Consider the following 57,671-nt stretch of genomic DNA (forward strand, 5'->3'; position numbering starts at 1 on the left):
AGCACTCATCCGTAGGGTTTTTCCTTTCATAAGGATAAGGCTATTGTAAAAGAAAAAGAGCACCGTGGCAACGGTGCAGAGAAAAGATAAGAAAGGCTATTGCACAGCATGTGCGATTTGGTTCAATAGCTCCGTACAGAATAGCGTTTTTTTGCAAGTTCAATAAAATCCATGATAGTCAATCCTTTCGTTATGTTGTATAATTTTCTTGGTATCTTTAAGATCACACTAATTTTAACATGGTGCGATTAAATAACAAGATTGCACTTTTCAGAAAGATACTTCCCAAAAAGAAAGTGCCTCAAAAGGATTGAAAACAATAATGAATTATGAAAAGTCACAATTTAACTGTCCCGTAGAAGCTACGCTATTTTTAATCGGCGGAAAGTACAAACCGCTTATCTTGTGGCATTTGATAGATAAACCGCTGCACTATATGGAATTACAGCGGTTAATCCCAAAAGCCACACCTAAAATGTTGTCCCAGCAACTCCACGACTTAGAAGAATGCGGAATGATTCATAGAGAAGTCATTCCAGAAAAACCGCCTAAAACTTTATACTCCCTTACTGCTTTTGGGCGAAGCATTATTCCTGTCTTGGATTCTATGTGTAACTGGGGAGCCGCTTTTCTTGATGGCTTGGATATTACACCTCCTTGCAATTCAAAATAACATACCGCTTTATTCTGCGGCAAAATCTTCATCCGACAGCTCAATGTCGTAGAGGTCAAAGGGTTCGTCCTCCGTTATCACGCGCCGATTTTTCCGGCGCAGGGACGACAGGTAGCTGTCCACATCAAAGGTATTCTTTTTGTCGGCGTCCGAAAGGTATTTATAGCGGGGGTGGCGGGTGATGTCGTATTTCTCACTGAAAAACGGCCTCACGCCGCGCACCTGCAAAATACACTTGCCTCCGTCCATCGTTGCAATTTCGTCTTGGCTCATCAGCTCCTTTCCGAGTTTTTGGTAGTTCAGTCCGTGGGAGGTCTGCGCGCCCCGGTTCTCGCTCTGGTTGTAGCTGTCAATGGTTTCCTTGCCCAGCACCTCCGCGATCTCCTTGGCGTTCTTGCCCCGTCCACTCAGGAACAGCGTACAGTCGCAGTTGTCGGAAATGATTTCCGCCGCGTCTTTGTAAATGGCTTTTAGCTGCGACTGGCTTTGCAAAATAATAGAAGCCGAGATTTCCCGGCTTCGGATGGTGGCGATCAGCTTATCAAAGTTTGGAATCTGGCCGATGTTGGCGAACTCGTCTAAAATCAGCCGTACATGGACAGGCAGCCGCCCACCGTATTTGTCATCGGCCCGGTCGCACAAAAGGTTAATAAGCTGGCTTTGCACCATTGCCAGAATGAAATTAAAGGTCGTGTCCGTGTCCGACATAATCAGGAACAGGGCCGTTTTTTTATCCCCGATGGTGTCAAGTTCCAGTTCGTCGTCCTCCATCAGCTCCCGCACCTCCCGGATGTCAAAGGGCGCTAATCTGGCTCCGCAGCTTATCAAGATGGAGCTGCGGGTCTTGCCCGCCGACAGCAGGAATTTACGGTACTGGCGCACCGCAAAATGTTCTGGGTCTTTTTCTTCCAGCCGTCCAAACATCTGGTCTACCGGGGATTGAAATTCCGGGTCGTCCTCGCGGGCTTCGCTGGCGTTTATCATTTCAAGAAGCGTGGTGAAATTCATTTCCTCGTCCGGCGCTTCGTACCAGATATAGCCAATGAGGGCCGAATACAAAAGGCGTTCCGATTTGATCCAAAAATCCTCGGCGCTCTTTTCACCCTCGCCCTTGGTGTTGCAGATCAGCGTGTTTACCAGTTTCAAAATGTCCTTTTCCGAATGGATGTAGCGAAACGGGTTGTAGCGCATACTCTTGGAAAAGTTAATGGTATTCAGCACTTTTACCCGGTAGCCGCACCGCACAAGGAGCTGGCCCACCTCGCCGATCAGACTTCCTTTCGGGTCGGTAATCACGAATGAGGTCGGGTAGTCCTTGGACACGCACTGCATGAGGTTGGGCTTCACAAAAAATCTCGTCTTGCCGCTGCCGGAACCGCCGATTACCAGCACATTTTTGTTCCGGGCGGTCTTGGGGTCTTTGGGGCGGTTGTTCATGGTGAGGCGTTCCGTCTGGGTCAGGAGGATATTGTTGTCAAACACCGGGTCGATGTACGGGGCTATATCTTTGGGGCCTCCCCAACGGGCGCTGCCGTACTCCACGCCCCGGCGGTATTTCTTGGCGTTCTTGCTCTTGCAGTACACCATCAGCCGCAATGCCACCGCACCGGCCACGCCCACCGCCAGATCGAACAGGTGGAAGCTGGGGGCGGCGCTTTCAAAGGCAAGGGAAAAGCCGTCCGCAAGGTGCAATAGCTTTTCCGACAAGTCCGCCCCAGCCGCCAGCCGGTAGGTCTGTCCCAGCTTGCCGAACAGGTAAACAAACAGCAGATAGGGCAGGTTGGCGATTATCAGCTTTTTCATTTCCGGCTTCATCGTGACAGCCCCCTTTCCTTGATTTTCTCCTTGGCCTGCTGGCTGCTTCTGGCCGCTGCCTTTTCTTTCAGGACGGCAAGGGTCTTTCGGATGGAGGGGCGTTCCTGCTGTTGGAGCTTCTTGGCCGTAAACTCCTTAAACGCCTGTTCCAGATTGTCCGCCTGCTTGGATTTGAAGATCACGATATACCGGGGCGGATGGGTAGTGCGGTCTTTCCGCAAGGTAAAATCAATGTCGTATTTCTTGGCGCAGGGCTTAAATAAGCCAATGTTGGCGTCGGTGATCTCAATGTTGGACAGGGCGGAACCGTCCTTTTTGAGCTGCCGTAAGCTCTGCTGTCCGTGACGGGTCTTGCCCGTCCCTTTCTGCCGGGCGGCCAGATATTTTCGGATGGCCGCTTGCAGCACTTGGGCGGTGAGCTTGCCCGTCTTAACCGCTAACGCTATGGTTTTCTGGTCTACTTCTTCCTGCAACTGCTATCCCTCCTTTGGAAAGTCAGCAGGCAGGCGGATGGCTTAAATCCGCACCCGCAGGCCGGAGAGGTCGTCGGCATGGATTCCAACCAGATACCAGTTCTCGGCCATTTCAATGCGGGTCGGCCTCCATCTGCCGCCCACCATCACATCAAAAGTTTCTCCGCAGTGCAGGCCGCCGTAATAGTCCGCAAGGTCAAAGCGGATGTCGTAGCGGTCTGTCTGCTCGTCAAAAATCAAAGCACCCTGTTTCATAGGGTCGGCCTCCTTTCTCGTCGTCACAAGCTCCATATCGCTTGTTTCCACGCAAGCGTGAAAAGCTCGCTCATTTCGCTGTTCCTCCTCTCCCCACAAAATCACCGATTTTGTGGGGTTCCCCAACTGCCTGTATTCATGTCATGGGCCACCAGCGCCGTGTAATAGCCGTTGATGGTGCTTGGGGCGTTGAACAGAACCGCCAGCAGGTATTTTTTGATGTTCCGTATTTCCGTAGTGTTTTTGCTGATACAGTCAAAGACAAACTCAATGTGAGAGCTGTTCAGTTTCATCAGCTTGGATTTCACCAGCTCGGCGGGGTAATCGTCCCCGGCAATGCGGATGGTCTTTCGGGCGCTGCATACGGTTTCCACCAGCAAGTCCACGATCTCGTCCAGCATATCCCGGTCAATCCCCTTGGCGTACTGGCAAAGGTGTTCATATTCGATGTTGTCCTTGATGATCTCCCGATAAATCTCCACGGCGCTCTGTGATTTCGCTCCCGTTCCTTTCCGTTCCGGCGGCGCAGCCGCTTCTTCCTCCAAAGGAGAGGGAGGGGAAAGGATAGGAATGGAATCGGTATTTAATCCATCCGTAATTGATTTGTCTTTACTTGATCTATCTTTATTTAATTGCGTTGGTTTTTCCTGCGTAGGCTTTTCCTGAGTTGGATTATCCAATGTTGGATTTTCCAATGTAGGTGAATCCGGCACAGGCTGGGGCTGTTCGTAAATGATGTAATCCGCCCCACGCAGGCGGCCTTGGCTGTCACGCTCACGGGAACGCACGATATAGCCCGCCTGTTCCAGCTCCTTAACTGCCGCCCGGATCGCGTCGATCTGCTCCCGGTTGATAAGGGACAAGCCTTTCAGCGTAAAGTCCCAATCCTCTGGCAAGGACAGCATTTGCGACAGCAGCCCCTTGGCTTTCAGGGACAAGTCCTTGTTCCGCAGGTGGTGGTTGGACATCACCGTGTAGCCCCGATTTTTCTCCACTCGAAAAACTGCCATCTCGTCGTCCACTCCTTTCACTTGAAATTTCACCGCGCCGTCAAGGGCGGTGAGCTTGCCCGGCTGGTAGGGACATTCCTCATACACACAAAACTGGTACTTCCAGTGCGGGCGGTAGAAACGGCAGATGCCGCAGTCCTCCGGCGCTCCGGCCTCGCCGTTGTCAAAGTGGTCTGCTCCCGGCCTCGTCTGCATGAGCTGTTCAAAGGCCCGGTCGCTGCCGGAAGTAAAAAAGTACATAGGCGGTCGCCTCCTTTCTGCTTTTGGGCGCAAAAAAGCCGCAGACTTCTTTCAAAATCTGCGGCGCAGCCAATAGGAAAAGGACACTGCTTTCACAATGTCCTTTTCAATCAACTATTTAATTTTTTGTGTTCCCACACTCCATATCAATGACTACCGAAACCGTGATATAGTCCTCAATGCGCTTATTGCGGAACTTATCACCCTCGGCGTCAAACACCACATGGCGGGAAAAGTGCCTAAATCTAAGGATTTCTACAAGGTTCCTCTTTGTAGCAACACTATTGTCTCCACATGAATAGTCCCCGGAAACATATCACACCCTCTCCACTTCCTCACCTCATACCCCATCTCCCCCAAATACTTCAAATCCCTTGCCAGCGTAGCCGAATCGCAGCTCACATACACAATCCTCTCCGGCCGCATCCGCACCATGGTTTCGAGGCACTTCTCATCGCACCCCTTCCGAGGCGGGTCCACCACAATCACATCCGCACAAACCCCATCCTCCTCATATTTCTGAGGAAGCACCTCTTCCGCCTTTCCGACGAAAAATTCCGCGTTTGTTATTCCATTCCTGGCGGCATTCTCTTTTGCATCAGCAATCGCCTCCGGCACAATCTCCACGCCATACACTTTCTTCGCTTTTTTCGCCAGGAATAATGAGATAGTACCAATCCCGCAGTACAGATCCCAAACTGTTTCTTCCCCGGTCAGGCCCGCATACTCTAAGGCCTGTCCATACAGCTTCTTCGTCTGTACCGGGTTCACCTGATAGAAAGACAGCGGGGATATCCGAAATACCACATCCCCAATACTATCCTCTATCTTCTCTTCGCCCTTCAAAACCCGCACCTTTTTGCCCAAAATCACATTGGTTCTCTCAGTGTTCACATTTACGGATACGCTGGTCATCCCGGGGATCTTCCACAGCTCCTCCGCCAGCGCTTTTTCCTCCGGCAGCTTGTTCCCATTTATAACGACGCAGGCCATGAGCTGGCCGCTGGCAAAGCCCTTTCTTATCAGCACATGGCGGATCAGTCCCTTTCCGGAAGTCTCGTCGTAGGCGGAAACTCCATATTTTTTCATATAGGCAAGGATGGTTTCCAGAACCGTCTTATTTTCCTCCACGCCCAGGGCGCAGTCCGTATTGGCGATGATGTTGTGGCTTCTTCCGGCGTAAAAACCCGTTACCACGTTTCCTTCTTTGTCATATCCAAAGGGGAACTGTGCCTTATTCCGATAGTGCCAGGGGTCTTCCATTCCAATAATCGGTTCCATGCAGGCATCGATGTGTTCCGGGGAAAATCCGCCGATTCGGATGAGGTTGTTCCTTATTTTATTCTGTTTAAATTCCAGCTGTTTATCATAGGAGAGCGGCTGAAGCTGGCAGCCGCCGCATTGGCGGTGGAAGGGGCAGGGGGGCTGAACACGAAAAGGAGAAGGCACAAGTACCTTCTCCAGCTTTGCATAGGCATAGTTTTTCTTCGCTTTCATGACCTTCACCTGTACCGTGTCGCCGATAACCGCATCTTTGACAAACAGAATAAAACCGTCGGTTTTTCCTATTCCTTCGCCTTCGATCCCGGTGTCCGTTATCTCCACTGTGAGAATGTCATTCTTTTTTATTTCCATCGTGCTTTACTCCATCCGTGTCATTCTGATGTTGGATTCAAATAATCTGTTGTAGCCAAGCCAGCCGGCATCCTTTGCATTCTGAAGGGCTTCCATGAAGGTTTCCATCTTTGCGTCGGTGTTGTCAGCCAGGTTCAGGGCAGCCGCTTCGATCAGGGCCGGTTTTTTGGGGGAGCCGTATTCGTATTCGCCGTGGTGCGCCAGGATGCAGTGTTTCAGTTCCGCTTCCAGAACCGGCGGGAAACCGGGTATTGTGCGGGCTTTCTGGCCTATCATTTCCGTTCCCATGACGATGTGGCCCAGAAGCTGGCCGTCATCGGTGTAGTCGTTTTCAGGGAAGAGGGAGATTTCTCTTGTTTTTCCGATGTCATGGCAGATGGCTGCCGTGATCAGGAGGTCTTTTTTCAGCAACGGGTAGGCTGCGCAGTAGTATTCGCAGAGTCTGGTGACGCTGAGGGTGTGTTCCAGAAGGCCGCCTACAAAGCCGTGATGTACGGTTTTGGCTGCGGAGGAGGAGCGGAAGGCCTTGATAAAGGCTTCATCTTCCACAAAGAAGGTTTCCAGCAGCTTTCTCAGGTACTGGTTTTCCACGCGGCCGATAAAACCAAGCAGTTCTTTGTACATGTCGTCGATATTTTTAGCACTTACTGGAAGGTAATCGGCAGGATCGTATTCTCCCTCCTGGCAGAGGCGGACTCTTTTTACGCTGATTTGCAGAGAGCCCTGGAAGGAGTTGACATCGCCGTATACCTCTATGTAATCCAGGCTGTCGAATTCGGCAATGCCCGCGCTGTTGGGATCCCAGATCTTGGCGTCAATGGTGCCGGTTTTGTCCTGAAGTATCACATTGTCGTAAGCCTTACCGTTTTTGGTCACCGCTGACTGCTTATGTTTGCAGAGGTATATATCGAATACTCTGTCGCCTTCTTTTAAGTCCTTTATATATTTCATTTTTTCTCCATTCTGCCTTCAGGCCCGTTCTTTTTACATTTTTTTCTAAATTGGAAATTTATAAAAAAATATTGGTTTATAGTTTGTTTTTTAATTTCCTATTTTAAGGTTTCCAGGATAACATCCACTGTCATTTCCTGATATTCATCCTGCACCTGGCGCATGACGGTGAGGGTGATTTGGGAATCAGGGAGGAGCGTCATCATTTCTTCCTTGTATTCTTTGAATGAAGTGATTTCCTCAGTTCCCATTTTTACAATTACGTCTCCGCTTTGGATGCCCGCAACCATAGCGGGGGAATCCATCACGATGCCGGTTATGTAGGCGCCTGCGGGGACACCCTGGGATTCCTGGATTTCAGCAGGGACATCGGTTCCGTATATGCCCAGCGTGGCCATGGGCTGGCCGTTGGAAAGCTTTTCAATGTTGTTTTTCAGGTCGCTGATACCCAGGGCGGATATCAGGTTTTTGGCGTCGCTGCTGTTATTGCGCTGGCTGATAATGCCCAGCACCTGGCCGTTTAAGTTGATGATAACACCGCTGCCGTTTGTGCTCCCGTAAATATCGGTAGTGAGCAGGTGGTAGTTGCCGTCGGTGAGGTTAAGAACGGTATCCATGGAGGTTATGATGCCGTAGGCCACGGAGTTGGCTGTTCCCATGGGACGGCCCAGGGCGATGACCGGCGTGGCAAGGAGGCCGCTGCCGCTGTTGGAGCTGCCGAGCTTTGCCGCTTTAATCGCTTCTTTTGTCTCGTCGCTGATGTCGCTCAGGCTGACGCAGATGACTGCCAGTCCGGTGGTCGGATCGGACTGTTTTACGGTGGCTGTGGCCTGGGTGTTATCGCAGAAGGTGACGTGTACCTTTTCCGCCTGTTCCACGATTTCTTTTTCGGTGAGGATCATGAGCTCCTTGCCGTTATCGGCCACGATCAGGCCTGCTGTCTGGCCTTTGTTTTCATAGGTGTTGTTCAGCCAATCCACATCGGAAACAACGCCGGTTACGGTGACCATGGATTTGGCGCCGTCCTGGGCCAGCTTGTAGAGGTTGCTGTACAGCTTCTGGTAATCGGACACGCTCATATCCACCTTCTGGACAACGGTGGAGGCGATGGGCGCGGATTCCTTTTCTTCTTCGGTTTCAGTTTCCAGAACCATGTCCTCGGGAAGCATTTCTTCATTTTCCGCTTCCTCCTGGAGCTGCACAGGGGCGGGTTCCTCCTCGGGGTACAGCCAGTTGCTGAAAACAGGCTCCAGCACAAGAAAAGTAAAGCATGCGATAAGGCCGAAAATCACTGCCATGGAGGCGGTGATCATGGTTCTTTTCAGCAGCTTTCTCTTGTTGATGGGGCGTTCCTTTACTTTTTCCTTGATAAAATCAATGTCCCTGCTGGAGGCCCCGGAGGCAGGCTCCGACAGGTTTGAGCCTCCGCCTGATTCCGGTTCGGGGACGGATGTTTTATCCCGTTTATTATCTGACATTCTTTTTACTATCCTCTTATTTTTGCCTGAAACTTTTTATCCCGCAGACAACGAGACCAGCGGACTTGCCCGCAGAAAACCGGAAGTCCTTCTGTCCGTCCGGCGGCGGCCGCGAAGGGTAAATACATGCTGGTTTTCGTTGGATGCAAATATCCATGCCCTCGCAAACCGCTTCTTAACGGGCGGATATCCGTCACTACCCAAGAAACTGATCAGTTACAGTTTATGTTCTTTTCCGTTGGAAAAGAAGAAAAACCTGCTGGCTTTTCTTTAACAGTATATCCGATTGGCCGTGGCTTGTAAAGGCTTGGCTAGGCTTTCCGGGCCGGAAATGAGCCGTTTTTCGACGGTTGGCCGGATGGGCAGCCGGAGTCATTTCCTAATTTTTATCTGTTTTGAAAATAGTCCTGCGCCAGGATGCCGTACATACAGCTGTCGCAGATGCCCTGATTATTCCGGTCGGCCTGGCGGAGGATTCCTTCCGGTTTCATGCCGCATTTCGCCATCACTTTCCCGGAGTTGGGATTATTGGAATCATGTCTGCATTCCACTCTGTTTGCACCCACTTCTTCCATAAAGAAGCGGATAATTTCTGCCAGAGCTTCCGATGTGATTCCCTGATGCCACCAGCTTCGCCCGATGCAGTAACCGATATGTACCATATTAATATCTTCCTGCTGGTGTACCACTGCAATGCTGCCGATGGGGAAATCCCCGTTTTCCTTCAGGACAATGGCCCACTGGTATGCATCATTGTCTGCATATGCGTCGTTCCAGCTTTGCAGGATAAATCTGCTGATTTCCACATTTCCGTGGACGGGCCAGGTGAGGAATTTTGTCACCTCCGGATCGTTGGCCCAGTTGTCATACATGGCCTGTGCGTCATCCAAACGGAAGCGGCGAAGGATGAGACGGTTGGTCTCCAGGGTTATGGTTCCTTTATGATTCATATTTTTTCTCCTTTTTTGGTTTCTCAGAGGTAAACTTCGTATGAAGGCAAACCTCCACACAGGCAGTCTGCTCTGGTTCAGCCTGCTGCCTATCGTAATAAAAAATGTACGGAAAGCAGCATCTCTTCCAGTTTCGTACCACTAATAGTAGCAAATAGACATAGGTTTTTCAACTCTATTTTTGCCTCCCTTTTGCATTGTAAATATTAAAATGGCCATGGAATTATCCACCGCCATTTTAATATACCTGTATTTAAGTAACTCTCCCGTTTTTTCACAGTTGCTTATCACTATTCCGTGTTTATTTTTCCAACCTCTGCGCCGCAATCCAGTCTATAATAGCCACCGGCCTTCCGCCATAAATAACCGGTTTCCCATCAAAATCTACAGTACACTGGTTGTTTAACATGGGGATCCAGGACCAATGCCCGCTATAAGCATAAGGCGTGCCGTCTTCATTATAATACAGGCCGGTCTGATCCGTAATATGATCCCAGAAAGTAAAATGAATATTCTCCCCGCCCGCCGCGATCAGTCTCTTATAGGTAGGAACCACGTACTGGTCCGGCGCCACCACCGGGTCATCCTTGGCATGGGTAAACCAAATTGGTTTTGCCGCAATATTGGCTATATCCTCCTCCGTGATAAAGTTATCCCCCAGGGCTTCGCACACAGGGAATACAGCCGCGTATCTGTCGGGATTACGAATCAGCATCTTCATGGTCATGAAGCCGCCGTTGGAATCCCCTCCCAGATAAATCCTGCTTGTATCAATTTCCTCATGTGCCCCGATAAAATCAGCAATCAGCCGTTCCAGGGGTTCCACATATATGGAAACGCCGTCAAGAGTGTATTCACCGCTTCCGTTATCCATCCACATGGTAGGGGTCTGGGGCGCCAGCAGATATGCACCGCCAAACAGCTCCTGGATATCCGGGGAAATCAGGTTCACCACCTTGTTGCCCGTGGCCGCAATCAAGGGCTCCATTCCACCTTCTCCTGCACCATGCAGCCATATCAGCAGAGGGACCTTATGCTCATCCGCTTCCTCCGGACGATAAAAGCAATAGGACAGCGAAGCTTCCGGATCCTCATGCACTGCAGTCTGCAAAAGCTCCCCATAGATAAAACGGTTCCCATCATTTTTGTCGAACACAAGCCCTTCCAGCATACCCTCTTCGGTTTCGATGTGAGTCAACTGTTCAATTGTATAAGCTATATCCACGGTTACGTTAAACCTTCCGTCAAAACGAATGGTGGAGCCAATCCCTTCTCTAGGATCACAGTACATGCAAAGAGTAATATATTTCCCCTCATCGTCACGGCTGCCATCAGCATCGGACACATACAAATCCGTAATCCGCCTCGTTCCCTTCATAGAATCATCAGGTTTTTGCCCCATAAATACAGGCCAGACAAAATCCTCTCCTGACACTGCGGTGCGTTTCACTGAAACACGAAGATTTTAGACCGATGTCGGTCTAATATTTTTTTGTCCCATTAATTGATACTCCGCTTACATTGCTTTCTGGAATTACCTTTGCAAGAGTTCCTTATTGGTTTCCTTTTTTTGATTATAGGGATTTGAAAATGGACATCATATTACCCTTTCGACCTGATGAGGAGGGAAAAAGGCCGCTTCTTGTATGGATCTGCGGCGGCGCATGGATGACTATGGAGCGCAGTGCCCATCTCCCGTGGCTCATGAATTTTGCACGCCGGGGCTATTCTGTTGCCAGTGTGGAATATCGTATGTCCAACAGCTGTCATTTTCCGGGACAGTTGGAGGATATAAAAAAAGCAATCCGTTATCTGAGGGCTCATGCCGGAGAATTTGGAATTGATGCCGACAGGATAATCGTTGGAGGCGAATCCGCCGGTGCTCACCTGGCGGCAATGGCCGGTGTTACCAATGACAAAAGAGAATTCGATAAAGGAGAATATTTGGAATATACCAGCCGGGTTCAGGCGGTTATCGACTACTACGGCCCCGCATCCTTCACGCTGAAGGCAAAGGATGCGCCGGAAATAAATGAATCGGAGCAACCGGACTTTCTAAAAGGGCCGTCTCCTGTAGCAATGCTTCTAGGATATGAGCCTGCTAATGATCCGGAAAAAGCAGATACTGCTGCTCCTCTTTCCTATATCAATCCCTCTACGCCTCCTTTCTTTATCGCTCATGGCACGCAGGATATCATTGTACCCATAGAAAACAGCGATGCACTCTGCACCGCGCTTGAAAAAAACAAGGTACCGGCAGAATTCTGGACAATTCAGGGGGCGGGACATGCCGACTCCCGATTTTATCAGAAAGAAATGGCTGACAGAATCATGGATTTCCTGGAAAGAGTATTGAAGCGCGAAAAGGGCATGGAATGATATCTCCACCCAGGTAATACTAAAAAGAGAGGAAAAGGCTATGAGAAATAATATTGATATCCCTGTAAAAGAACAGGTGGTCACCCTGATTCCCAGTGTGACCTTTGCACAGGTTCCATATTGGTTTCCTTTTTATAATTATAAGGATTTAAAAATGGATATTCTGGGTTCATTTGGAGGCCCATGTTGCTGCAAGCATTGAATACCGCCTTTCCAATAGCGTTCATTTCCCGGCACAGATTGAGGATGTTAAAAAGGCATTTCGTTTTTTAAGGGCGCATGCTGATGAATATGGTATTGATCCGAACAGAGTAGCCATAGGCGGCGAATCTGCAGGAGGAAACCTGGCTACCATGGTGGGTGTTACCAATGGTAGCCGTGAATTTGATATAGGCGAATATACGGAGCAATCCAGCCAGGTTTCTGCCGTCATCAACTATTACGGCCCGGCTTTCCTGAAACAGAAGCATGGGACGCAATCCATGAACGGAGTCCCTCTGCCGGAAACGACAGGATATTCCCGTACCATCCGACTACTGGGCTTCGATCCTGAAAAAGAACCTGATCGAGCGGCAAGGACAGCCGCTCAATACTATATTAATAAAAATACAATTCCCTTTTTCCTGGCCCATGGAACAGGTGATACGCTGGTGGATATTTCAGGCAGTAATGAATTCTGCGACATTCTGACGCAGAACAATGTGCCGGTGGAATATTACCGCATTAAAAATGCCGCACATATGGGCATGGAGTTTTATCAGGATGAAATGTCACAGAGAATTCTGGCATTCCTTAATAAAACATTAATTGTTAAGTAGGCGTCAGCCGGAATAAAAAAAACGTGCGGAAAGCAGCATTTTCCATCTTTTTTCTGCCCTTCCGCACGGCCGCTGTTCTATTCTGTTTCCGCTTTCCGCCTGTTTTTTTCCGCAATGACCTCTCTGGCCTTACGCACGCTTTCCACGTAAGCAGCATCCGGCGTTTCATACAGATATTTCGGGGCCAGGAATGCGGCGTCATAAAGCATTTCCAGCGCATCCTGCTGCTCCTGGTCCGGATGGGAGGGCGCTACCACGCGCGTCTGCCATACGGACATGCAGCGGGTATATTCCACCATCCAGAACAAAGGCTCCATGTTTTTTTCCATCTGTCCGTTAAGCGTGGCGGAGTCCTCTCCCGCGATTTCAATGAGCCTGCCGATGTGGGAAGGAAGAGGCTCATCCACCTCACCGTTGGGATGGATCAAGCATTCGCAGTAGTCCTCATCCTCCCGGTGCGCATTGATAAATTCCATTACTTTCATTGATGCTGCCTTTCCCTGCAGCCGGGACCCGGCTTCCGCCTCTGTCCTTCCGGCGGGCCGTATCCCTGCAGTCAGTCTTATCCTTCGTTATAGAAATATGCCGCCTCCGGCAAATCATTGTCTGTCCCGAATTATGTTTGAAAATGTGTCAAGTCCCTGGCTGCTGTCTCTTCCACAATGTAAAATTCCGCAAGGCTTTCATACGTACCCCTAATGGTAGCAAAAAGACGCGGTTTTTTCAACACTATTTTTCCCTTCTTCTGCTGTTTCTGAAGCAATTCCGTAACGGTTCAGGCAGGTTAGCGCATTCACTGCGCAAACCGTGAGAAAACGTGGTGGCAACAGTAAAATATCCATGTATGAATGCCTGCCCCGTTGCCCGCGGGTATAAATAATTATTCATAAAATATGAAAAACGGGCAGCTTCAATCCGGCTGCCCGCAAAACCTTCTTTATTTCTCTCCGATATCAGTGATTTCCTCCGCAGCCATGCTTGTCCTCGCCGCAGGAATGCTCTCCGCAATTATGTCCGCCTTCATGATGATGGCTGCACATGGTATCCGGATCATAAACAAGCTGCCCTGCAAGAAGTGCAGCAACATTGGCATCCGCATCTCCGGAAGCTCCCGGATAAAGCGTAATCCCAATCTCAGCCAGCGCTGTTCTGGCGCCTCCGCCGATACCGCCGCAGATCAGGGTATCCACATCCCTTTGCTTCAGGAAGCCTGCCAGCGCGCCATGTCCGCTGCCAACTGCGCTTACTACCTGGAAATCCGTTACCTTCCCGTCTTCCACATTATAAATTTTAAAATTCTCACAATGCCCGAAATGCTGGAATACCTGTCCGTTTTCATAGGTTACTGCAATTTTCATGATGAATACGCCTCCGTTATTTTTTATGCTAACTGTAGTCTACTCTTGTTTATGGCATATGTCAATAACTCTCCCAATCTTATCAATGGAATATACCGGCAATTGATATATTATATTCAGTGCCGAAAGCACGGCAATGTGGTTTTTCATGTCATGATAAATCCGATCCCTCTGCTGATAAAGCATGATCATTTCTTGATAGCTTTTCTCCGCCATCTCGTTCCGGATACTGAAATTCTCCAGTTCATTCTTCTTTTCCATATACAAAAAACAATCGTCAGAATAAGAACAAACAAAATCAGTAAAGGGAAAAACACAAAATAAATATCAATCCGCCTCTTTTTCACTACAGAAAAATAGAAAACCTGATCGCAATAAAGCAGTCCGATATGCTCCAACAAAACAAACACAGCGACCACCAGCTTGTACCGCACAAATATATTCTTGACAATCCCTTTATAATGGACGGCTGCCAGCACAGCCCCCAGTACCAGCAGCCTGCTCACCGTCATCACAAACAGTCTCTCCGGGTTCAGGACCTTCTGGATAACGGCGACAAAATCCTCATCCCCTGTCGCCAGCTGCCCCAGGTAACCGGATAATACATCCAGGAAATAAACCGTCTCAAAATATAGTGCCGTCGCCAGTAACCCCTTCCAGAATCCCGTCCTGAAAAAAGCCAGCGCCGCAACCGTTACTGCCAGGATACATGCAAGCATAAAATAACGGGAATACATGGCGGTATCCTCCCGCTGCCATACCGTCAGTCCCGACAATACCACTATCATTATGCCAAGCAGCACGCTGTTCCACATTTTCTCGCTGCGTCTCTCGAAAAACATAAGAAAAATATAAAACACACCGCACATTTCAGCGGCAGTAAGCAGCCACTGTGCAAGCCTCATTCCTATCATAGCCCTTATATCCTGTCCTTCCAAAAATGAAGAAGCATCCTCTTCACCGTTTTCAAATAGGTCCTCCCCACAGGCAGCACATCACCGTTTCTCATGGTAAGATCCCGATCCGCCAGCCTGAGGATATGTTCTATATTAACAACAAATCCTCTTTCAATAAACATAAAATTTTCCGAATCCAGTTCCTCAAAAACAACCCGAAGCGGTTTTCTCACATGCACCTGCCTGTCCTGCAGTACGAGGACGGCATACTTTTTCTCTCTGTACAGATAGATAATCTCATCATACTCCACACGTCCCTCCATTGCCAGCTCTGTATGGGAGGTCAGAAAAATAAGGCAGGCCTCCGGGGAATGCTCCCGTATTTTCTCCGCCAGTTCAAAGCCGTTCATTCCCGGCATTTCCACATCCAGAAAATAAACGTCCGAATCCCTTCCCTCTTTTAAATCATATATTACCATTTCCGGACTGCTGTAAAGCCGCAGCTCATGCATTCTGTTATTTGCATGGAAAAACTCTCTCACATATCTGCTGCATATAATATGAAAATTAGTATCATCATCAACCAGGGCTATCCTTATCAAATTCTCTTTCCCCTCTTTTGCGGTCTGTATCTGCGCCGTACCGCTCTTTTTCACAGCTGTCCGGCGCTTTCACGATTATAGTTTTCTACATTTTAACAGTAAAATGCATCATATTTGTTACATCTGACCCCAAAATGCAGCTTTTTGGTCGCAAAAAGCAGAAAAAAAGGTACAGTTAAGGATTGTCTGCACTTTTCCGCTATTGGATCTCTCCCCCCGCCATGCTATAATGTCGGTAACCCGTTAAATGCCGCAGACAGCAGGGCTGCGCCATACCGGTTCCCACAAGGCACCAATGCCAATGCATACCTACTATCGGCAGCGATGACCCGCCGCTGCCCTCTTTCATGAAAAAGGAGTAATATTACCAGAAAATGAACGCAAAAGTATTAAAAACGCTTGAATATAACAAAATTATCGCCCGCCTCACCGAGCATGCGACCTCTGACCCGGGACGCAAGCTTTGCCGCGAGCTGACACCTATGACGGAGCTGGACGACATCCGTGCCGCCCAGAGGGAAACAGGAAACGCCCTCACCCGTCTTTTCAAAAAAGGCAGCATCTCCTTCGGTAACAACCGGGAGCTGGGCATGAGCCTGAAATCCCTGGAAATCGGAGCTACGCTTTCCGCGCCGGAGCTTCTGCGCATCGCAGGGCTTCTGGAGAATGCAGGACGGGTTAAGGCCTACGGGCGGCAGGAAAGGGAGGACATGGAGGAGGATTCCCTTACTCCTCTTTTTCAGGGGATTGAGCCGCTGCCCCCCGTTTCCAACGAAATCTACCGCTGCATCCTTTCCGAAGAGGAAATCAGCGACGACGCCAGCCCCGGCCTGAAGCATGTGCGCCGCAGCATGGCGGTTACCACGGACCGCATCCATTCCCAGCTGTCCGGCATGGTAAACGGCTCCCTGCATTCCTACCTGCAGGATGCCCTGATTACTTCCAGAAACGGACGCTACTGTATCCCGGTCAAGGCCGAATACCGGAGCCAGGTGCCGGGCATGATCCACGATCAGTCCTCCACCGGAAGCACGCTTTTCATTGAGCCCGCCGCGGTGGTTAACCTGAACAACCAGATGCGCGAGCTGGAAATCAAAGAACAGGAAGAAATAGAAAAGGTTCTGGCCGCTCTCAGCGCCCAGGTTGCCGACCACGCAGAGGATATTGCGGAAAACCAGAAAATCCTTACGCGTCTGGATTTTGTTTTTGCCAAGGCATCCCTTGCCCTGGAGCAGAATGCCACGGAGCCTGTATTTAACAACGAACACATTATCAATATCAGGGGGGCAAGACATCCCCTCCTGGATAAAAAAACCACGGTGCCCATCGATATCCGCCTGGGAAGGGATTATGACCTGCTCATCATCACCGGCCCCAATACCGGTGGTAAGACGGTATCCCTGAAAACAACGGGGCTTTTCTGCCTGATGGGGCAGGCCGGCCTTCATGTTCCCGCCCTGGACCGTTCGGAGCTTTCCATTTTCCATGAGGTCTATGCGGACATCGGGGATGAGCAGAGCATTGAGCAGAGCCTGAGTACCTTCTCCTCTCATATGACCTCCATCGTCTCCATCCTGAAAAATGCAGACGCCGATTCCCTCTGTCTTTTTGATGAGCTGGGCGCCGGCACTGACCCCACCGAGGGAGCGGCGCTGGCTATCGCCATCCTGAATTACCTGCACGACAGGGGCATCCGCACCATGGCCACCACACACTACAGCGAGCTGAAGGTCTATGCCCTTTCCACCTCCTTTGTGGAAAACGCCTGCTGCGAGTTCGACGTGGAATCCCTGCGTCCTACCTACCGGCTGCTCATCGGCATCCCCGGTAAGAGCAACGCCTTTGCCATCTCTTCCAGGCTGGGGCTTTCCGACGAAATTATCGATGCCGCGCGCACACAGATCAGCGCGGAGGATAAAAGCTTTGAAGACTTGCTTACCGATTTGGAGCAAAGCCGTGTTACAATAGAGAAGGAACAGCAGGAAATCGCCGCTTACAAGAGGGAAGTAGAAACGCTGAAGAAGCAGCTGGAAGCCAAACAGGAAAAAATCGACCAGGCTAAGGAACGGATTCTGCGAGAAGCCAATGAACAGGCCCGCGAAATCCTCCAGGATGCCAAAAATACAGCGGACGAAACCATCCGCGCCTTCCAGAAAGCCGGTCCCGGCGCTTCCATGAAGGATCTGGAAAAAGCAAGAGAAAAGCTGCGCGGGAAAATCTCCGACAAAAATGAAAAGCTGGCCGTTAAAAACGATCAGCCCGCGACAGCCGGCCTGAAGCCCTCCCAGCTTAAGTTAGGAGAAACCGTGCGCATCGTATCCATGGGGCTGAAGGGAACCGTGAGCACGCTTCCCGACAATAAAGGCAACCTGTTCGTACAGTGCGGCATTATCCGTACCCAGACAAATATACGCGATCTGGTCCTTGTCCAGGAAAAGGATGCCGCGACCACAGCCAAAGGCGCGCGTACCGGCTCCGGCAAAATCCGCATGTCCAAATCCCTCTCCGTTTCCGCGGAGATTAACCTTCTGGGCAAAACAGTGGACGAAGCCATGTCCGTTCTCGACAAATATCTGGATGACGCCTATCTGGCCCACCTGCCCAGTGTGCGTATCGTACACGGCAAGGGGACGGGCGCGTTAAGAAGCGCAGTACAGAACCACCTGCGCAGGGTGAAATATGTGAAATCCTACCGCCTGGGTGAATACGGCGAAGGAGACGCAGGTGTCACCATAGTAGAATTTAAATCCTGAGCCTGCTTTCATAAGGATTCCGGCGGCCCGGCCGCCGGAGCCTGTGAAAGCATGCCCACTTGTCACAGCAAAGGAGACTAACCACATGGTAAATAAACAGAAAATTCTGATTGTGGACGATGACAACAATATTGCGGAGCTGATCTCTTTGTACCTCACTAAGGAATGCTTTGAAACCATGATTGTGGGGGATGGGGAATCCGCCCTTTCCGCATTGGACAGCTTTACCCCCAACCTGATCCTGCTGGATCTGATGCTCCCCGGCATCGACGGCTATCAGGTATGCCGCGAGGTACGGAGCAAATCCAATATTCCCATCATCATGCTTTCCGCCAAGGGCGAGATTTTTGACAAGGTGCTGGGGCTGGAGCTGGGCGCCGACGATTACATGGAAAAGCCCTTCGACTCCAAGGAGCTGGTGGCCCGCGTCAAAGCCGTGCTGCGCCGTTATAAGGCGGCTCCCGCAGCTGCGGAGCCCACAGGCATCAAGTGTGTGGAATACCCGGATCTCACCATCAACCAGACCAACTATTCCGTCATCTACATGGGAAAATCCGTGGAAATGCCGCCCAAGGAGCTGGAGCTTCTTTATTTCCTCGCTTCCTCTCCCAATCATGTTTTTACCAGGGAACAGCTTCTGGATCAGATCTGGGGCTATGAATATATCGGTGATACCCGTACCGTGGATGTACATATCAAGCGTCTGAGAGAGAAAATCAAAGACCATGAGTCCTGGAGAATCGCTACGATTTGGGGGATTGGATATAAATTTGAGGTAAGATAACAAAAACCGGCGGAGGCTGATATGGCTCTTGTCAAGCAGACAAGTACCATATCAGCCTCCGCCGGTTTTTTACCGCTGTTTTTTATGGAAGCACATGGGGCATAAAATGGCTTATCATACGTTCCATCAGCCGCGCCTTATCCCCAATTAAGAGAAGCTTCATTTCTCAATGATAATCAACGGAATTTCCATCTCCTCATCTGTCATTCCGGCATGTACGCCGATTAAAATATAAGCCTCTTCCTTTGTACAGCAAATGGTTAAGTCACTTACTGCAATCGCAAGGTAATCCCCTAACATGTCCCTAAAAGAAGGATGCTCTGTATCTGGTCCGAACAATTGCCTTTGAATTACTTCTTCCTTTGACATCAATAAAAATTTCTCCCCGAACTCTTTTTGAAACTCACTGAGAAATTGTTCTTTTTTCTCCGGTCTGACAAAGAGATTCAAGGCTCTCGGTTCAATCGATGGCAACCTGACAAGGCATTCCTGAATCTTTGGGTAATCTCCGATTGCAACACATTTCGAATCCATATGTCCATGATCCGCAGTAATTATAAACAGTGTTTTATCAAGCCCGCTGCACATTTTTTCTACCCCGGACTCAATATCTTGAAGGAGTTGCTTTGATTCTTCGCTATAGCATCCCTTTCTATGCATCGTAGTATCCGGCTCACTCCAATAACTATAGATAAATTTTTTGCCGGGCTGACTGCACAAATCAGAAATGCGGCTGGTGATATCTTCAAATGTCCGCGGATAAGGAGCAAGAAAAGGGAGAACGTAATACGCTGTTTCTTTCCCGCATATCCGATTGATTTTTTGAACAATGTCTTCATATCCGCAATATCTGAATGCAACATTATAATCAGCCGCAGACAGACCTGTTTCCATCTCCTTGTTCAAAAAAACAGTTACATTCTTGTTTATCTGCGGGAAATAACAATCCCAGCCAAGCCAGCCGTGTTCACATGGATTCATTCCACTAAGCATAGAAGTCGTTGCCGCCACTGTCGTCGGCGGAAATGTAGAACTATATACCGCTTCCAAATGACTTTGAAAGAAACCTTCCTTATCCAGATTCCCGTCAATTATACATTTTCCCATGCCATCTAATAAAAGGACAACGACATTATCATATTCTTTTTTCAGATAAGAATCTAACAAGCTGCTTGTTTTTCGTCCTTCCTCATATCCAAAATATTTCAGTATAGAATTTGGGATGTTTGTAATGCAATTATTGTAATCCGGAAATTTGACTTTCATTTTTTCCCTCCCCCAATTTAGATGTTGATTTGTATACCTATATTATAGAATAGAATACTTTTTAATACCACAAATTCAGGGCAAATCCGCAAATCCCGCAAAGGGGATTACAAGGCAGGGCAAATATGGTAAGATAGTATAAGGTTTGGTAATTACGAGACTGCTGAACAATTACCAGGTCTGTATAATAGAAATGACATTATGAAAACTGAGGTGGACCAATGAGAAAGACCCTCTATTTAAAATTCCTGCTGGCATATCTGATTTTCGGCTTCTTCGGCTTCATCGTCGTCGCCTCCTTCGGATCCAGCATGACCCTGGAGCATATGAAAAGAGAAAAAGCGGATACGCTGTATAAGGAAGCAACACTCATTGCCAACACCTACGCATCGGATCTGTACAATAATGAAGCATCCCTGGAAACGGTAAAAACACAGCTGGATTCCCTGTCCGTCTACCTGGATTCCACCATATGGATTATCAATCCCTCCGGCCGTATGATTATGGACACCGCCACTCCGGTGGATTTGGATCACCCACGCATCATCGAGGGCTTCAACGCTACGGAAACCGCCGGCTCCTACTATACCATCGGAACCTTTTATGACAGCTTTGAAGGGGAAATGCTGAGCGTTTATGCGCCCATCACCTCCAATTTCAAGGTCCGGGGCTATGTGGTCATCCATACCGCCATGGCGTCGCTGCGTTCCACCAGTGAAAGCCTGCTCAGTATTTCCTATATTATCCTGGTCATCTTGTTCCTGCTGTCCCTGATCATCCTTATCTTTTTTACGGAAATGGTTTACCTGCCGCTGCGCAAAATTACGGAGGCGACAGAACAGTATGCCGCAGGCAACCTGCACTATGAATTCCAGGTGGACAGTGAAGACGAAATCGGCTATCTGGCGGCCTCCCTTTCCTACATGGCCAGTGAAATCGCCCGCGGAGAGGACAACCAGAAGAAATTCATCGCCAATGTTTCCCACGACTTCCGCTCCCCCCTGACCTCAATCAAGGGTTATCTGGAAGCCATGCTGGACGGGACCATCCCGCCTGAGCTTCATGAAAAATACCTGAACATCGTGCTAAACGAAACCGAACGGCTCACCAAGCTCACCAACAGCCTGCTCACCCTGAACAACCTGAACACCAAGGGCATGGTTCTGGAAAAATCGGATTTTGATGTTAACTCCATCATCCGCAATACAGCGGCATCCTTTGAGGGCACCTGCCAGCAGAAGCATATCGCCATTGAGCTTGTCCTTACCGGCGAACAGCTTCCCGTGCACGCGGATATGGGCAAAATACAGCAGGTACTCTACAACCTGATGGACAATGCCATCAAATTTTCCCACTCCGATTCCGTTATCAAGATTGAAACCACAGAAAAAAGGAACAAGGTATTCGTCTCCGTAAAGGACAGCGGCATCGGCATTCCCAAGGACAGCCTGAAGCTGATCTGGGACCGTTTCTATAAAACGGATCTTTCCCGGGGCAAGGATAAGAAGGGCACCGGCCTTGGACTTTCAATCACAAGGGAAATTATCCAGGCGCATAATGAAAATATCAATGTTATCAGCACTGAAGGAGTGGGAACGGAATTTATTTTCAGCCTGCCGCTTTCAGAGGAAGATGATGATTAAAAACGGCATGGCGCAGGCTGCTGCATTTATATTGTCATGTCGGGAAAATGTTATCGTTGTAGTTTGCAGTCCGTAATCCGCTTATTTTATATAGTCATTCACTTCTCTTCTGCTGTGTAAAATTATGGTCTTATCCGGATATTTCCCTAACTTTTCATATATCCGGGGAAGATTTTTATCCTGGAATTTATCTGTCCACTTCAGCAGGGCCACGAGCGAAGAAAGCGTTTCTTTCTTCGCCCGCTCCATTCCAAGCTTTCTCTTAACAAAACGGCGGATTATGCGAAAACGGTAAACTCTTTTCGGAATATCTAAAAGAATAATTACATCCGCATCACGGAAGCTGCCATCAAGCCAATCATAAAACACGCCTTCTATAATCCAATCATTTTTCCGGAGTATATCGTCCAGCAATTGATTCCTCTTTTCATCAGGCATTTTTACCCCATACCTATCGGATGAATTGTCCCAGAATATATCATCCAAATCAAAGTGCGGGATATTATATTTTTCAGATAATCTTTTTGCCAGATATGATTTTCCCGTTCCGCTGCATCCAATAATGTGTATTTTCACTTCTTTTCCCCCTTAGCCATGATTTTACTAAATATAACAGTTTCGTCCCGTCTGAATTGTTACTATTATATCATTATTTGTAATTGTTCTGTACCCTCACAGCAACCATTATTTTTCTGTCTGCACTATGGAACCCTGTTTTCCCGTTTATATTGCGATACTGTTTTTCTTCTTATATTGTAAAAACCCTATTGACATCCCGCATATAGTGTTTTATAGTGTACTTGTACGGTAAGTACACTATAAAACACTCCGGAGGGGTTTTGTGGAAATAATAATCAGTAATAACTCCAGCAAGCCCATATATGAACAGATTACCACACAGATAAAGGCAATGATTATCACCGGCCAGCTGCAGGCAGGGGAGCCGATCCCTTCCATGCGGGCGCTGGCAAAATCGCTGCATATCAGTGTAATCACTGTTCAGAAGGCTTATGAGGATCTGCAGAGAGATGGATTTATCGAAACAACTGTCGGACGCGGCAGCTTCGTATCCGCTGCAAACAGGGATTTGTTCCAGGAGGAACAGCAGCGCAAAATAGAAGAACACCTGCAGGAGGCCGTTGAAATGGCACGCGGCTGCGGAATTTCCCTGGATAAGCTGACAGAGCTGATCGCTCTGTTCTATGAGGACACAGAAAACTGACTTTGTTTTAAGGAGACAGAAAGCGGACACCGGCCTTCCCTCTGCGGCAGCATGCCGTCTGGGACGGGCAGGCAAAGTCTCTTCCTGATTATATTTGCGTCTTAAAGTACGCGGACGGGAGTTTATATGGAACCTGCATTACAAATCAATGGCCTGACAAAAGAATATCCCGGCTTTACGCTGGATCATGTATCCTTCACACTGCCCTGCGGAACCATCATGGGACTGATCGGGGAGAACGGCGCGGGCAAAAGTACCACCATCAATGCCGTGCTCGACCTGATCCGGAAGGATGACGGAAATATTTAAATCCCAGGCAGCTGAAGGAAGATATCGGTGTTGTGTTTGACGGCATTAACTTTTATGAAACCCTCACCCCGTCAAGGTGGGTAAGATCTCTGCTGCCGCTTACCGCCAGTGGGATCCGTCTGCCTACAAAGGCTTTCTGGAACAGTTCCAGCTGCCTGCAGACAAGGAAATCAAAACCTTTTCCAAGGGCATGAAAATGAAGCTTTCCATTGCAGCCGCCCTTTCCCACCATCCGAAGCTGCTTATCCTGGACGAAGCCACCAGCGGACTGGATCCGGTAATGCGCGACGATATCCTGGATGTTTTCCTGGATTTTATCCAGGATGAGACACATTCCATCCTGATGTCCTCCCACATCACAACGGATCTGGAAAAGGTTGCCGACTACATCACCTTTATCCACCAGGGAAAAATCGTTTTCAGCAAGCCCAACAGCTGCAGGGTGTTTGTGAAACAGGAAATATAGTTCAACTTGTCCGAAATTCCTTCCCTGCTTTTATAACCCCGGCACAAAAACCACATTCATAAAAACGCATTGATTGAATATCCCTTTTTATACAAAAAAGCAGGGAAGAAAACAGATACTGTTTTCCCCCTGCATCTTATAAAGTGCTGTCACTCCAGCCCTTCCTCCAGCTTCCGTATTTCCCTGTTGCAATACCAGTAAAGGCTTGACGTTGCCCCAAGCACGCCGGTGCACAGGAACATCAACGCCATTCCGCTTCCGCTCCCTGTCCCAACCAGCCTGCCAAGCAGCTGTGCCGCAGCCGATCCCCCCTTGCATGAACGGTTCAAATACATAGTCGGCCAGCCAGCCTCCCAGCAGAAGGCCCGCCGGGATACTGCAATACTGCAGCGCATTTCTTGCTGCAAAAATTCTTCCCTGTATCTCCCGGGGAACCCGGTGATACAGAATAATACGCTGTCCCGCGGCTACAAAGGGAATAGGAACGCTTGCCGCAAGCCCTGCCAGGCACCAGCTCCAGGCACCCCTGCCCATGCCGATCCCCAAATCCCCGAACAGGAAGGAAAAAGCGGCGGACAGATAGATCATCCTCACCGGTCTTCTCTTTATCTTCCCGGTGGCAACCAAAAGGCCGCCCGCGATCCCTCCCATGCCCATCACACTGCTCACCAGCCCCATAATCTGCTCATTTCCCCCGCTCCTTGCAAGAAGCATGGGCGACAGAATATTTTCATAGGTCAGCCGGGAAAAGAAATTAATCAACGCCATGCTGAAAATCATAAATCCCAGGCCCTTTCCCTTTTTCAGGAAACCAATCCCTTCCTTCAGGCCGGCAAAGGGCTTCTCTTTCTTCTTTTCCCTGCTGCATTCCTCCGGAATCCGGACGAAAAAGAGCAGGACACAGAACGCAAAAACAAAAGAGCCAAGATCCGCGAGAATTACGCCCTCCAACCCCCAGAAGGCGCTGACGGAAGCCGCCAGCACCGGTGTCACCACCGTCAGCAGGTTGGAAGAAAAGGAATCCATCCCGCTTGCCCTCGCATACAGCTCCTTGGGCACCAGCATCCCGACAGCCACGGACTGCGCCGGAAACTGAAACGCATTCATAAAGCCAGTTACCGCATTCACCACGTAAATATAACGGATATCCAGCCTGCCGTTAATCAGCAGCATCCAGACAAAAACAGTGCACACAGCCGCGGCGGAATCCGCTGCCAGCATAATCGTCTTTTTCCGGTGCCGGTCAATAAATGAACCTGCAAAAAGACTGACAAGAATGTAAGGCACATAAGAACAAAAGGTCATCAGGGATACCGCCATTGCGGAATCCGTCTGTTTATAAGCCCAGATTATCAGGGCAAAACCCGTCATGGCGCTTCCCAGCTGGGAAACGGACTGGCTGAGCCAGAATATAATATAGTACGTAAATCCCGATTTATTATTTGTGAGCTGTTTCATTGGTTTTTCTCCTTATAGTTTTTTTCTTCCTATAAGTACAAAATCCAATGAGGGCGGAATTACCTTTTTACTCTCATCCTCTGTACAAGCTCCGCCCGTTCATTGAACCTTGTACAGAGAAAAACATCCATGATTATTTCCTCATGCCGAGTCATGCTCTCTATTCCTCCATCATTTTTCCATATTCCTTCATAGAGTAACCCTTCAGAACCGCCGACGGGCATTCCTCCAGCACCGCTTCCACCATTTCCCTGAATCTGTGTGTCATCCGGATATCATTATCCCTGAGCATATCTCCGCACTCAGCGATAAAATTCTCAATATCAACGCCCAGCATACCTTCATGCAAAAGCTCGGATACCAGGAACATACATTCCTCTTCTTCCACTTCTTTTACATCCAGAAGATAGTCCATCAACTCCTTCATAGATGGAATCAAGGATATAATTCCTCCCTGTTCAAGCGCCTTCCTCTCCTGCGTGGTGAACTCCCTGTAATCCTCAATTTCATCGAATTCCGCTCTCTGCGACAGCACCCATTCGGCGTCCTCTTCCTCCAGGATGGAGACATAAATAATTTCATCTTCCTCCATCTTCAGCACAGTGATGTTGTCCCAATAAGCATTTGGCACCAAAACTTTGTCATAGAACTCTTCCATCTCCATGCTGCAGCCGGTATAGGAATTGAGCAGCGGCAGAAGCTTCTCCGCTTCCATCACCCCATACATATTCAGGAACCTTTTCATGTTGGACTCCAGCTTTACAATCACTTCGATCTGCTGCCTTCTATCCTTTTGCGAACAAATTTCCGCACATTTTCCGGCTTCCGGCGTCAGTCTGATAACTCCCTCATCAAAATCCTCCAAATCCGCAAGCCCGCAGGCAAAATAAACATCCAGTTCCCCCAGCATACCCAGGCAGTCTGCCAGCGTAACCTTCTTTCCCTCCGTAAGTTGGACCAGGAATTCCATACTTTCTCCGGTAAGCAGCCCAAGTAACGGCTCCATATCCTTATTCAGCTCCTCTGCCAGGGCCGCCGCATAAACAGGGACCTTGCGTTTTCCCTTGGGGACCGGGGGCAGCGCTATCCCCATCCTGCCCATCAGAGCCTCCAGCTCCTCCTTGCTCTTCTGCTTCAGCAGCTTTTCCATGGTTTTGTTCGTGGGCAGCACTTCTACCGGAGACATGATATCCAGATCGTCTTCCTCGTCCCAGTCCTCTCCAAGGAAAAAATCCCGCAGGATATTATCCTCAAAGGACGCATCTTCCGCCTCCTCCACAAAATCCTCCGGAGCGTCTTCCCAGTCATCCTCTTCATCCCAACCGTCTTCTTCATAAGCAGGGTACTGTTCCAGTACGCCTTTTCCCTCCAGCTGGCGCGTCCTCGCTTTTTTCTCCGTATCCTCCATCTTTACTAACGTCACATCAAACATCCAGTCATCGCCGAAATCATACAAATAAAGCCAGGTTTCCTTCAGCTTCCAGCCCAGCCCTGAAAGGGTTTCCTGATCCGCCCTCCTTCTTTCATCATCATAGGGCGAATAATAACCGTCTTTGTCATATGGCTTCCTGTTTCTGCTGAACATATACAGATGCTCTGCCGTAAAATCAAAGGCCCGGAGTATGGCGCTGTGCAGATCATCCAGCGTCTTGCCGCTGTCAATCTGAATCAGCCTGTATATATTGGAATCCTCCTGCGGTTTTACCTTAAATGTATAAGCTTTTGTTTCCCCCATAGACTTTTCCTCTCTGTGTATTTTTCCGTTGTTACATACCTTCATCATAACCCACCCTGAGCCATGATACAATTCTTTTTTTCAGGCCGCCGGCACGTTTTCTCACGGTCTGCGCAGAAAATGGACGGACCTGTCTGAACCGTAACATGTAAGTTCCATGTTTTTATTTAAAAACCGGCCATTCCCATCATTTAGAAAAAAGGTCTGTGACACGCTCACAGGCCTTCTCCATCAAATTCCGGTATAAAGCTTTCCTCCGCGTTTTCCCCTTCCTGGATAAAACCGTTTTCCACACCCAGCTCAAGGGCGAAGTCCACCACCCTGTCGTACTCCCTTCTGCTCACACGCCTGTTCAGCTCCGGGAACTCCGGAAATTCACCAATCGGGGTATACTGGTTCATAATGCTGATAAAAATGCGCTCCCCATAGGTCTGATACAGATACCGGATCACCTTTTTGGAATCCACCGTACAGCCGGGCAGCACCAGATGCCGCACAATGACTCCCTTTTTCATCAGCCCCGTATTGCCGTCAAAAACCGGCTCTCCCACCTGCCTTACCATTTCCGCCACCGCCAGGGAGGCCGTTTCGAAATAATCGGGTGCGTGGGAATATCTCTGCGCCAGCGCAGGGGAGACATATTTCATGTCCGGCAGATAAATATCCACCAGGCCGTCCATCCGTTTCAGCGTATCCGCCTTCTCATAGCTTCCGGTATTGTAAACCACCGGGATACACAGCCCCGCCTCCTTCGCCCGCTCCAGCGCCAACGCAATCTGCGGGACGAAATGGGTGGGCGTCACCAGATTGATATTATTGGCTTTCTTCTCCTGCAGCTCCAGGAAAATGTCCGCAAGCCTTTCCACCGTAATTTCCCTGCCGGCCCTGCTCTCGGCAATATTCCTGTTCTGACAGAACACACACCGGAGCACACAGCCGCTGAAAAAAACAGTACCTGAACCGTTATCTCCTGAAATACACGGCTCCTCCCAAAAATGCAGCGCCGCCCTGGCGGCTTTTATTTCTGCGGTCTGCCCGCAATAGCCCGTTTTTCCGCCAAGCCTGTCGGCATGGCAGTTTCTTGGGCACAGCGTACAGTCCGACATGATTTTTATGTAATCCGCTTCCTCTTTTCTCATCGTCCGTTCCTTTCCTGCTGCTTCTTACTATACGTAATGGGACGATGTTTTGCAAGTGCTTTAACATAACATATACCGTTGTCAGTTCCTGATAATTACTTCCCGTTCACTCCTGCATAAACGCTCTCCAACAGTTCCCCTCCCGTATCCTGCGACAGCTCCCAGATCCCGGCGCCTGCCAGTCCCAGATTCCGGGCCAGCATGGCTTTAGCACCCACAGACCGGGTATCCTCGTAGGAAAGGAAGGCTGCGTTTCCATATAAATATGGTACAAATGCTTCTTCATGAAAGAAGGAGCGAAAACCGGGGCGGTTCAGGTAATTATTTTTTACCGCATCGTAGGTGACCGCACGGGCGGAAGAAAAGGCGCTGTACCTGCCGTTGTTATTTTCCGAAACACCCTCATAAAGATAGCCGTAAAAAGGGATTCCCAGAACCAGCTTGCCTGCGGGGATTCCTGCATTCAGGTACGCGGATATCCCCTCAAATACACTGTTTTTATACTGAGGGGTGTATTCTGACGGACTGTATAGGGGCGCGCCGAAATCCGACCGGCTGTCCCACGGCCCATGCATATCATAGGTCATAACAAAAATATGATCCACCAGCTCCGCCACCTTGCCCGCTTCAATTTTCTTCAGATAGTTGGGATTGGCTGCCCCGGCAATTGTCAGATAATATTGTTTGCCGTCAATCAGGCTCTGTTCATTCAGCTTCTGCCGGATTGCGGAAAGAAGCAGCGTAAAGTTCCCTGTATCTCCGGGGCTGGACAGATTCCCGGCCTTTCCGCCGGACACCGGATATTCCCAGTCCAGATCAACCCCGTCAAAACCGTGGGCCACAAGAAAGGCCCGGCAGCTTTCGGCGAAGCTGTTCCTGCTCTCCTCAGTGGCAGCGACAGCGCTGAAATAAGCAGAATCATCCCAGCCCCCTACGGATATCAGGGTTTTCAGTCCGGGATTTGCCGCCTTTAAGCTGCGGAGCTGCTCAAAATTCTTAAGATCCCTTTGTGGATTGGCAAGGGCAATGCTGTTGGCAGCCGGATCAATTCCGGCAAATGCGTAATTCAGGTGGGTCAGCTTCTGTGCCGGAACGTGCAGCGGCGTATAGCCCTTAGCCGAAGCCCAGGAGGTATAATAGCCCACAACCGTCTTTTCCCGGGACTCACTCACCGGCGCGGCCTGCGCAGAAAGGCCCATAATTCCTACAAACGCGGAAACAACCATAGATGTGATAAGAGAAAATAAAATATTTTTTTTCAATGTACTTTTCCTTTCTTTGCGTTTTATGTAAAAAGACCTGCTCCGGGCAGTATCTTTTTTTCATTATAAAGTAAACGCACGGAAAGGAACAATGCACAAAATATGGCAGATGGAGGTGCTTTTTAGGAGCTTTCGTTGATTATGTGGGTTGTTTACTTTTCTGCTGAGCCTATCCCTTAACGCTTCCCGCAGTCAGCCCCGCCACAAAGAATTTCTGGCAGAAAATAAATATTACCAGGATAGGCACCAGGCTCAGGACAGACAGTGCAAAAACATATCCCCACTGCGTAAACTGGTGCTGACCGAAAAAACCAGAGATGGCTATGGGAAGAGTCCGCTTCAGATTATCATTTATTACCGTATTTGCCCATGGGAATTCCTCCCATGCTGTAAGGAAGTTAAAAATAGATACGGAGGCAATGCCTGGCTTCGCAAGTGGAAATATAATGCGGAAAAATACGGTAAACACGCCTCCCCCATCCATATAAATCGCTTCATCCAGCTCCCTGGGCACATTTTCCACGAACCCTTTTATCATAAATGTTGAATATGGTATGACCCAGGCCACATAAAAAGGGATCAGCCCCCAGAGATTATTGATCACCTTCAGCTTAACCGCCAGCTCATACTGGGGAACTATCAGCGTAGTCCCCGGAATAATCATGGTCAGCATAATAAACAGAAAAAGAAACCTTCTCCCCGGAAAATGGAATCTTGCAATACAGAAGCCAAGGGCGGCAGCCACAAAAGCGGCAATCAAAACGGTAATACCCGACACGAGAACGCTGTTAATAAAATTCATATAGAATTTTCCCTGGTGATGTATATAATCATAATTTTCCAGCGTAATTTCCTCCAGTGAAGGGAAAAAACGGGGCGGGAACTCATACAGAGCCCCATTCGGCTTCAGCGAGGTGCTCAGCATATAGCAAAATGGCAGTACCACAATGATCAGCCCGGCCAACAGAAGCAGATATAATAAAAAATGAACCATATTTCTTTTTGTCAGTTTCACCTTCAATTCTCCCCCTCCTTCATCAACCGGAACTGTACCAGTGCCAAAAAGGCAAGCACCACAGCGGTAATAAAGGAAAGCGCTGCAGAATAACCGAACTTGCCTGTACTGAAGGCTTTATAATACATCCATGTCAAAATCGTATCCGTCTGGTGCCCCGGCGCGCCGTCTGTGATCATTTTAATAGAGGTAAATACATTGAAGCCGCCAATGGTCAGCATGACCAGAGCAAATAAAACGGTTCCCCGGATGGCTGGCAGGGTTACGGAGAAAAACTTTCTCACACTTCCGGCGCCGTCCAGCGATGCCACCTCGTATAATTCCTGGGGAACAGTCTGCAGCGCGGCCAGAAACACTACCATATTCCATCCAATTCCCTTCCAGATTCCCAGAAGCATTGCAATTGTAAGCCCGCCCCAACGGGTATCCAGCCAGCGGATATTCTGTCCTGTCACATGTATGACGCTTGTAAGGAAATAATTCAGCATTCCTTCCGTATTAAATACATACTTAAAAACAAGCGATGCAATAACCCAAGAGGTAATTACAGGCAGATAATACAGCACGCGGAAGCCTATCCTGAAATGGCAGATGCTGTTGATAAAAAGCGCGGTTAAAAGCCCCAGCAGCATCTGCGCCGGTACCGTCACCAGCGTATATACTATTGAATTTACAAACACTGTATGGAAATAGGGATCCCCAAAAACCTCTCCGTAATTTCCCAGCCCGAAAAACTCCTGGCTCAGTATGGATCCGAAATCCCATTTAAAAAAACTCATAAGAAACAGCTTGGCAATGGGATAAAGTGTAAATATTCCGAATATCAGCACACCCGGCAGCAAAAGTAAGCCTATCTGCATCCTGCTGCCCCATGTTTTTCTGTTCATATATGCCTCCTTTACTGCCCGGCCGCTGTTATACCGCCCGCCTAATCCATTAACATAAACCGGCTCAGGAAAACGTCCGCGCCATTGACGAAGCGGACGCTCCTGGGCTATAATAAAGTAGTGTAAGCCTTATTCGGCAAGCAGTTTATCCATCTTCACTGCAAGCTCATCCATGGCTTCCTGAGCGGTTTTTTCCCCGTTCATTACTGCGGTTACCGCAGTGGCAAGTTCACTGTCAATTTCTGACCAGCTTGCTACCGTTGGGCGGCTTTTTGCTGTTTTGATCGCTTCAATAAAAGGAGCGAAATCAGCTTTCTTCACGGTATCACTCTCCAGCGCTTCCTTATTTACCGGAATCTGACCGCACTTTGCCATTTCCTCCTGCGCATAAGGAGATGTCATAAACTCCATAAACTTCCAGGCGGCATCCTGGTTGGCAGAACGGAACATTGAAATATCTTCGCCACCCAAAACGGATACGCTTCCGCCCTTGCCTGCAGGCATAGGAGCGGTACCATAGGCAAAATCAGGATATGCACCCTGCATTTCCGCTATTTTCCATGGGCCCTCAAGCAGCATCATATACCGTCCGGTTCCGAAACCATCTGTCATGGGAATATCTCCGCTGTTCCATCCGGTGATACATCCCTCTCCGTAGAGATCCGCCAGCAGCTGAACCGTTGCCACCGTTTCGGGACTGTTGATATAACCGGTGGCCGTTTTCTGGTCAGGACTGGTAAGCTCTCCTCCGCAGCTCCAGATAAAAGGACAGAGGTTCCAGCCTGCAAGGGCAGGTTCATCATAGCCCCATACCTGCTGCCCGTTTTCATTGCTGCCGGAAAGCTGTTTTACCGCTTCCACGAATTCTTCCATGTCAGACGGCACGGAAAGTCCTGCATCCTCAAGTGCTTTCTGATTGTAGAACAGAATTTTCGTATTTGTATTCAATGCAAGTCCATAGGAATGCCCGCCTATCTGGGCTGTGCTCATAGCACTTTCCAGAAGCCCGCCGGAGACATCGCTAAAACCCGCAATTTCTTCGTCCAGCGGAACCAGTATCCCCATTTTCTGAAACTCCGGTATCCATGCGCTGTCAAGGCGCGCCACATCCGGAAGTGTATCCGCTTTGGCATTAATCAGTATTTTTTCATGCAGGTCCGCCCATTCATGGGAAACCGCATTTACCTTAATACCCGGGTTCTCACTTTCAAAGGCCGGAATCAGTACGTTCATCAGCGTATCATTTTCCGCCGACTGCGCACTGTAATGATGCCAGAAATTGATAGTGACCTCTTCCTGTTTTTCTGTTGCTGACTGGCTGCTCTCAGTACTGTTTTGCGGACCGTCCTGTGAGCTGCTTTCAGAATTTACTGGCGATTTACCGCAGCCTGCCATAGCCCCCAAGCTTAATGCAGCTGTCAGTACAATTGCCAGTAATTTTTTGTTATCCTTCATAACCTCTTTCCTCCTTTTTCTTTTTTATGACTAAAATGGACCATGCCCCGGCAGTAAGTCTGATTCTGCCCTGACAGTCCATCCTGTCAGCGTTTACACCTTGCTTATGGATCCCATCCGCCCACTCTGCTGTGATTTCCATTTTCTCTGCATCCTCTGTCCCGGAAAAAAGAATGGTATAGGTTCCCGGCCTTAGCACCGGCAGCACCGCTTCTGACTCCGTGTTCTCCGCATTCAGCAGCACATAAAGCTCGTCCTCTTCACACATCCTGGAAAACCCATACATCCTTCCGTCACAAAGCACTGCCGTAAAACTGCCCCTGCATAGCGCCTTTTCTTCTCTTCGAAGCCTAATCAGCCTGCTATACCAGTCATATAGATCCTCATCCTGCTTTTCCTTTTCCCAGCAAAAAGCACCTCTGCAGTCCGGATCGTTAGCTCCTGTCAAACCGATTTCATCTCCATAATAAATGGCCGGAGCCCCGGGAAATACAAACTGAAACGCAGCGGCCAGCTTCAGCTTCCGTTTATCTTCACGGCATTGATAGAGGAAGCGTTCCGTATCATGACTGTCCAGCGGATTATAAAGCGCCTGCTGCTGTTCCGTCGAGTATGCGGACAGCATATGGTTCAGGCGGCAGTCCAGCTGTAATGCGTCAATGCTTTCCCTGGCAAAGAAATCCCTTACACTGTCCCGGAATATGTAATTCATGATGCTGTCCATCCGATTTCCCTGCATCAGCGTTCTGCCGCTTCCCCAGGTTTCTCCAAGCAGCAGACAATCGGGATATTTTTCCTTCAGAACGGTCCGTACCTCCGTCCATACACTGCCGTCCACCTCATCCGCCACATCCAGCCGCCAGCCGTCTATGTGAAAATTCCCCAGCCAGTAATCCATAACCTCCAGGATAAATTTTCTCACTTCACAATTTGCCGTATTCAGCTTCGGCATCCATTTATATGCCCCTACACATTCATAGCTATGATGAGAAAGCCGCACCGGATATTCCGTTACAAAAAACCAATCCTTATAAGAGGATTCCTCCTGTTTCTCCAGCAGATCCATGAAAGGCGCAAAATGCGTCCCGCAGTGATTAAATACGCCATCTAAAAGGATTCTGATGCCTCTTTCATGACAGCCCTCTACCAGGCTGGTGAACTCCTCCTTACTTCCAAAGCAGGGATCGATTTCAAAATAATCTGTGGTTGCATATTTATGATTAAAATCGCCTTTAAATATGGGTGTCAGATACAGGCACTGTATGCCAAGTGCCGCCAGATAGTCCAATTTTTCCAGGATTCCCTGCAGGTCTCCTCCCATAAAATGCTCTCTGTCCGGTACACTCCCCCATGCTGCACAGTCCGGCGGATCATTTTCAGTGCAGCCATTGCGGAACCGATCCGGAAAAATCTGATAATACACCTGCCCTGGAGCCCATTCGGGAATCCTCAGGCAGTCCTTACCGTTTGCATAAAGGAATTCAAAAAAGCCATCCTCCGGTGTTTTTTCCTGAAGCCCCCAGGTGGTCAGGTACAGATGCTCTCCATCCCTTCCCTTTATCTCAAAATAATATTTTTGGTACCGGGCGACCTTGGAGAAGGGCACCTCCACCGAATAATAATCCGCTTCCCCATCCCGAAGAGCGCACTGCATACGGAACTTCCGTATTCTATCCGGCGTGGTCCTGGAGTAGATAACCAGAACACATTCCGCAGCATCCTCCCGCCCCGTCCGCAGGCGGAAGCTCAGCAGCCTGCGGTTTTCGGGATAAACATCTGGTAGAATGCCGGAATGTACAATTGCTCCCCTGTTCATTTACTTCCCCCTTTCTGCGATGATCTGCGAATCAGCAACCTGGTGGAAATCAGTGTATGCTGACTGCCGCTCTCAGCTCTTTTTATTTTTTGAATCAACTGAAACGCCGCCTGTTCACCAAGCCCGAAGGTATCCACATCCACAGCTGTCAAAGGCGGATCCATATATTGTGCAAAGGGATGGTTGTCAAAGGTCACAATTCCTATGTCCTCGGGAATCCGGAGCCCCCTTTTCTTCAATGCCTGAAGTGTATAATAGGCAATTACATTATTGGAACACAAAAATGCATCCGGAGCCTCACGCTCCTCCAATGTCTCCCCAGCTGTCGTCTCCGCATTCTCAGGAAGCCCGCACTCCCTGATATACGCCTGACCGCAGGACAGGCCCGCTGCCTCCAGTCCTTCCAGATACCCTGCAATCCGTTTTTCCGAAAAAACGGTTTTCCTGTTTTCTATCAGGAATGCAATTCTCTGAAATCCTTCCTCCGCCAGGTGAAGCACCGCCATCCTGGCACCTTCTTCATTATTGGCATCCACCCAGCAGGCTTCCGTTTTCATAACGGATGGTTCTCCCAGTACAACAAACGGGCAGCCGTTTTTTACAAGCATTTCCACCAGGCCGGTACGGACACAATTGGACGGAAGAATCAGTCCGTCCACCTTTCTTTCCAGAACCAGTTTCTCCACAGGTGACGCTCCTTTGCTGTTATCGTCATTAGCAATCAGAAGATTATATCCATTCGTCTGTGCTGCCTTATCAATGGCATACACACTTCTGTTAAAAAAAGTATTGGAAAAAGTAATATCATCCCTGGCGTCCATAATTAATCCAATACAATGGGAGTACCCATTGACCAGATTCCTGGCCAGGCTGTTGGGATGATAATTCATCTCTTCCATGGCCTGAAGAATTCTACTTTTCGTTTCCTCCGAAATAGACGCACTCCCATTGACCACCCTTGATACCGTAGAAGGTGCAACTCCGACCTTTCCGGCAATGTCTTTAATTGTTACACTCATATGTACTCCTCTCATTAATGCAAACGTTTGCATTAATTGGCAAAAAAAATATTATTTTTGCATTAATGAAATATTATTATTCATGCAATCGTTTGCATATATTAATCATATTTCATTTCACCAGGACTGTCAATAGCCTCCTTATAGAATTCCTGATTTTTGTTCAATTTCCATTATTTTTTTCTGTGGAATTTGTCTATATTTCTTTCCCCTCACCGAACCTCCGGAAATACAGGGACACTGCAGGAGAGAATATTCCTTTAAAGGTATCCGCGGTTCAAAAACCCTGATACCGCTCTCCTCACTTACATGAAACAGCCTCATATCCGCTCCTTTCTCCTGAAGGCACAACCTGCCCGCGTGATAGCCCCGAGTACCGTATCAAAAAAAGTGCCGGACCTTATCATTTTCATGAAATAATCCAACACCTTCCATTTTCAAAAATCATTCAGAATATAAATCAAAGACCGTGCGTCCTGCTTCGAACACAAACCCATATGCGTTACCTTTACAGTTAACTCCGCCAGGCACCCTCACGGCACACGGAAAATTCTGCTTAGTGCTGCTTTGTTCCCAACCTGACACGGTTCGCAGACATCCGTTGCGTAAGACCCAAACTTCAACGCCACTTATAAAGGGCAGCCACACAGGCACAAGCCCTCGGCCGGACATCACCCCTGCTATAGCGGATTTCAGGTACAGGAGACCGCTAATCCCCCGGCTGCACGGTTTAATTAGTATACTTTTTTTTTAACGCTTTGTCAATCCTTTGTGCTTTTTTCCAGCGTTTTTTCCAGCGGAATTCTCGTATAATATTCTTTTTCATCCGAATGATGGATGTATGCGCCGTTTTTTTCCTGCACACGCAGGGAGGCCGGATTGTCCTTGTGCACGGACAGATAAAGCTCATCCTCTGCCACCAGATCCCGGGCTTTTTCAATTGTCAGCGCCAGGCCCTTTGTCGCATAGCCCCTGCCTCTGTATTTGTCCCGTATTCCGTAACCGATATGGCCGCCTCCGCTGCGCAGCGCATCATTCAGATAATGCCGCACCCGGAACAGGCCTTCCTGTCCTTTTTTCAAGGCTTAACCGCCCTTGTCGCCATATACTGCGGCGCAAATTTCCTGATTTCCATCCCGTTCTCCCGATCTTTGTCCTCATACAGATCCGTAAGCCGGAAACCGGCCTTCAGCTGGCCGCCCAGCTGCTCCTCCATGCTGTGGCTGAACTGGATGCCTTCATAATTCTGCGCCATCCTCTCAAACCTCTCCCGTGGCATTTTCAGCGGATTAAAGGGCAGAGGATTCACAACAAGCAGCGGATTGTCATCCTCAAACAGGAAATTCAGCCCGTTGTCAAAGCCGGCCAGGAGAACACCGCCGCTTTTCAGCACCCGGAAGCATTCATTCCATACGTGATAAACATCCTCCACGTAGCAATTGGAAACGGGATGGAAAATAATATCAAAGCTCCCATCCTCAAAAGGAAGGCGCTGCGTCATATCCCCTTTGATAATGGAAATGGCATATCCTTCCCTGCGCGCCACCTTTCTTTCGGCCTCCAGCTGTCTGTCCGAATAATCCAGTATGGTGCATTCCGCCCCCAGCCTGGTAAAGATGGGCATCTGCTGTCCGCCTCCGCTGGCAAGCCCCAGCAGCTTCTTTCCCTTAAGCTCACCAAACCACTCATGCGGCGCCGTAATGCACGGCGTCAGATACACGCCCCAGTTTTCTTCCGTAACCGCTTCAAATTCCTCATGGGTGACAGGCAGTGACCAGTCACAGCCATTCTCTGCCCAGACATCCCAGGTCCTGGAATTGATTTCCGTATACTTATCCCCCATGGCTTATTTATTTTCCCCCTTTATCCACAATATCCTGATGTTAAAATTCTAGCAGGGTGCCGCCCTGAATTTCTTTTTTCTCCCCATTCACTTCAATCCAGACGGATGCGGCGGAAGGATTGTACACCATATTCCCGGCAGCGCCAAACTGCAGCCGTCCCGCCGCCTCCATATAGTCCACAATTTCAATATTGGTGGCATACCAGATATCATCCCTGCCGCCGCAGTTCCTGCAGAACTCCTCCATCACATCCCAATTGCCGTAAATATTAAATTCATAGCTGTGTCCCCACACATACATCATATACAGATATTGGGTCTTATGTAAAGACACAAATTCCTTTCCCAGCTCCAACAAATTGTGGTTGTAATGGCAGGTAGCCTTCCACCGCAGAAAATCCTCCGGCATGGCAAAAGCTCCCGTTTCCTCCACCGTCCTGGAGTAGCGGATTCCCAGGGCTGGCAGGGCCTTCACGATTTCATCCGAAAAAGAACCGTTGGGATAAGAAAGACCCCTCACCGGATATCCCACCGCGGCCTCCAGGCTTCTGCGATCCTCCAGGATCTGCTCAACCACCTGCTCCATGGGGCATCTGGCAATTGTCGGATGGGTGCAGGTATGGCAGGACACCTCATGCCCCCGGTACAGCTCCCGATATTCCGAAACGGGAACTCTTGTTTCTGCCGCAATCCCCGAATTTACATGAAAAGTCCCCCGGATGCCGTAGCGGTTAAACATATCCACCAGCTGTCTGTCCTCCACACGGCCGTCGTCAAAGCTCATGGTCAGTACCTTATGCTTTCCCTCCGGAAAACAGATATAAATATTCCTCATATTACTCCTCTCCGCGCATCAGAAGCGCGCATACAAATCCGGCTCTGCCGGTTTTCACTCCTTCCGGATCATTCCGGTTCCACACGGTGATACTCATAAGGCTCACCCTCCTGCGCTGTCACAGTCACATTTTTCATGCAAAGCCCTTTTATATTGGCGGCCTTCATCCCATATCGTCCTTTCGCTGTCACATTTTCCAGACAGATATTTTCCAGGGGCATCTCCGGCAGCCCGGCCAGATAGACCGCATTTCCTGTTACCGTTTCCACGGAAATATTTTTAAAAAGAATGTTCCGGATCACGGAGGTTCCCTCGTCCACAGGTTCCGGATGCTCCGTATCAAAGGTATCATGACTGTAAAATTCATCCACATATATGGCTCCGCGGAACCATTTGCAGTCCTGATGCTCATGGCTTAAATTCTGATGCCGCAGGTTTTCATATACAATATTTTCCACCACGCTGCCTCTGCCCCGGGGCGTTTTAATGCTTCCGATACTGTAAACATCACTGAAAACACAATCCTGCACCAAACAGTCCCGGACGCCGCCCGACATTTCGCTTCCCATCGCCACGCCGAAGCCGCTGGTAAAGGTACAGTTCGTAACCCGGATATGCTCCGATGCGATTCCCACAAGCCTTCCTTCCTCGTTCCTGCCTGATTTGACCGCAATGCAGTCATCCTGGCTGCCGATGGTACAGCCGAACACATTTACATAGCTGCAGGAGTCCGGATCCAGGCCGTCGCCGTTTGCGATCCCCTCATACCGCCTGCCGTTTTCATCGAACTTGGTAAAAATACTCACGCCGTTAAGGCTTACATGGCTGCAGTAAATCAGGTGCACACACCAGGCGGGTGACTGTCTTACCGTAATCCCTTCCAGATACACGCCGTCAACATTCCACAGGCAGACCGCACGCCCGGGCTTTCCCTTTCCTTCCGCCAGCTCCTGCCTGCGCAGTATGCTTCCGTTGGCATCCACACATCCTTTTCCCATAATCCGGATATTATGCAGCCTTCCGTTCTCTGTCTCCTTTGTATTGATCAGGCTGGCATAGCACATGGTTTCCAGCCCCTCAAACCGATATTTCTTATGCGGAAAATCCTCCAGGCATCCGCTTCCCAGCAGGCGGCTTCCTTCCTCAAGAAAAAGCGTCATATCACTCTTCAAAAACAGCGCGCCCGTCACAAAGGTTCCCGCCGGAATCCGCACCGTTCCCCCGGCCGGACAGGCATCTATCGCTTTCTGGATGAAAGAAGTGTTTACGGTCCGGCCGTCTCCCACAGCTCCAAAGGATGTGATAGTAAGCTCCTCTCCCTTTTCCTGCAGGGCAATATGGAGCGTATCTTGGGCCAGCCTCCCGTTTTCATCCTCCGCCGCTGCTTCTATCTCATAGCCCCTGCCGCTTTTAAGCCCCCGCAGTGTGAAGTCCGTATGCTCCGTCCTTCCAACCTCCGCACCATCCAGAAAAACCCGGTACTGCCGCGCGCCTTTTACCTTGTTCCAGAGGACGGCCGCACTGTCCGCCGTCCGCGTCTCCTCCGGACAAAACAGCTTTAACTGCTCATCTTCATACCTCATTCTGTCTTCTCCCTGATTTTTATTTTCTATCGCCAGCCAGATACTGCTTCATAATTCGGCCCCACCTGTCAGAGCTCTGTCCGATACCTCCCCATGTGGAATGGGTCATATTCTGCAACCTTACTATTCCACCGTAAGCACAGTTTTTCCCGGATACATTCCTTCCGCACAGGCCGAAACCACAATACGTCCCGCGCTGCCGCCCAACCGGATTCTCACGCTTGCACAGCCATGGTACATATGGATAAAATCAGCCTGATACGGCTCATTGGTCATCAGGTTCCCGTTATCCACGGACAGGATTTCCCCGTCCCCCTCAATCTGGAAACGCACCCTGGAGCTTTCCCGGAAATAAGGATTTCCCTCCTCGTCCTCCGCCCTTACGGTAAGCAGCATTTCATAGCCTCTCTCGGCAGGCGCCTTTATCTCTTCACGGGTAAACGAAAGCCTCACGGCAGGCCCGGGAGTTTTGAGAACATGACAGCACACCTCTTCCCCGTTTTTATAACCCACCGCCTTTACACAGCCCGGCTGATAAGGAAGGAAGCCGGTAATCATCCGGTTCGGGCAGTCTTCCGGACGGGGCAGGAAAAATCTTTTCCCGTTCAGATACAGCGCCACTTCCTCACAATTGCTCGCTATCATATAAGGGATCACTGTTTTATGGAACTGCGGGAAATGCCAGTGGTCCGCATAAATCGGCATATCCCAGTGCTCCTTGACCCCTTCGTCCTCAAGGGAATAATCCATCACGGAAAAATGCACCATCGGTTCCTCATTCCAATAGCTCTTCAATAGATAAAATCCCGGCTTTTTCACAAGGTTGGTGCGGATCATTGCCCCGCTCCAGCCCTTCGCCGGATATCCCATGGATTCTCCCAGATAATCAATCCCCGTCCAGATCATCCCGCCGATTACATAATCCGCGGCAAAAGGCACCAGGGAAGGATTTTCATTGGTAAAATTCTGCATCTGCTCCGGATGCCCCTTGAAAAACTGGTAGATTTCCGTTCCCAGAATCAGTTTGTCAGGCATAGCCTCATGGATCATGGGGTACCACTGCTCCTGATAATTACAGGAAATCACATCAACAATCTCCCCGATCCTGCAAATCCGTTCCACTCTTTCTCTGACGTCGTAAATTTCCGTATCGTCCGCCTCATCCACAAATTTCTGGATATCCTTGATTTGCGACAGATCCACATTGCTTTCCCGTTTAAAATGCGGGTTCATGGCGTAGGTTACCGGCCTTGTCGCATCCATGGTAAGCACATAATCCTTCAGCATTTTCAAAATAGCCAGCATGGATGGCTGCCCCTGGTTTTCCACCTCGTTTCCCACGCCCCAGATAAAAATACAGGCGCGGTTACGGTCGCGCTTCACCATGGCTTCCACATCTTTTTTCCACTCTGTTTCAAAATACCGGCCATACAGGCCGCCGGTCCACTTGTCAAAGCATTCCTCATACACATAAAAGCCCAGTTCATCACACAGATCCAGGAACTCCACGGAATGGGTATGATGGGCGGCGCGGATGGAATTGCAGCCCATCTCCTTTAACAAAAGAAGCCTTTCTCTCCAGATTTCCTTCTTCGCCGCTATCCCTGCGCTTCCCGCTTCCTGATGCAGGCATACGCCCTTGAGAATCACCTTTTCCCCGTTGACAAACATCCCTTTTCCTGGAAGCAGCTCTATTTTCCGCAGCCCGATACGCATGGAAACCGTGTCCGCCGCCCTCTCACCGTCCATTAAGGACAAGGTAAGCGTATACAGATTCGGTGCTTCGGCAGACCACAGGCTTGCATTTTTTACGTGAAATTCCAGTAATCCGTTTTCACCCTCGGCAATAATATCTTCCGCAAGAATGCCTTCTGCCATATTTTCAGCATCAGGGCATCTGTTATTCTGCGCATCGCCGCACACGCCCGTCAGGGAAAGGCTGCCTCTTACCCTTGCGTCCACGCCTGCTGCCACGCGTACCACTGCGCTGTCCCCTTCAAGCTCGGTATGTACCACAATTTCCCGTTCCTCCAGATGGGCGGCCTCCGTCTCCAGCAGCTTCACGGTACGGTAAATTCCAGCCCCGCTGTACCAGCGATCCGCAGGGCTGACCGTATTATCCACCCGGATGACAATACTGTTTTCCCCGGTTTTCAGGAACTGTGTTATATCCAGCCGGAAGGAACTGTAGCCATACTTCCAGCCGCCCGCTTCCCTTTCATTCACCCATATGGTGCTGTTTTCAAAAATACCGCCGAAATCCAGATAGTAGCAATAGCCTTCCTTTTTTCCCTCCAGCCGAAGGCTTCTGCGGTACCAGCCGATTCCGAAACGAGCCCGGAAGCCCTGAGCCTCCCCCTGATCCATATCCCGGCAAAACGGCGCGCTTATGGCCCAGTCGTGGGGCAGGGTTACTGGCCGATAGCCCTTCTTCCCGTCAGCATCCAGTGTAAATTCCCATCCTTCCATGAGTTTGTACTCTGTTCTTGGCATTTTTTCTCAATTCTCCTTTTCCCTGATTTCCATCATACGCACTAACGCCGCAGTACAGTCCGCACGGTTCACTGCCGCATTTCTTTCATAACCATCCCATAACAGTCCCAGCCGTTTCGCCTCCTGCTCACAGGTCTGCATATCCAACCCCCTTTTTCCTTCCGGCTGCAGGCTTCTTACCATGAATTCCGCCAGCTCTCCGCAGGTCAGTCCATCATCCGGCCGGAACCGGTCCTCCGGTGTCGTCGTTTCATCCACCAGTCCTGCATCCAGCGCCGTCTGCACATTTTGTGCATCAAATTCATACCTGTAGATATCACAGAATCTTCCCTGATATCCCCGCTTTACCGGCATGGGCGCGGCCTTGAAAAACAAATACAGAAACTGTCCCCTGGGAATCTCATCAAAAGGATGGAAAAACAGGATGCAGGGATCCAGCAGCCCCTTTACCATCGCCTTTTTCAGTATGCCCTCCTGGGGAATCCCCTTACAGTCCGCATAAGGCAGCTTGGGCAAATCCGTGGGAAGAATGGGCCTTTCCTCCTTTTGGGCGCTGGACACCGTATCCGCAGGACGCAGCAATACGTCCGGCTTCCAGGGTTTACCGGCAAAATCATTTCTCATGCCGCACAGCGGTTCCGCATGCAACCTCACAATTTCCTCTGCAATAAATCCGGCCGTAAGCAAAGCGCCGTAATCATTGGTATGGGTTGTATCCATAAAATAATCAGGAGTGATCTCCGGCCCCATATCGCACAGAGTCCGGAAGCTGCAGGCATGCAGATCGATTACCGGCACATGCAGCTCTCTCCCTACTCTGAGGCAGCTTAGCGCATAATCCTCCAGCAAATCAAAATACCCATCCTCATTTTTTCCCGGAATCCTGGAAAGAGAGGTCACGATCATGGGGTACGCTCCCTTTTCCCTGATTTGGCGGACGTATCTGCGTAAATTCGCTGCATACTGGTCAAATGCCTTCAAATACCGTCTCTTCTGATCGTTATGGCCGAATTCCATCAGAAAAATATCTCCGGGCCTGATATTTTTACATACAATATCCCAGTGCCCGTCATCCCGGAAGCAATTGGTTGTCAACCCGCCATGCGCCTGATTGCTGAAAGCCACGCCGTCAAAATACTGAGGCAGATTCTGTCCCCAGCTGCCCCCGTTGATAATCGGATTATAGGGATACAGCCCATCATAATCCGCAACCAGGGAATCTCCCGCGATAAACACGGTGGGAGCCTGGGCATCCTCTATTTTCAGCCCGCTGATCCTGGCGCTGCTTTTCCCTGCGCCCAGCACCGTCACATATACCGAGTTGTCCTCCTTTGCCCCTTCTCCCACCACCGGGATATATTCACAAACCCGGACATAAAACCGGCAGGAAAACACCTCTCCCGGCCGGATAACAATATCCCTTTTTATCAGGTTCCTCCTGCCCGTATACAGCATCAGCCCCTGCGCGCCTTCTCTGCCGCCCCTGATGGTCACCGTCACCGCATAGCTTCCGTTCCCCGGCACCGCCGCCCGGAACCGCAAAGGAAATCCCGCCTTCACTTCCACGCCGTCCGCACCATCCTGCCACAGCCCGGTTTCTTCTCCGTCCCCAGGGCAATACGTCTCCCGCGGATTCCATCCGCCCGTCCCGGTAAACCTGTCCGCCGCCCTCTCCTGAGCTTCCAATCCCAGGAATCCGTATCCCTTACTCTCATCATAATAATCCCCGGCAGACAGCCTGACGCCTTCTCCGCCCTCTGCAAAAGAAAATTCCCTGCTAAACATGAAAAAACCTCCGTTTTTTCTATTCCCAGTCCTGTTTTCCTAAAAGACCCGTTTTCTGCAACAGCCCAGAGCACTGGACCGCCGCCATTTTCTTTATTATCATAAGTCAATTAATCTTATTTTTCTTTTGTTATATTGCTTATTATGGGAATTTTATTTATAATATTTTAGAAATATTGACCAAATGACGCCATAGCAAAATTCCGGATGGATTCTGACGAATCAAAACTGTACCATCCATCCGCATGCAGGTCCCGCTGCCATGCGCCACAAAGGAGCCCCCATGAACAACAACCTCTATACCCCGGAAAAAATGATCCAGATAGAATACACAAAACACACCCAGGACTATGACATGGGCCGATTTCACTACCATAACGCCTACGAACTGCTCCTTTTGCAGGAAGGGGAATACACACTGATCACCCTGGATAACGCCTGCACCCTGAAAAAACATGATGTTTCTCTCATCACGCCCTACTGCATGCACAAATCCCTCGGCCGGGCAGGCAATGAAAGAACACTCATGTATTTTGACGAACGCTATCTGAACCGGTATTTCACGGAAAAAAGCCGTTCCCTTCTCCTGACATGCTTCCAGACAGGTCACCTCAGCCTTCCCCAGGAGCATTACGAGGAGACCATACAGCTCCTGTTCCAAATCCGTAGCTTTTCGGCAAAAAAGGATTTTGACAGCACCTACCCAGCCTTCGTCAGAATCCTTTCCCTGCTTACCCAAACCTACCGCCAGGCCGCAGGAGCAGAAGAAGAAACGCAAAAAGCCAGCGCGCCCCTCATTGCCGAGCTTATCACCTATATCAATCAAAATTACAGCACCATCCGATCCCTGGATGACATCGCGGATCATTTTTACATCACAAAATACCATCTCTGCCGCCTGTTCCGCGCCGCCACCAAGAGCACCGTTATGGACCATCTAAATGGCATCCGCATCCTCCAGGCCTGCAGCCTTCTGGAAAATACAAATAAAAGCATTACGGAAATCAGCTATGCCTGCGGCTTCCATTCCTCCGCTTATTTTTCCGACATATTCAAAAAGGCCCTGGGCATGTCGCCCAGAGCCTATCGTAAACTGAAATCATAATACTTATAAACAGTCCAGGCCGGCGGGAATATAGGTGCAAAAGCGGGCGTTAAGCTTGCTTATAAAACCGTTTTTGCACCTATATTCGCATCGGATGAACATCCGATGCTTCTTGAATGGCAAAGCCATTCAAGAAGATGTCCTGAATAATCATATTCCAGAATAACTATATATTTAAAGGATACAGCGGAAATCTCCCATCCCGGCTTCCTACAACGTATTCGCCCGGTGTTCAATGTTCCTCCGGAAATTTACCACCTGGTGATCATATTCCTGATCCATCAACGAACTGGTAATCATGAAATCCGCCGTCGCCCTGTTATTGGCAATAGGAATATCATATACCTGCGCGATTCTCAAAAGAGCCTTCACATCCGGATCATGGGGCTGCGCCGTAAGAGGATCGGAAAAGAATATCACAAAATCAATCCGTCCCTCAACGATTCTCGCGCCAATCTGCTGATCCCCGCCCAACGGGCCGCTGTTGTATCCTTTCACAGGAAGCCCGGTCTTATCGGTAATCATCCTGGCCGTCGTCCCTGTCCCGCACAGGAAATGGTTCTTCAGCACATCCTTATGCTCCTCACACCAGGAAATAAGCTCCGGCTTCTTGCTGTCATGGGCAATCAGGGCAATGTTCTTCTGTTTCCCAATAGTCAGTGTAAGAAATTCTTCATTCATCATAAACGTTTCCTCCATGTTCCTTATTCTCCTCCTGCGCCGCAAGCAGCTTACGCGCTTTACGCTCCTCCTTCACACGGACCCGGAGCTCTTTAAAAAACTGCGTCAGCATATCACTGCATTGCTGCTCCAGCACCCCTCTGGTGACCTTTACCTGATGGTTAAACGAATCATTTTCCAGAATATTCAATATAGATCCGGCGCAGCCCGCCTTGGGGTTCATACAGCCGATCACGACCTCCGGAATCCGGGCCTGTACGATAGCGCCTGAGCACATCTGACACGGCTCCAGTGTCACATACAAGGTACAGTCCTCCAGCCTCCAGTCCCCGATTTTCCTGCTGGCCTTGTTAATGGCGGTTATTTCCGCATGCGCAAGTGTATTTTTGTCAGTATTGCGGCGATTGTAGCCTCTTCCTATTATTTTTCCTTCATGGACAATAACGCAGCCGATGGGGACTTCTCCTAAGGCATAAGCCTTTTTTGCCTGTGTCATTGCCGCCTTCATATATTTTTCCTGCTCGGTCATAGAATGGAAGTCCTTTCGTAACTATTCAACCATGTCAGCACACTTGCTGTACTGACCGTAAGAAAATGATTCAGGAGTGCCAAAATCCATCGCCGAAGGCGATTTAGGATGGATTTTGACAATAACTGTGAAGGGACGAACAGTTATGTCCTTTCTTCTTGTATGGCGCCTCCGGGAGGTCTATAATAAAAGTGACTAAGACCCAAAACGACTTGCAGATAAATCATAGCAGGAAAGAGGAAAAAATGCAAATTAACGGATTCAATAAAACTACCCTTTTAGACTATCCCGGCCACGTAGCCTGTACTGTTTTCACCGGAGGCTGCAACTTCTGCTGCCCATTTTGCCAGAATGGTGATCTGGTCCTGCATGCGGGACAGCTGCCGCAGATTCCTGAAGAAGAAATTTTCCAGGTGCTCAGAAAGCGGCAGGGAATACTTACCGGAATCTGTGTAACCGGAGGCGAGCCCACGCTTCAGCCCGATCTGGACATCTTTCTTTCCCGTGTAAAGGAACTGGGCTATCTGGTAAAGCTGGACTCCAACGGCTACCGCCCCGAGGTACTGGAATCACTGTGCAGCAGAAAGCTGGTGGATTATATTGCCATGGACATAAAATCCTCTCCTGAGAATTACACTAAAACCATCGGCCTGCCCGCGCTTGACATGGGCCGAATCCGGGCATCCGTGGATTTTATCCGCTCCTGTGGGCTTCCTTACGAATTCCGCACCACAGTAGTAAAGGAACTGCATTCCGCCCGGGATTTTATTTCCATCGGTGAATGGCTGAAGGGATGTGAAGCATATTTTCTCCAGTCCTATGCAGAAAGCGACGGTGTCATCTGCAAACAATTCTCCGCCTATGAAAAACCTGAGCTGGAAGAATTTATCCGGATTCTCAAGCCTTACATAGACAATGTAAATCTCCGGGGGGTAGATTGAGCACCCCCGGAGATTCAGATACGTACACTCTTCATATAATAGCCGAAGCTGCCCGGCTCCGCAGGCGTCTGTTTGCCTTCAAAGGCTTCAAATCCAAACATCTCCGCCGCCATCTTTTCCCTGTCATAATAGACTCCCGGCACTCCGAGATAAAATTTCTCCACTCCTCCCACATTAAATTTTCCCAAAATAATATGCCTGTAATTATAATAGCCATGAAGCAGAAAGCTATTGCGCACCATCTTCTGGTACTCACTGCCCAGAATCACAAAGTCCCTCGGCGTAATGGACAGATACTGCCTTTCATCCGCAAAAGGGTGGACCGTGGGATACATATGACGCAGCTGCTCCCATTTATCCTCAAAAAATTCCTCCTGCATCAGGTCATCCCCACTTTCTTTTGCAATACGTTTTCCCTTTACTGCCCCACTTTCTTTAGGGACGCCGCCTCCTGATACTCCGCCTTCGCTGCGGGACATTCCTTCTTTGCCGGGCATCCCTTCCTTGCTGGTCATCCCTTCTTTGCCGGATATCCCTCCCTTGCCGGGCATCCCTTCTTTTTGAATTCCACCTTCCCTGAGGTCTCCACCTTCTGCTGTCGTCGCCGCTTTTTTTGATTCCGGTTCCCGTTTTTTTTCCTGTGGTGTAAACCTTTTGTGCATGCACCGCCTGCACAGCTTTTCCGCGGAAATGGAACCGTTCTCCATTACGGAATCCACAGCATCCCTATTAATCTGGAACCCGCTCCGTTCCTCCGCTGATTCAGTATTCTTTTGTTTCTCCGTTAAAGGATTCTGGTACTGCAAAATCTCCGGCTGGTCTGCCGGATGTAAAGCCGCTTTCTGCATCTCAGTGAAGCTTAACCCCTGCGTTCGCGGCTCAGCCTGGTACGTAACTGCTTCCGGCATTTCAGAAAAGCTTATCCCGCGCGTTCGCTGCTCTGCCTGGGGCAGGTCAATTTCCGGCATCACATTGGGCGCCTCCTCCTGCAGCCTTTCATATTGCGCCATACCTGCCAGCGGGGGAGCATATTTCCTTCTCTTCTCCTCCGCCACTGAAATATCCGCTGCCTTCAGGCACTCTTCTCTGCCCTTCCATCTGCCAATCACTTCCCTGCCCGGAGAAAGGCGTATTGTTATTCCGCAGATCTCTCCGAATTCCCGTCCGCCGCGGCTCACCCCGCCGGCTGTAAACTGTCTTTCATAAGATCCTGTCCCTCTTTTCAGCAGTACCTTATCAATCAAAGCACCCGTCTCGTCCCTCAAATCAAAAAAACCCGTGTCTGTCTCATACAGGCCCTTTATCTGCATGTTCCAGGTGATAGTATCTTCTGTCTCTTCTTTTCTCAGAAAACCCGCATTTTTTACCTTACTGCCTGCTTCCATATAGTCTATGTATATAATTTGCTTGTTATAATACAACACCTTGTCCCTCCTTTATAGTCTCTATTGTATTCGGAGGTTGACCGGGATATGACTGGAATCTGCTTTTACTGAAGGATTCTGGAAATTGCCCGAAAATACGGTGCAAAAAAACCGGGAAGGCATTTTTAGTATGCACTGGTGTGCACATGCTTTCCCGGTTCCATCTCATTTAATAACTGTCCTAAATCACAGCGGCATACAAAATTCCATTCAGAAGCCTGCGGTTCCCGCTGCCTTGGACATTACTGGCTCATCAATAATCAATGCTCTCCAGATATTTCATATAGTTTACCACCATCAATGCAATCTTGAAGGTAAGCGCATCATCGAATACCCTGATATCCAGCCCTGTGCTCTTCTGGAGCTTTTCAATTCTGTAAACCAGTGTATTCCTGTGGATAAACAGCTGTCTGGAGGTTTCAGATACATTCAGGTTATTCTCAAAGAACTTGTTGATAGTGGTAAGAGTTTCCTCATCCATATCATAAGGTACATTGTCGCCAAAGATTTCTTCAATAAAAATCTTACACAGATTAACGGGCAGCTGATAGATCAGACGGCCGATACCCAGCTTCGCATAGGAGATTACACTCTTCTCCGCATAGAAGATCTTTCCTACGTCCATAGCCATCGTGGCTTCCTTGTAGGACTTGGATACCTCTCTCAGCTCTCCCACAACCGTACCGTAAGCTACGCGCACGTTCATCATGGCTTCGCTGTTCATCATATCAACAATCATGTCTGCCGTCTTCTCGATGGTTTCCACGTCATCTTCTTTTTCCAGAGCTTTGATGAGAATAATATTTCTTTCATCCACCGCAGTGATATAATCACCATTCTGGCTTGAGAAAAGACTCTTCAGCATTTCCATCGCGCTGTTGTCTTTTTCAATTTTCGTCTCAATCAGATATACGATTCTGGGACATTCCACTTCAATATGAAGCTTCTGGGCACGATTGTAAATATCCACAAGAAGCAGGTTGTCCAAAAGCAGATTCTGGAAAAAGTTATTACGGTCAAAACGTTCTTTGTATGCTATGATAAGATTCTGAATAGAGCTTACGGCAATTTTGCCTACCATGTAAACGTCGTCACTGGGACCCTGGGCTACAAGAATATAAGCCGGTTCCCCATCATCCAGGATTTTCAGAAGGTGCCGTCCACCTACTACCTGGCTGTCTGCCGGTGAAGAAGCGAAATTTTCAATAATATCCCTGGAAATATCAATCTCGTCTACCGTTGCTGCAACTTTCAGGCCTTCCACGTCGAACACGCCCAGGTCAACCTTGGTTATTGCACGTAATTCATCAATGCTGTTCTGTATTACTTGATTGGAAATCATCTCTCTTCACGTCCTTTCCTTGATACCATTAACTATATAGCAAAATTTAAAAATATGCAAGAAAAATGGCCATTCCTACATCATATTTTAAGTAAAAACGTTGTAAACACCTTTATTAGCGCAACAACCCCTTTCTTTTAGGTTTGCCTGAAATAAAGTATAAAATCACAATACCGTTGATTTCAGGAAAAAAACCGGAGCACTGCCCCTGGCGGCGCCTTCTGCTCTCATTTTCTTCCAAAACATGAAAAAACGGGGCTATCAACTCGATAGCCCCGCCTGATTTTAATATTAGTTGGTGATAACCTGCTCTGTCTCTTTGTCGAAGATATGAATCTTTTCAACATCGAATGCAAATTTAACAGTATCGCCAGGTCTTGCTGTTGTACGGGAATCCACTCTTGCAGTGATAGGATAATCAGCAAGGTCAAAGTATAAGTAAACTTCTGCACCAAGCAGTTCGTAAACCTTAATGGTAGATTCAAATGTACATTTAGCTGTTTCGATGAACATCTGGGAATCATATACGTCTTCAGGACGGATACCAAATGTAACGGTCTTTCCTGCATAACCGCCTTCAATAACCTTCTTAGCTTTTGCGGGAGGCAGCGGAATAGATTTTCCAGCAATCTTCAGAGATGCATTTTCGCCGCTTACTTCAACAACAGCATCCAGGAAGTTCATCTGAGGAGATCCCATGAATCCTGCTACGAACAGGTTCTGAGGCTTGTCGTACAGATTCTGAGGAGTATCAACCTGCTGAATAACACCGTCTTTCATAACTACGATTCTGGTACCCAGTGTCATAGCTTCTGTCTGGTCATGTGTTACGTAGATGATGGTTGTACCTAATCTCTGATGCAGCTTAGCGATCTCAATACGCATCTGAACACGCAGCTTGGCATCCAGGTTGGAAAGAGGTTCGTCCATCAGGAATACCTTAGGATTACGTACGATTGCACGTCCCATAGCAACACGCTGTCTCTGACCACCGGACAGAGCCTTCGGTTTACGGTCAAGAAGAGGGGTAAGGTCAAGGATCTTAGCTGCTTCTTTAACCATCTTATCAATTTCATCCTTCGGAACTTTTCTTAACTTAAGTCCGAAAGCCATGTTGTCATATACAGACATATGAGGATACAGAGCGTAGTTCTGGAATACCATCGCGATATCTCTGTCCTTAGGCTCTACATCGTTAACCACTCTGTCACCGATTTTCAGTTCACCGGAAGAAATATCTTCCAGACCTGCAATCATACGAAGTGTAGTAGACTTACCACATCCGGACGGTCCTACGAAGATGATGAATTCTTTATCAGCGATTTCCAGGTTGAAGTCTTTAACTGCTTCAAAACCGTTGGGATATACTTTGCAGATGTTTTTTAAAGATAAACTTGCCATTTAATTAGCCTCCCTATGTTATTTGTTTACATGTTTCCAGTTGAGTCCCTTCAACTGAGCCTGAAATAAGTATAACTTAAGCGACTTCTTTTGGCTATACCACAATTCCACAAAGATTTATCGCAACATTGTAAAATTTGCTAAGAAAAGGATAATGAATTTTTTAGGCCTGTCAACTTGCTGAATTCGGCATTCTGATCTTATACACTTTGACCATAATCCCTATCTTACGCGGTTTTCGACACCTTTCGTTCCTTTTCGCAGTACTTTTATTCCATTTTTACGTTCATCTTTGTCTCGTAAAAGGCCACGCCGTTCTTGCCATTCCTCTTCACGGAATAAAGCGCACTGTCGGCAGCCTTATACAGCTCCTCAAAGGTTCTGCCGTCCCGCGGATAAACAGCGGCGCCGATGCTGGCGGCCGGAGAATATTTCACATATTCCCCCACCTGGAAGTCTCCGAAAAATCTGTGAAGCCTCTGCGCCTCTTTAATAAATATGCTCTCTTCCTTAATATCTTTCATAAAAATAATAAATTCATCGCCGCCGGTACGTCCCACGATATCCGTTATCCGACATTCTCCCCGCAGCCTTGTTCCCAGCTTTCGCAGAACTTCATCACCGAATGCATGGCCCTGTGTATCATTTATTTTCTTGAAATTGTCCACATCCAGCACGAACAACAGCCCCTGGGAATCCGGATGCGTCTCTATATAATCTTTAATCAGATACTCCGTAGCAGTCTTATTGCTCAGATTCGTGAGCAAATCCTTGCTCGCTTTCTCTTCAAGTACTTTCTTATGCTCATTATAAAAATACTTATTGATAAAATTTGTTATCAGGAGAAGCCCTGAAAACAGTCCTACTGTCAGCAGGATGCCAACAATGGTTTTTCTCACAGGAGCCAGATATTCATTCCTGCTGTTTGCCAGGAATTCTTCTCTCACCCCCACATAGAACCGCCAGTCGTTAATTCCCATGGGAGAAAAAAACAGTTCATAACCCGCTCCGTCCATTGACACAGCAATCGTACCTTCCTTATATCCCTGTATTTTCTTCCAAGCGGTATCCGGAGATTCCTCCCCGTCAAATTCCGCTCTCCCCATTGCCATCTTCAGGTTTCCTTCCGCCGCAAAATTCTCCGGATATCCGCCCTGCGCCATAATTGTACCGCCGCCGTCCGCCAGCAGATAAAAGGCTTTGTCCCCATAAGCCGGAAGCTCCAGCATCTCCTCCAGCCTGCAGGAGTCCAGATATACATAAAGCATACCCGATGTTTTTCCGTTTTCCCTGCATGGAACCGCAGCAATCAGCGCATTTTTCCCATCCGTCCCTTCATCCTGCCCGTAAAAAAAAGCAGTTTCCTCAAGCATGGAAAAATACGCCTCCCCGGAAAGCTCCCTGTCCCTTCCCCGGCTGTCCACGCCACTCCCCGACGGCCCGGCATATACCGCCAGGTATGCATCCGTATTGTCTGCCAGCGCACCAAGCAGCCGGACGCTCTCCTCCCGGTCCTGCAGCCCCGCCTTCCCCAGAAGGCTCCCGATGGGCGCAGCCGTCTCAGCCAGCCCGGAAAGCCTGGTCTCCACCTGATTTCCCCGATCCTCTGCGGCTGAGATAAACTTTTTCTCTATGTAATCCCTGGCCTCGCTGCGGCTCCTGACATAAAAGCTCCCCAACACATAGGCAGACAGAATAACGAAAATCAGCGCCAGTCCCAACAACTGGAACAGCGCTGATTTCTTGGACGAATCCTTCATAGCTTCCAATTCCCCCAAAAATCATTTTCGTTGCGAATGCTATTATTATTCATTGTCCTGCAATTCTGTAATTTCTTCTGTCTGGGCGGAAGGTGCATCCTCCGCATTTTCTTCTGCCTGTATATCCTGCCCCGCCTGCGCGTATTCTCTGAGGGCCTTCTGCTTTTCTTCCTCTTCCTCACGGATGAAGGAAAGCGTCTCCAGCTCATCGGAGGTTTCCTCTTCCTCCTCCGGCTCAAAGCGCTTGAAAATCTTTACGAACAACATGCTTGCCACATAGGCCGGCACCGAAAATCCGAAAAGTATCAAAAGCGGCATTGCCTGCAAGGTAACCAGAAGAAGCACTGTGGGAATCAGGTTGATGATAATTAACAGGATGGTCTTGGGCAGGTTCAGAACGCTCATCAGGAAGGAATTCCTGATGGTATTCTTCACGGTGTTCTCAAACCGCGACAAAACCGGGAATATGTAAATCATCGTGAAAAGATAAATCACCGCCACAATCGTAATCAGCACCATAATCACCTTGCCGAAGGATACGGTGGAATTCCTCAGTATCATGAAATCCCCAGCAAATATTATCCCTACCACAAGGGCAATCAGCCATATAATCGTTGCCTGCTTGAAGTTCTCCTTAAAGGATTTAAAATAACCCTTCACTATGTAGCACTCTTCATTCTTAACCATCTTAATGGTCATATAATAAAGCGCCGTCATCGCATCCCCCGCCGTAATAATCGGTAAACAGCAGAGCAACGTTAAAAGATTCAGAATCATTAAATCCGCCATCTTTGACAAAAAAGTCATAAGAGGGCTGTCCAAGTTAAAAAATCTACCCATTTGTAATTCTCCCTGTATCTATTATCGTCCCGGACTAAATGACTGCCCGCAGACACCTACATTAGATATCATACTACGCAACCAGCTTTCGTGCAAATAAAATTTATATAAATAGGTATTGGCCGAGGAGATGGTTTGTGATTTTGGGGCGGCGGGGATGGCGGGTGGGGACCTGAGGGCAGGGGGAGGTTTTTTGCCGTACCTTTTCAGGCCATGGAGATGAAACTTAAAATTGTTGAAGGCTTTCTTGAAACAATTTTTGCCAAGGTTCATCGAAATATCCGGTCTGACTGGTACGGCAAAAACCTCCCCCTGCCCTCAGGTCCCCACCCGCCATCCCCGCCGCCCCAAAATCACAAACCATCTCCTAGGGAGGAACGCTTCCAATATAAACCTGATATCCAGAAATACGTTTTCCACCAAATTTCAGGATATATATTACCAAAAAACTAAAAAGTCTGCCATTAATCATTCTTATTATTTCCGAACAAACCCAAACCTTCCGCATTCTCCGCTTTTTTACCTGAAAAAATGTGCAGTAGGACGCGGCCACTTCCTCTGTGAGAGCCAGCGGTTCCTGTGGCGTAAGGCCGGGGCGGGCGTTGGGGCTGGGAAAGGGCGGCGGTCTGCGGGGCAGGTGTTTTTTCATGTACCTTTTCAGACCATGGAGATGAAACTTAAAATTGTTGAAGGCTCTCCTGAAACAATTTTTTCCAAGGTTCATCGAAATGCCCGGTCTGACTGGTACATGAAAAAACACCTCCCCCTACTCCACCAAATTTTTCAAAGTGAGGTTGTTTTCGAGGGCGTAGGCGTTTTCCAGGGTTTCGTGGGCGATGGACTGCATGGCTTCTACGGTGAAGAAACCCATGTGGGAGGTGATGAGGACGTTGGGGAAGGTGGTGAGCCTTGCCAGGTTGTCATCCTGGATGATTTCATCGGAGCAGTCCTCGTAGAAGAGGCCTTCCTCTTCCTCGTATACATCCAGGCCGACGCCGCCGAATTTTTTGGCCAGGAGGCCGTTGATCAGGGCCTGGGTGTCAATGAGGCCGCCGCGGGAGGTGTTGACCAGGTAGGCGCCGTCTTTCATTATGGATATGGTTTTTTCGTTGATGATGTGGTGGGTGTCCGGGGTGAGCGGGCAGTGGAGGGACAGAAAATCTGCTTTGGAAAGGAGCTCCTCCAGGCTGACGTATTGTACGTCCAGATTGGAGTTGGGGTAGGGGTCATAGGCGAGCACGTTCATGCGGAAGCCATGGAAAATGCGGATCATTGCCTGGCCGATTTTTCCCGTTCCGATGACTCCCGCTACTTTATGATACAGATCGGTTCCCATGAGGCCGTTGATATTCATGTTGAACTCACGGGTCCTTCCGTAGGCTTTGTGGGTAAAACGGTTGACGGTAAGCAGCATTGCCATGGCAAATTCGGCAACCGCTTCGGGCGAATAGCTGGGCACGCGCAGTACCGCTACTTTTCCTTTCGCAGCCCGGGTGTCCACATGGTTATATCCCGCGCTGCGCAGAAGCAGCGCCTTTACCCCCATTTCATGGAGCGTGTCTATCATCTGCGCATTCACATGGTCATTTACAAAAATACAGACGGCATCATAGCCCTTTGCCAGAAAAACTGTCTCCTCACTGAAGGGCAGTTCAATAAAATATATTTCATATCCGTAATCCTTCGCCATCGGTTCAAACCAGATGCGATCATACGGTTTTGTGCTGAAAAAAGCGATTCTCATAAAAAAAGCCTTCCTTTCCCCTAAACATACTTTTATTTTTGTTTAGTGTACTCAAAGGCTCTTTTTTTATTCTTTTGTTGTCAGGATCAGGGCAGCATCCTGGCAACAAAGCTTTTAATGCTGTCAACCATGTCGTGGAAGAAGTCGCGGACTGCGGATTTGACGCCTTCCACGACGGCTTCTTTCACGGGTTCCACCACGTTTTCCTGAATGGCTGCATCGGCGCTTTCTTTCAGCTGATCTCCATATTTTTCATAAAGCTCCTGGGCTTTGGAAAGAATGGCGTCAGGATCAAGACCCAGCTGATTTATCTGTTTGATGAGAACGGTGATCTGGTCCTTCTGATCATCGGTCAGTGTGATCTGCAGTTCTTCTTCGCATTCGGTGATTGCGCCGTTAATATCCTCGTCGGTTTCCAGTTCTCCTGCGGCCAGCTTTTCTTTCATTTTTTCCAGAAGGGCTTTCTGGTCGTCGGTGAGGATGGATTCCAGATCCTGGGAAGGCTCCGTATGAAGCGCCTCATTTCCCGGCTGCAGCTGCCCGGCGGATATTTCCGTGGCGGGCGCTGCGGTCAGGAGTAAGGCGGCCAGCAGGGCTGTGCCTATGGCAGGGGCGTGTTTCTTATGGTTTTTATTTTTAAATCTTTGACTGGTTCTGTTTCTTTCCAATATATTACTTCCTTCTTATTTACCGGGGCTTTTGCCGGTGGTTGCGGTTTATGAATTTTTAGCGGACGCGGTGCGCCTGACCCATTCATAGATATCCTTCCACACCATTTCCCGGTCGCTTTCGTTTACCAGCTCGTGTCTGTCGTCTTCATACAGCTTGATATTCACGTTCGTCATGCCCAGCTCACGGAAGGAACGATATACGCCTTCCACAGCTTTTCCATAGTCCCCCACCGGATCTTTCGTTCCTGACATGAAGAGTACGGGCAGGTTTTTCGGCATTTTTTCCAGGCGCGTTTTGTCATGGAGGCGGTCAATCAGTTCAAAGAGCGTGGCAAAGCCCCCAAGGGTAAAGGTGAAGCCGCAGAGGGGATCCTCATTGTATTTTGCAACCTCCACGGAATCCCTGGAAAGCCAGTCCATGGTGGATACGGGGTGGGAAATTTTCTTATTGTAGCTGCCGAAGGCCAGTGCGTTAACCAGGGCGCTTTTATGCTTTTCTCCCTGGAAAACGGTGAGGAACTTCACCAGCTTTTTGGAAAAGCCCAGCAGGGCCCTGGGCTGCATCCCGGTTCCCATGATGATTGCGCCGTCAATTCCGGTGCCGTAAGCACACAGGTAATTCCTGAGGATGAAGGATCCCATGCTGTGTCCCAGCATCAGATAGGGGACGCCGGGATTTTCCTCCTGGATCATTTTTTTCAGGCGGTGGACGTCCTTAACCGCCGTGGTTGCGGGATCCTGGCTGCAGAAATAGCCGTAGGGATGGCTGCTGCCGGTGTGCTTTTCATCCCCCTTATTATATATGCTCTTTCCATGGCCCAGATGATCATTTCCCACCACCAGGATGCCTTTTTCCGCCAGGAAAACGGCCATTCTGTGGTAACGGTCAATGTATTCGGCCATACCGTGGACAATTTGCAGAATGCATACCG

At 49.0% G+C, this 57,671-nt stretch carries 52 protein-coding genes, 1 other RNA gene and 1 pseudogene (1 of these 54 running past the window's edge); 11 read left to right on the forward strand and 43 right to left on the reverse strand.

The window, feature by feature from the left end; translation table 11 throughout:
* Positions 1-322: 322 nt before the first annotated feature.
* Positions 323-673 carry a winged helix-turn-helix transcriptional regulator gene (locus FYJ45_RS09605; RefSeq protein ID WP_154464425.1) on the forward strand — a complete coding sequence of 117 codons (351 nt, stop codon included), beginning with the start codon at positions 323-325 and terminating at the stop codon, positions 671-673.
* A gap of 9 nt (positions 674-682) precedes the next feature.
* Here the strand turns inward: FYJ45_RS09605 and FYJ45_RS09610 are convergent, their stop codons facing one another.
* The 9 genes from FYJ45_RS09610 to FYJ45_RS09650 all read right to left on the reverse strand — a co-directional run bounded on the left by FYJ45_RS09610 (position 683) and on the right by FYJ45_RS09650 (position 10,930).
* Positions 683-2,488, reverse strand: coding sequence for a VirD4-like conjugal transfer protein, CD1115 family (locus tag FYJ45_RS09610; RefSeq protein WP_154464426.1), 1,806 nt, complete (start codon positions 2,486-2,488; stop codon positions 683-685).
* Positions 2,485-2,961, reverse strand: a complete 477-nt coding sequence (locus tag FYJ45_RS09615; RefSeq protein WP_154464427.1) for a PcfB family protein — start codon at positions 2,959-2,961, stop codon at positions 2,485-2,487. Before FYJ45_RS09615 ends, FYJ45_RS09610 begins: the two co-directional genes overlap by 4 nt.
* A 42-nt stretch (positions 2,962-3,003) precedes the next feature.
* Positions 3,004-3,216, reverse strand: coding sequence for a DUF5348 domain-containing protein (locus tag FYJ45_RS09620; RefSeq protein ID WP_003819042.1), 213 nt, complete (start codon positions 3,214-3,216; stop codon positions 3,004-3,006).
* Positions 3,217-3,317: 101 nt separating this feature from the next.
* On the reverse strand, positions 3,318-4,226 hold the full coding sequence (locus FYJ45_RS09625; RefSeq protein ID WP_330588631.1) for a DUF6017 domain-containing protein: 909 nt from the start codon (positions 4,224-4,226) through the stop codon (positions 3,318-3,320).
* Between the two features lie 495 nt (positions 4,227-4,721).
* A complete protein-coding gene (rlmD, locus tag FYJ45_RS09630; protein WP_154464429.1) occupies positions 4,722-6,101 on the reverse strand; it encodes a 23S rRNA (uracil(1939)-C(5))-methyltransferase RlmD in 1,380 nt (459 codons plus the stop codon).
* Positions 6,102-6,107: 6 nt separating this feature from the next.
* Positions 6,108-7,052 (reverse strand): 3'-5' exoribonuclease YhaM family protein, encoded by a 945-nt coding sequence (locus FYJ45_RS09635; RefSeq protein ID WP_154464430.1) that lies wholly within the window; start codon positions 7,050-7,052, stop codon positions 6,108-6,110.
* A 98-nt stretch (positions 7,053-7,150) separates the two neighbouring features.
* Positions 7,151-8,530: a S1C family serine protease gene (locus tag FYJ45_RS09640; RefSeq protein WP_154464431.1), complete on the reverse strand. Its 1,380-nt coding sequence runs from the start codon at positions 8,528-8,530 to the stop codon at positions 7,151-7,153.
* A gap of 386 nt (positions 8,531-8,916) precedes the next feature.
* Positions 8,917-9,480 carry a GNAT family N-acetyltransferase gene (locus FYJ45_RS09645; RefSeq protein ID WP_154464432.1) on the reverse strand — a complete coding sequence of 188 codons (564 nt, stop codon included), beginning with the start codon at positions 9,478-9,480 and terminating at the stop codon, positions 8,917-8,919.
* Between the two features lie 301 nt (positions 9,481-9,781).
* Positions 9,782-10,930: a prolyl oligopeptidase family serine peptidase gene (locus tag FYJ45_RS09650; protein WP_321170215.1), complete on the reverse strand. Its 1,149-nt coding sequence runs from the start codon at positions 10,928-10,930 to the stop codon at positions 9,782-9,784.
* 140 nt (positions 10,931-11,070) lie between these two features.
* Here FYJ45_RS09650 and FYJ45_RS09655 point away from each other — a divergent pair, with 140 nt between their 5' ends.
* Genes FYJ45_RS09655 through FYJ45_RS09665 form a run of 3 tightly spaced genes read left to right on the forward strand, consistent with a single transcriptional unit; the run spans position 11,071 to position 12,677 of the window.
* Positions 11,071-11,859, forward strand: a complete 789-nt coding sequence (locus FYJ45_RS09655) for an alpha/beta hydrolase (protein ID WP_235930747.1) — start codon at positions 11,071-11,073, stop codon at positions 11,857-11,859.
* A 40-nt stretch (positions 11,860-11,899) separates the two neighbouring features.
* Complete coding sequence (locus FYJ45_RS09660) at positions 11,900-12,061, forward strand: hypothetical protein (RefSeq protein ID WP_154464435.1); 162 nt, start codon at positions 11,900-11,902, stop codon at positions 12,059-12,061.
* Positions 12,033-12,677, forward strand: coding sequence for an alpha/beta hydrolase (locus FYJ45_RS09665; protein WP_154464436.1), 645 nt, complete (start codon positions 12,033-12,035; stop codon positions 12,675-12,677). The genes FYJ45_RS09660 and FYJ45_RS09665 overlap by 29 nt, the downstream gene beginning before the upstream one ends.
* A 77-nt stretch (positions 12,678-12,754) precedes the next feature.
* Here the strand turns inward: FYJ45_RS09665 and FYJ45_RS09670 are convergent, their stop codons facing one another.
* The 5 genes from FYJ45_RS09670 to FYJ45_RS09690 all read right to left on the reverse strand — a co-directional run bounded on the left by FYJ45_RS09670 (position 12,755) and on the right by FYJ45_RS09690 (position 15,587).
* The gene (locus tag FYJ45_RS09670; protein ID WP_154464437.1) at positions 12,755-13,162 is read right to left on the reverse strand and encodes a hypothetical protein; all 408 of its coding nucleotides are present in this window, start codon (positions 13,160-13,162) and stop codon (positions 12,755-12,757) included.
* Between the two features lie 210 nt (positions 13,163-13,372).
* Positions 13,373-13,519, reverse strand: coding sequence for a hypothetical protein (locus FYJ45_RS09675; protein WP_154464438.1), 147 nt, complete (start codon positions 13,517-13,519; stop codon positions 13,373-13,375).
* A gap of 111 nt (positions 13,520-13,630) precedes the next feature.
* Positions 13,631-14,035: a NifB/NifX family molybdenum-iron cluster-binding protein gene (locus tag FYJ45_RS09680; protein ID WP_154464439.1), complete on the reverse strand. Its 405-nt coding sequence runs from the start codon at positions 14,033-14,035 to the stop codon at positions 13,631-13,633.
* 188 nt (positions 14,036-14,223) lie between these two features.
* The gene (locus FYJ45_RS09685; RefSeq protein ID WP_154464440.1) at positions 14,224-14,949 is read right to left on the reverse strand and encodes a hypothetical protein; all 726 of its coding nucleotides are present in this window, start codon (positions 14,947-14,949) and stop codon (positions 14,224-14,226) included.
* A gap of 5 nt (positions 14,950-14,954) precedes the next feature.
* Entirely contained in the window at positions 14,955-15,587 is a 633-nt protein-coding gene (locus FYJ45_RS09690; RefSeq protein ID WP_276892536.1) for a LytR/AlgR family response regulator transcription factor, read from the reverse strand.
* Positions 15,588-15,907: 320 nt separating this feature from the next.
* Between FYJ45_RS09690 and FYJ45_RS09695 the strand changes: the two genes are divergently transcribed.
* Together FYJ45_RS09695 and FYJ45_RS09700 are read left to right on the forward strand one after the other, a co-directional pair.
* Positions 15,908-18,286 (forward strand): endonuclease MutS2, encoded by a 2,379-nt coding sequence (locus tag FYJ45_RS09695; RefSeq protein WP_154464441.1) that lies wholly within the window; start codon positions 15,908-15,910, stop codon positions 18,284-18,286.
* Between the two features lie 85 nt (positions 18,287-18,371).
* Complete coding sequence (locus tag FYJ45_RS09700) at positions 18,372-19,070, forward strand: response regulator transcription factor (RefSeq protein WP_154464442.1); 699 nt, start codon at positions 18,372-18,374, stop codon at positions 19,068-19,070.
* Between the two features lie 159 nt (positions 19,071-19,229).
* On the opposite strand, the gene FYJ45_RS09705 is transcribed toward FYJ45_RS09700, so the two are convergent.
* Positions 19,230-20,336 carry an alkaline phosphatase family protein gene (locus FYJ45_RS09705; RefSeq protein WP_154464443.1) on the reverse strand — a complete coding sequence of 369 codons (1,107 nt, stop codon included), beginning with the start codon at positions 20,334-20,336 and terminating at the stop codon, positions 19,230-19,232.
* Positions 20,337-20,557: 221 nt separating this feature from the next.
* Here FYJ45_RS09705 and FYJ45_RS09710 point away from each other — a divergent pair, with 221 nt between their 5' ends.
* Positions 20,558-21,979: a sensor histidine kinase gene (locus FYJ45_RS09710; RefSeq protein WP_021636566.1), complete on the forward strand. Its 1,422-nt coding sequence runs from the start codon at positions 20,558-20,560 to the stop codon at positions 21,977-21,979.
* An 81-nt stretch (positions 21,980-22,060) separates the two neighbouring features.
* Here the strand turns inward: FYJ45_RS09710 and FYJ45_RS09715 are convergent, their stop codons facing one another.
* Entirely contained in the window at positions 22,061-22,555 is a 495-nt protein-coding gene (locus tag FYJ45_RS09715) for an AAA family ATPase (RefSeq protein ID WP_276892541.1), read from the reverse strand.
* A 265-nt stretch (positions 22,556-22,820) separates the two neighbouring features.
* On the opposite strand from FYJ45_RS09715, the gene FYJ45_RS09720 reads away from it, so the two are divergent.
* Together FYJ45_RS09720 and FYJ45_RS32645 are read left to right on the forward strand one after the other, a co-directional pair.
* Positions 22,821-23,201: a GntR family transcriptional regulator gene (locus FYJ45_RS09720; protein WP_021636568.1), complete on the forward strand. Its 381-nt coding sequence runs from the start codon at positions 22,821-22,823 to the stop codon at positions 23,199-23,201.
* A 126-nt stretch (positions 23,202-23,327) separates the two neighbouring features.
* Positions 23,328-23,937, forward strand: a pseudogene (locus FYJ45_RS32645) (ABC transporter ATP-binding protein); the annotation flags it as partial.
* Between the two features lie 126 nt (positions 23,938-24,063).
* Here the strand turns inward: FYJ45_RS32645 and FYJ45_RS09730 are convergent.
* The 17 genes from FYJ45_RS09730 to FYJ45_RS09810 form a co-directional block, all read right to left on the reverse strand.
* Positions 24,064-25,434: an MFS transporter gene (locus tag FYJ45_RS09730; RefSeq protein WP_235930748.1), complete on the reverse strand. Its 1,371-nt coding sequence runs from the start codon at positions 25,432-25,434 to the stop codon at positions 24,064-24,066.
* A gap of 160 nt (positions 25,435-25,594) precedes the next feature.
* Positions 25,595-27,169, reverse strand: a complete 1,575-nt coding sequence (locus tag FYJ45_RS09735; protein WP_207708413.1) for a plasmid pRiA4b ORF-3 family protein — start codon at positions 27,167-27,169, stop codon at positions 25,595-25,597.
* A gap of 215 nt (positions 27,170-27,384) precedes the next feature.
* Entirely contained in the window at positions 27,385-28,308 is a 924-nt protein-coding gene (locus FYJ45_RS09740) for a radical SAM protein (protein WP_235930749.1), read from the reverse strand.
* 95 nt (positions 28,309-28,403) lie between these two features.
* The gene (locus FYJ45_RS09745; protein ID WP_154464445.1) at positions 28,404-29,570 is read right to left on the reverse strand and encodes a glycoside hydrolase family 18 protein; all 1,167 of its coding nucleotides are present in this window, start codon (positions 29,568-29,570) and stop codon (positions 28,404-28,406) included.
* Positions 29,571-29,739: 169 nt separating this feature from the next.
* On the reverse strand, positions 29,740-30,585 hold the full coding sequence (locus tag FYJ45_RS09750) for a carbohydrate ABC transporter permease (RefSeq protein ID WP_276892555.1): 846 nt from the start codon (positions 30,583-30,585) through the stop codon (positions 29,740-29,742).
* Between the two features lie 2 nt (positions 30,586-30,587).
* Positions 30,588-31,472: a carbohydrate ABC transporter permease gene (locus FYJ45_RS09755; RefSeq protein WP_154464446.1), complete on the reverse strand. Its 885-nt coding sequence runs from the start codon at positions 31,470-31,472 to the stop codon at positions 30,588-30,590.
* A 129-nt stretch (positions 31,473-31,601) separates the two neighbouring features.
* Positions 31,602-32,927: an extracellular solute-binding protein gene (locus FYJ45_RS09760; protein ID WP_154464447.1), complete on the reverse strand. Its 1,326-nt coding sequence runs from the start codon at positions 32,925-32,927 to the stop codon at positions 31,602-31,604.
* On the reverse strand, positions 32,917-34,743 hold the full coding sequence (locus FYJ45_RS09765; protein WP_154464448.1) for a glycoside hydrolase family 13 protein: 1,827 nt from the start codon (positions 34,741-34,743) through the stop codon (positions 32,917-32,919). The genes FYJ45_RS09760 and FYJ45_RS09765 overlap by 11 nt, the downstream gene beginning before the upstream one ends.
* Positions 34,740-35,762 (reverse strand): LacI family DNA-binding transcriptional regulator, encoded by a 1,023-nt coding sequence (locus tag FYJ45_RS09770; protein WP_195841757.1) that lies wholly within the window; start codon positions 35,760-35,762, stop codon positions 34,740-34,742. Before FYJ45_RS09770 ends, FYJ45_RS09765 begins: the two co-directional genes overlap by 4 nt.
* A gap of 141 nt (positions 35,763-35,903) precedes the next feature.
* Positions 35,904-36,086 carry a hypothetical protein gene (locus FYJ45_RS09775; RefSeq protein ID WP_154464450.1) on the reverse strand — a complete coding sequence of 61 codons (183 nt, stop codon included), beginning with the start codon at positions 36,084-36,086 and terminating at the stop codon, positions 35,904-35,906.
* A 143-nt stretch (positions 36,087-36,229) separates the two neighbouring features.
* Positions 36,230-36,491: signal recognition particle sRNA large type (ffs, locus tag FYJ45_RS09780), an RNA gene on the reverse strand.
* Between the two features lie 32 nt (positions 36,492-36,523).
* A complete protein-coding gene (locus FYJ45_RS09785; RefSeq protein ID WP_154464451.1) occupies positions 36,524-36,844 on the reverse strand; it encodes a GNAT family N-acetyltransferase in 321 nt (106 codons plus the stop codon).
* On the reverse strand, positions 36,841-37,605 hold the full coding sequence (locus FYJ45_RS09790) for a class I SAM-dependent methyltransferase (RefSeq protein WP_154464452.1): 765 nt from the start codon (positions 37,603-37,605) through the stop codon (positions 36,841-36,843). Before FYJ45_RS09790 ends, FYJ45_RS09785 begins: the two co-directional genes overlap by 4 nt.
* Positions 37,606-37,645: 40 nt before the next feature.
* A complete protein-coding gene (locus FYJ45_RS09795; protein ID WP_021636581.1) occupies positions 37,646-38,440 on the reverse strand; it encodes a polysaccharide deacetylase family protein in 795 nt (264 codons plus the stop codon).
* 68 nt (positions 38,441-38,508) lie between these two features.
* Positions 38,509-40,023 carry a glycoside hydrolase family 28 protein gene (locus FYJ45_RS09800; protein ID WP_154464453.1) on the reverse strand — a complete coding sequence of 505 codons (1,515 nt, stop codon included), beginning with the start codon at positions 40,021-40,023 and terminating at the stop codon, positions 38,509-38,511.
* Between the two features lie 123 nt (positions 40,024-40,146).
* On the reverse strand, positions 40,147-42,516 hold the full coding sequence (locus FYJ45_RS09805) for a glycoside hydrolase family 2 TIM barrel-domain containing protein (RefSeq protein WP_154464454.1): 2,370 nt from the start codon (positions 42,514-42,516) through the stop codon (positions 40,147-40,149).
* Positions 42,517-42,522: 6 nt separating this feature from the next.
* Complete coding sequence (locus tag FYJ45_RS09810; RefSeq protein WP_154464455.1) at positions 42,523-44,301, reverse strand: rhamnogalacturonan acetylesterase; 1,779 nt, start codon at positions 44,299-44,301, stop codon at positions 42,523-42,525.
* A 283-nt stretch (positions 44,302-44,584) separates the two neighbouring features.
* Here FYJ45_RS09810 and FYJ45_RS09815 point away from each other — a divergent pair, with 283 nt between their 5' ends.
* Positions 44,585-45,406, forward strand: a complete 822-nt coding sequence (locus FYJ45_RS09815; protein WP_195841758.1) for a helix-turn-helix domain-containing protein — start codon at positions 44,585-44,587, stop codon at positions 45,404-45,406.
* 210 nt (positions 45,407-45,616) lie between these two features.
* Here the strand turns inward: FYJ45_RS09815 and FYJ45_RS09820 are convergent, their stop codons facing one another.
* The gene (locus FYJ45_RS09820; RefSeq protein WP_330406224.1) at positions 45,617-46,090 is read right to left on the reverse strand and encodes a methylglyoxal synthase; all 474 of its coding nucleotides are present in this window, start codon (positions 46,088-46,090) and stop codon (positions 45,617-45,619) included.
* Complete coding sequence (gene tadA / locus FYJ45_RS09825; protein ID WP_021636587.1) at positions 46,080-46,616, reverse strand: tRNA adenosine(34) deaminase TadA; 537 nt, start codon at positions 46,614-46,616, stop codon at positions 46,080-46,082. The genes FYJ45_RS09820 and tadA overlap by 11 nt, the downstream gene beginning before the upstream one ends.
* A gap of 245 nt (positions 46,617-46,861) precedes the next feature.
* Between tadA and FYJ45_RS09830 the strand changes: the two genes are divergently transcribed.
* Positions 46,862-47,557 carry an anaerobic ribonucleoside-triphosphate reductase activating protein gene (locus FYJ45_RS09830; RefSeq protein WP_154464457.1) on the forward strand — a complete coding sequence of 232 codons (696 nt, stop codon included), beginning with the start codon at positions 46,862-46,864 and terminating at the stop codon, positions 47,555-47,557.
* Positions 47,558-47,571: 14 nt separating this feature from the next.
* Here the strand turns inward: FYJ45_RS09830 and FYJ45_RS09835 are convergent, their stop codons facing one another.
* From FYJ45_RS09835 to FYJ45_RS09870, 8 genes are all read right to left on the reverse strand, one after another.
* Entirely contained in the window at positions 47,572-48,981 is a 1,410-nt protein-coding gene (locus FYJ45_RS09835) for a hypothetical protein (protein ID WP_154464458.1), read from the reverse strand.
* A gap of 253 nt (positions 48,982-49,234) precedes the next feature.
* The gene (locus FYJ45_RS09840) at positions 49,235-50,323 is read right to left on the reverse strand and encodes a PucR family transcriptional regulator (protein ID WP_021636590.1); all 1,089 of its coding nucleotides are present in this window, start codon (positions 50,321-50,323) and stop codon (positions 49,235-49,237) included.
* Positions 50,324-50,614: 291 nt separating this feature from the next.
* The gene (locus tag FYJ45_RS09845; RefSeq protein ID WP_021636591.1) at positions 50,615-51,724 is read right to left on the reverse strand and encodes an ABC transporter ATP-binding protein; all 1,110 of its coding nucleotides are present in this window, start codon (positions 51,722-51,724) and stop codon (positions 50,615-50,617) included.
* Positions 51,725-51,993: 269 nt separating this feature from the next.
* Positions 51,994-53,484: a sensor domain-containing diguanylate cyclase gene (locus FYJ45_RS09850; RefSeq protein WP_154464459.1), complete on the reverse strand. Its 1,491-nt coding sequence runs from the start codon at positions 53,482-53,484 to the stop codon at positions 51,994-51,996.
* A 45-nt stretch (positions 53,485-53,529) separates the two neighbouring features.
* Positions 53,530-54,324: a YesL family protein gene (locus FYJ45_RS09855; protein WP_154464460.1), complete on the reverse strand. Its 795-nt coding sequence runs from the start codon at positions 54,322-54,324 to the stop codon at positions 53,530-53,532.
* 766 nt (positions 54,325-55,090) lie between these two features.
* A complete protein-coding gene (locus tag FYJ45_RS09860; RefSeq protein WP_021639290.1) occupies positions 55,091-56,068 on the reverse strand; it encodes a 2-hydroxyacid dehydrogenase in 978 nt (325 codons plus the stop codon).
* An 86-nt stretch (positions 56,069-56,154) separates the two neighbouring features.
* Positions 56,155-56,736 carry a DUF1002 domain-containing protein gene (locus FYJ45_RS09865; RefSeq protein ID WP_154464461.1) on the reverse strand — a complete coding sequence of 194 codons (582 nt, stop codon included), beginning with the start codon at positions 56,734-56,736 and terminating at the stop codon, positions 56,155-56,157.
* A gap of 48 nt (positions 56,737-56,784) precedes the next feature.
* On the reverse strand, positions 56,785-57,671 hold the 3' portion of the coding sequence (locus tag FYJ45_RS09870; RefSeq protein ID WP_154464462.1) for an alpha/beta fold hydrolase. Its footprint extends 82 nt past the window's final position; only the last 887 of its 969 coding nucleotides appear in the window; its start codon lies off the right edge, out of view; the stop codon is at positions 56,785-56,787.

This window comes from Eisenbergiella porci, from assembly GCF_009696275.1.
Taxonomy (GTDB): Bacteria; Bacillota; Clostridia; order Lachnospirales; family Lachnospiraceae; genus Eisenbergiella; species Eisenbergiella porci.

Excerpts from the sequence above, each read along its gene's own strand:
- FYJ45_RS09795 (WP_021636581.1), bottom strand. The coding sequence starts at position 38,440 with ATGAGGAATATTTATATCTGTTTTCCGGAGGGAAAGCATAAGGTACTG.
- FYJ45_RS09695 (WP_154464441.1), top strand. The coding sequence starts at position 15,908 with ATGAACGCAAAAGTATTAAAAACGCTTGAATATAACAAAATTATCGCC.
- FYJ45_RS09735 (WP_207708413.1), bottom strand. The coding sequence starts at position 27,169 with ATGGGGGAAACAAAAGCTTATACATTTAAGGTAAAACCGCAGGAGGAT.
- FYJ45_RS09710 (WP_021636566.1), top strand. The coding sequence starts at position 20,558 with ATGAGAAAGACCCTCTATTTAAAATTCCTGCTGGCATATCTGATTTTC.
- FYJ45_RS09700 (WP_154464442.1), top strand. The coding sequence starts at position 18,372 with ATGGTAAATAAACAGAAAATTCTGATTGTGGACGATGACAACAATATT.
- FYJ45_RS09605 (WP_154464425.1), top strand. The coding sequence starts at position 323 with ATGAATTATGAAAAGTCACAATTTAACTGTCCCGTAGAAGCTACGCTA.
- FYJ45_RS09625 (WP_330588631.1), bottom strand. The coding sequence starts at position 4,226 with ATGGCAGTTTTTCGAGTGGAGAAAAATCGGGGCTACACGGTGATGTCC.
- FYJ45_RS09660 (WP_154464435.1), top strand. The coding sequence starts at position 11,900 with ATGAGAAATAATATTGATATCCCTGTAAAAGAACAGGTGGTCACCCTG.
- rlmD (WP_154464429.1), bottom strand. The coding sequence starts at position 6,101 with ATGGAAATAAAAAAGAATGACATTCTCACAGTGGAGATAACGGACACC.
- FYJ45_RS09765 (WP_154464448.1), bottom strand. The coding sequence starts at position 34,743 with ATGAACAGGGGAGCAATTGTACATTCCGGCATTCTACCAGATGTTTAT.
- FYJ45_RS09845 (WP_021636591.1), bottom strand. The coding sequence starts at position 51,724 with ATGGCAAGTTTATCTTTAAAAAACATCTGCAAAGTATATCCCAACGGT.
- FYJ45_RS09805 (WP_154464454.1), bottom strand. The coding sequence starts at position 42,516 with ATGCCAAGAACAGAGTACAAACTCATGGAAGGATGGGAATTTACACTG.
- FYJ45_RS09670 (WP_154464437.1), bottom strand. The coding sequence starts at position 13,162 with ATGAAAGTAATGGAATTTATCAATGCGCACCGGGAGGATGAGGACTAC.
- FYJ45_RS09740 (WP_235930749.1), bottom strand. The coding sequence starts at position 28,308 with ATGAGAAAAGAGGAAGCGGATTACATAAAAATCATGTCGGACTGTACG.
- FYJ45_RS09775 (WP_154464450.1), bottom strand. The coding sequence starts at position 36,086 with ATGAGGCTGTTTCATGTAAGTGAGGAGAGCGGTATCAGGGTTTTTGAA.
- FYJ45_RS09655 (WP_235930747.1), top strand. The coding sequence starts at position 11,071 with ATGGACATCATATTACCCTTTCGACCTGATGAGGAGGGAAAAAGGCCG.
- FYJ45_RS09815 (WP_195841758.1), top strand. The coding sequence starts at position 44,585 with ATGAACAACAACCTCTATACCCCGGAAAAAATGATCCAGATAGAATAC.
- FYJ45_RS09755 (WP_154464446.1), bottom strand. The coding sequence starts at position 31,472 with ATGAACAGAAAAACATGGGGCAGCAGGATGCAGATAGGCTTACTTTTG.
- FYJ45_RS09610 (WP_154464426.1), bottom strand. The coding sequence starts at position 2,488 with ATGAAGCCGGAAATGAAAAAGCTGATAATCGCCAACCTGCCCTATCTG.
- tadA (WP_021636587.1), bottom strand. The coding sequence starts at position 46,616 with ATGACCGAGCAGGAAAAATATATGAAGGCGGCAATGACACAGGCAAAA.
- FYJ45_RS09855 (WP_154464460.1), bottom strand. The coding sequence starts at position 54,324 with ATGGGTAGATTTTTTAACTTGGACAGCCCTCTTATGACTTTTTTGTCA.
- FYJ45_RS09620 (WP_003819042.1), bottom strand. The coding sequence starts at position 3,216 with ATGAAACAGGGTGCTTTGATTTTTGACGAGCAGACAGACCGCTACGAC.
- FYJ45_RS09800 (WP_154464453.1), bottom strand. The coding sequence starts at position 40,023 with ATGAGGTATGAAGATGAGCAGTTAAAGCTGTTTTGTCCGGAGGAGACG.
- FYJ45_RS09730 (WP_235930748.1), bottom strand. The coding sequence starts at position 25,434 with ATGAAACAGCTCACAAATAATAAATCGGGATTTACGTACTATATTATA.
- FYJ45_RS09850 (WP_154464459.1), bottom strand. The coding sequence starts at position 53,484 with ATGAAGGATTCGTCCAAGAAATCAGCGCTGTTCCAGTTGTTGGGACTG.
- FYJ45_RS09830 (WP_154464457.1), top strand. The coding sequence starts at position 46,862 with ATGCAAATTAACGGATTCAATAAAACTACCCTTTTAGACTATCCCGGC.
- FYJ45_RS09790 (WP_154464452.1), bottom strand. The coding sequence starts at position 37,605 with ATGGGGGATAAGTATACGGAAATCAATTCCAGGACCTGGGATGTCTGG.
- FYJ45_RS09645 (WP_154464432.1), bottom strand. The coding sequence starts at position 9,480 with ATGAATCATAAAGGAACCATAACCCTGGAGACCAACCGTCTCATCCTT.
- FYJ45_RS09635 (WP_154464430.1), bottom strand. The coding sequence starts at position 7,052 with ATGAAATATATAAAGGACTTAAAAGAAGGCGACAGAGTATTCGATATA.
- FYJ45_RS09680 (WP_154464439.1), bottom strand. The coding sequence starts at position 14,035 with ATGAAAATTGCAGTAACCTATGAAAACGGACAGGTATTCCAGCATTTC.
- FYJ45_RS09760 (WP_154464447.1), bottom strand. The coding sequence starts at position 32,927 with ATGAAGGATAACAAAAAATTACTGGCAATTGTACTGACAGCTGCATTA.
- FYJ45_RS09685 (WP_154464440.1), bottom strand. The coding sequence starts at position 14,949 with ATGATAGGAATGAGGCTTGCACAGTGGCTGCTTACTGCCGCTGAAATG.
- FYJ45_RS09770 (WP_195841757.1), bottom strand. The coding sequence starts at position 35,762 with ATGAGTGTAACAATTAAAGACATTGCCGGAAAGGTCGGAGTTGCACCT.
- FYJ45_RS09810 (WP_154464455.1), bottom strand. The coding sequence starts at position 44,301 with ATGTTTAGCAGGGAATTTTCTTTTGCAGAGGGCGGAGAAGGCGTCAGG.
- FYJ45_RS09860 (WP_021639290.1), bottom strand. The coding sequence starts at position 56,068 with ATGAGAATCGCTTTTTTCAGCACAAAACCGTATGATCGCATCTGGTTT.
- FYJ45_RS09840 (WP_021636590.1), bottom strand. The coding sequence starts at position 50,323 with ATGATTTCCAATCAAGTAATACAGAACAGCATTGATGAATTACGTGCA.
- FYJ45_RS09705 (WP_154464443.1), bottom strand. The coding sequence starts at position 20,336 with ATGAAAGTCAAATTTCCGGATTACAATAATTGCATTACAAACATCCCA.
- FYJ45_RS09640 (WP_154464431.1), bottom strand. The coding sequence starts at position 8,530 with ATGTCAGATAATAAACGGGATAAAACATCCGTCCCCGAACCGGAATCA.
- FYJ45_RS09820 (WP_330406224.1), bottom strand. The coding sequence starts at position 46,090 with ATGATGAATGAAGAATTTCTTACACTGACTATTGGGAAACAGAAGAAC.
- FYJ45_RS09675 (WP_154464438.1), bottom strand. The coding sequence starts at position 13,519 with ATGGATATTTTACTGTTGCCACCACGTTTTCTCACGGTTTGCGCAGTG.